The organism is Candidatus Melainabacteria bacterium (assembly GCA_016193285.1).
Lineage (GTDB): Bacteria > Cyanobacteriota > Vampirovibrionia > 2-02-FULL-35-15 > 2-02-FULL-35-15 > JACPSL01.
This window is the reverse complement of sequence record JACPSL010000025.1, coordinates 57,672-115,342: the sequence shown is the minus strand read 5'-3', so window position 1 is coordinate 115,342 and position 57,671 is coordinate 57,672. Positions and strand designations below refer to the sequence as shown.

The 57,671-nt window shown below is 30.3% G+C and carries 65 protein-coding genes (2 of these 65 cut by a window edge); 30 read left to right on the top strand and 35 right to left on the bottom strand.

Translation table 11 applies throughout. The features are described 5' to 3' along the window. The 14 genes in view from asnB to HYY52_05705 are tightly spaced (at most 22 nt apart) and all read right to left on the bottom strand, a layout consistent with a single transcriptional unit that may run on beyond the window. Positions 1 to 728, bottom strand: the beginning of a protein-coding gene (gene asnB, locus HYY52_05770) for an asparagine synthase (glutamine-hydrolyzing) (protein MBI2996199.1). 1,159 nt of this gene lie to the left of the window's left edge; 728 of the gene's 1,887 nt are visible here — the first part of the coding sequence; its start codon is at positions 726 to 728; the stop codon falls past the left edge of the window. Between the two features lie 4 nt (positions 729 to 732). After that, entirely contained in the window at positions 733 to 1,578 is an 846-nt protein-coding gene (locus HYY52_05765; protein MBI2996198.1) for a glycosyltransferase family 2 protein, read from the bottom strand. Further along, the gene (locus HYY52_05760) at positions 1,575 to 2,726 is read right to left on the bottom strand and encodes a glycosyltransferase (GenBank protein MBI2996197.1); all 1,152 of its coding nucleotides are present in this window, start codon (positions 2,724 to 2,726) and stop codon (positions 1,575 to 1,577) included. Before HYY52_05760 ends, HYY52_05765 begins: the two co-directional genes overlap by 4 nt. Continuing rightward, the gene (locus HYY52_05755; GenBank protein ID MBI2996196.1) at positions 2,723 to 4,201 is read right to left on the bottom strand and encodes an O-antigen ligase family protein; all 1,479 of its coding nucleotides are present in this window, start codon (positions 4,199 to 4,201) and stop codon (positions 2,723 to 2,725) included. The genes HYY52_05760 and HYY52_05755 overlap by 4 nt, the downstream gene beginning before the upstream one ends. After that, entirely contained in the window at positions 4,198 to 5,379 is a 1,182-nt protein-coding gene (locus HYY52_05750; protein MBI2996195.1) for a glycosyltransferase family 4 protein, read from the bottom strand. Before HYY52_05750 ends, HYY52_05755 begins: the two co-directional genes overlap by 4 nt. Further along, positions 5,376 to 6,542 (bottom strand): glycosyltransferase, encoded by a 1,167-nt coding sequence (locus HYY52_05745; GenBank protein MBI2996194.1) that lies wholly within the window; start codon positions 6,540 to 6,542, stop codon positions 5,376 to 5,378. Before HYY52_05745 ends, HYY52_05750 begins: the two co-directional genes overlap by 4 nt. Further along, on the bottom strand, positions 6,539 to 8,005 hold the full coding sequence (locus tag HYY52_05740; GenBank protein ID MBI2996193.1) for a lipopolysaccharide biosynthesis protein: 1,467 nt from the start codon (positions 8,003 to 8,005) through the stop codon (positions 6,539 to 6,541). The genes HYY52_05745 and HYY52_05740 overlap by 4 nt, the downstream gene beginning before the upstream one ends. A gap of 11 nt (positions 8,006 to 8,016) precedes the next feature. Beyond that, complete coding sequence (locus HYY52_05735) at positions 8,017 to 9,555, bottom strand: class I SAM-dependent methyltransferase (GenBank protein MBI2996192.1); 1,539 nt, start codon at positions 9,553 to 9,555, stop codon at positions 8,017 to 8,019. Next, positions 9,552 to 10,880 carry a UDP-glucose/GDP-mannose dehydrogenase family protein gene (locus HYY52_05730; protein ID MBI2996191.1) on the bottom strand — a complete coding sequence of 443 codons (1,329 nt, stop codon included), beginning with the start codon at positions 10,878 to 10,880 and terminating at the stop codon, positions 9,552 to 9,554. The genes HYY52_05735 and HYY52_05730 overlap by 4 nt, the downstream gene beginning before the upstream one ends. Further along, positions 10,870 to 11,712 carry a class I SAM-dependent methyltransferase gene (locus tag HYY52_05725; protein MBI2996190.1) on the bottom strand — a complete coding sequence of 281 codons (843 nt, stop codon included), beginning with the start codon at positions 11,710 to 11,712 and terminating at the stop codon, positions 10,870 to 10,872. Before HYY52_05725 ends, HYY52_05730 begins: the two co-directional genes overlap by 11 nt. Then, complete coding sequence (locus tag HYY52_05720) at positions 11,699 to 12,904, bottom strand: glycosyltransferase family 4 protein (protein ID MBI2996189.1); 1,206 nt, start codon at positions 12,902 to 12,904, stop codon at positions 11,699 to 11,701. The genes HYY52_05725 and HYY52_05720 overlap by 14 nt, the downstream gene beginning before the upstream one ends. Next, entirely contained in the window at positions 12,895 to 14,022 is a 1,128-nt protein-coding gene (locus tag HYY52_05715; GenBank protein ID MBI2996188.1) for a glycosyltransferase family 4 protein, read from the bottom strand. Before HYY52_05715 ends, HYY52_05720 begins: the two co-directional genes overlap by 10 nt. 22 nt (positions 14,023 to 14,044) lie before the next feature. Beyond that, positions 14,045 to 15,016 carry a GDP-mannose 4,6-dehydratase gene (locus HYY52_05710; protein MBI2996187.1) on the bottom strand — a complete coding sequence of 324 codons (972 nt, stop codon included), beginning with the start codon at positions 15,014 to 15,016 and terminating at the stop codon, positions 14,045 to 14,047. Beyond that, entirely contained in the window at positions 15,013 to 15,699 is a 687-nt protein-coding gene (locus HYY52_05705) for a nucleotidyltransferase family protein (protein MBI2996186.1), read from the bottom strand. The genes HYY52_05710 and HYY52_05705 overlap by 4 nt, the downstream gene beginning before the upstream one ends. A 187-nt stretch (positions 15,700 to 15,886) precedes the next feature. On the opposite strand from HYY52_05705, the gene HYY52_05700 reads away from it, so the two are divergent. From HYY52_05700 to HYY52_05680, 5 genes are all read left to right on the top strand, one after another. Further along, complete coding sequence (locus HYY52_05700) at positions 15,887 to 16,159, top strand: hypothetical protein (GenBank protein ID MBI2996185.1); 273 nt, start codon at positions 15,887 to 15,889, stop codon at positions 16,157 to 16,159. Positions 16,160 to 16,325: 166 nt separating this feature from the next. Then, positions 16,326 to 16,805: a PIN domain nuclease gene (locus HYY52_05695; protein MBI2996184.1), complete on the top strand. Its 480-nt coding sequence runs from the start codon at positions 16,326 to 16,328 to the stop codon at positions 16,803 to 16,805. Positions 16,806 to 16,832: 27 nt separating this feature from the next. After that, positions 16,833 to 17,030, top strand: coding sequence for a hypothetical protein (locus HYY52_05690; GenBank protein ID MBI2996183.1), 198 nt, complete (start codon positions 16,833 to 16,835; stop codon positions 17,028 to 17,030). Between the two features lie 121 nt (positions 17,031 to 17,151). After that, a complete protein-coding gene (locus HYY52_05685) occupies positions 17,152 to 17,724 on the top strand; it encodes a DUF354 domain-containing protein (protein MBI2996182.1) in 573 nt (190 codons plus the stop codon). Positions 17,725 to 17,861: 137 nt separating this feature from the next. Next, on the top strand, positions 17,862 to 18,131 hold the full coding sequence (locus tag HYY52_05680) for a hypothetical protein (GenBank protein ID MBI2996181.1): 270 nt from the start codon (positions 17,862 to 17,864) through the stop codon (positions 18,129 to 18,131). A gap of 21 nt (positions 18,132 to 18,152) precedes the next feature. Here HYY52_05680 and HYY52_05675 read toward each other — a convergent pair whose 3' ends face one another. Together HYY52_05675 and HYY52_05670 are read right to left on the bottom strand one after the other, a co-directional pair. Continuing rightward, positions 18,153 to 18,665, bottom strand: coding sequence for a hypothetical protein (locus tag HYY52_05675; GenBank protein ID MBI2996180.1), 513 nt, complete (start codon positions 18,663 to 18,665; stop codon positions 18,153 to 18,155). A 34-nt stretch (positions 18,666 to 18,699) separates the two neighbouring features. Next, the gene (locus HYY52_05670; protein ID MBI2996179.1) at positions 18,700 to 19,500 is read right to left on the bottom strand and encodes a hypothetical protein; all 801 of its coding nucleotides are present in this window, start codon (positions 19,498 to 19,500) and stop codon (positions 18,700 to 18,702) included. Positions 19,501 to 19,887: 387 nt separating this feature from the next. Between HYY52_05670 and HYY52_05665 the strand changes: the two genes are divergently transcribed. The 11 genes from HYY52_05665 to HYY52_05615 all read left to right on the top strand — a co-directional run bounded on the left by HYY52_05665 (position 19,888) and on the right by HYY52_05615 (position 29,964). Further along, complete coding sequence (locus HYY52_05665; GenBank protein MBI2996178.1) at positions 19,888 to 21,015, top strand: hypothetical protein; 1,128 nt, start codon at positions 19,888 to 19,890, stop codon at positions 21,013 to 21,015. Between the two features lie 5 nt (positions 21,016 to 21,020). Further along, a complete protein-coding gene (locus HYY52_05660) occupies positions 21,021 to 23,318 on the top strand; it encodes a hypothetical protein (protein ID MBI2996177.1) in 2,298 nt (765 codons plus the stop codon). A 124-nt stretch (positions 23,319 to 23,442) separates the two neighbouring features. Next, entirely contained in the window at positions 23,443 to 24,468 is a 1,026-nt protein-coding gene (locus HYY52_05655) for a hypothetical protein (protein ID MBI2996176.1), read from the top strand. 78 nt (positions 24,469 to 24,546) lie between these two features. Beyond that, positions 24,547 to 26,340 carry a caspase family protein gene (locus HYY52_05650; GenBank protein MBI2996175.1) on the top strand — a complete coding sequence of 598 codons (1,794 nt, stop codon included), beginning with the start codon at positions 24,547 to 24,549 and terminating at the stop codon, positions 26,338 to 26,340. A 94-nt stretch (positions 26,341 to 26,434) separates the two neighbouring features. After that, positions 26,435 to 27,217 carry a hypothetical protein gene (locus tag HYY52_05645; protein MBI2996174.1) on the top strand — a complete coding sequence of 261 codons (783 nt, stop codon included), beginning with the start codon at positions 26,435 to 26,437 and terminating at the stop codon, positions 27,215 to 27,217. Between the two features lie 627 nt (positions 27,218 to 27,844). Further along, positions 27,845 to 28,351, top strand: coding sequence for a PIN domain-containing protein (locus HYY52_05640; GenBank protein ID MBI2996173.1), 507 nt, complete (start codon positions 27,845 to 27,847; stop codon positions 28,349 to 28,351). 10 nt (positions 28,352 to 28,361) lie between these two features. Next, positions 28,362 to 28,517 (top strand): hypothetical protein, encoded by a 156-nt coding sequence (locus HYY52_05635; GenBank protein ID MBI2996172.1) that lies wholly within the window; start codon positions 28,362 to 28,364, stop codon positions 28,515 to 28,517. A 126-nt stretch (positions 28,518 to 28,643) separates the two neighbouring features. Continuing rightward, positions 28,644 to 28,952: a DUF4258 domain-containing protein gene (locus HYY52_05630; protein ID MBI2996171.1), complete on the top strand. Its 309-nt coding sequence runs from the start codon at positions 28,644 to 28,646 to the stop codon at positions 28,950 to 28,952. Between the two features lie 2 nt (positions 28,953 to 28,954). Then, positions 28,955 to 29,197, top strand: coding sequence for a YgiT-type zinc finger protein (locus HYY52_05625; protein ID MBI2996170.1), 243 nt, complete (start codon positions 28,955 to 28,957; stop codon positions 29,195 to 29,197). A gap of 98 nt (positions 29,198 to 29,295) precedes the next feature. Next, positions 29,296 to 29,757: a PIN domain-containing protein gene (locus HYY52_05620; GenBank protein ID MBI2996169.1), complete on the top strand. Its 462-nt coding sequence runs from the start codon at positions 29,296 to 29,298 to the stop codon at positions 29,755 to 29,757. A 9-nt stretch (positions 29,758 to 29,766) separates the two neighbouring features. Continuing rightward, positions 29,767 to 29,964, top strand: a complete 198-nt coding sequence (locus tag HYY52_05615; GenBank protein ID MBI2996168.1) for a hypothetical protein — start codon at positions 29,767 to 29,769, stop codon at positions 29,962 to 29,964. Between the two features lie 78 nt (positions 29,965 to 30,042). On the opposite strand, the gene HYY52_05610 is transcribed toward HYY52_05615, so the two are convergent. The 4 genes from HYY52_05610 to HYY52_05595 form a co-directional block, all read right to left on the bottom strand. Continuing rightward, positions 30,043 to 31,431, bottom strand: coding sequence for an ATP-binding protein (locus HYY52_05610; GenBank protein MBI2996167.1), 1,389 nt, complete (start codon positions 31,429 to 31,431; stop codon positions 30,043 to 30,045). A 52-nt stretch (positions 31,432 to 31,483) separates the two neighbouring features. After that, on the bottom strand, positions 31,484 to 32,167 hold the full coding sequence (locus HYY52_05605) for a DUF2817 domain-containing protein (GenBank protein ID MBI2996166.1): 684 nt from the start codon (positions 32,165 to 32,167) through the stop codon (positions 31,484 to 31,486). Between the two features lie 2 nt (positions 32,168 to 32,169). Continuing rightward, entirely contained in the window at positions 32,170 to 32,364 is a 195-nt protein-coding gene (locus HYY52_05600; protein MBI2996165.1) for a type II toxin-antitoxin system RelE/ParE family toxin, read from the bottom strand. A gap of 70 nt (positions 32,365 to 32,434) precedes the next feature. After that, entirely contained in the window at positions 32,435 to 32,623 is a 189-nt protein-coding gene (locus tag HYY52_05595; protein MBI2996164.1) for a hypothetical protein, read from the bottom strand. 80 nt (positions 32,624 to 32,703) lie between these two features. Between HYY52_05595 and HYY52_05590 the strand changes: the two genes are divergently transcribed. After that, on the top strand, positions 32,704 to 34,179 hold the full coding sequence (locus tag HYY52_05590; GenBank protein ID MBI2996163.1) for a UDP-N-acetylmuramoyl-L-alanyl-D-glutamate--2,6-diaminopimelate ligase: 1,476 nt from the start codon (positions 32,704 to 32,706) through the stop codon (positions 34,177 to 34,179). Then, positions 34,173 to 35,048 (top strand): shikimate dehydrogenase, encoded by an 876-nt coding sequence (gene aroE, locus HYY52_05585; GenBank protein ID MBI2996162.1) that lies wholly within the window; start codon positions 34,173 to 34,175, stop codon positions 35,046 to 35,048. Before HYY52_05590 ends, aroE begins: the two co-directional genes overlap by 7 nt. Here the strand turns inward: aroE and carB are convergent. Beyond that, a complete protein-coding gene (carB, locus tag HYY52_05580; GenBank protein ID MBI2996161.1) occupies positions 35,028 to 38,258 on the bottom strand; it encodes a carbamoyl-phosphate synthase large subunit in 3,231 nt (1,076 codons plus the stop codon). The genes aroE and carB overlap by 21 nt on opposite strands. Before the next feature lie 10 nt (positions 38,259 to 38,268). After that, on the bottom strand, positions 38,269 to 38,712 hold the full coding sequence (locus tag HYY52_05575) for a hypothetical protein (protein MBI2996160.1): 444 nt from the start codon (positions 38,710 to 38,712) through the stop codon (positions 38,269 to 38,271). A 69-nt stretch (positions 38,713 to 38,781) separates the two neighbouring features. Here HYY52_05575 and HYY52_05570 point away from each other — a divergent pair, with 69 nt between their 5' ends. Then, entirely contained in the window at positions 38,782 to 39,741 is a 960-nt protein-coding gene (locus tag HYY52_05570; protein ID MBI2996159.1) for a bifunctional riboflavin kinase/FAD synthetase, read from the top strand. Here the strand turns inward: HYY52_05570 and HYY52_05565 are convergent. After that, on the bottom strand, positions 39,712 to 41,088 hold the full coding sequence (locus tag HYY52_05565; protein ID MBI2996158.1) for an aspartate ammonia-lyase: 1,377 nt from the start codon (positions 41,086 to 41,088) through the stop codon (positions 39,712 to 39,714). The two genes, HYY52_05570 and HYY52_05565, sit on opposite strands and share 30 nt — an antisense overlap. Before the next feature lie 48 nt (positions 41,089 to 41,136). Between HYY52_05565 and HYY52_05560 the strand changes: the two genes are divergently transcribed. Next, positions 41,137 to 41,880, top strand: coding sequence for a sulfite exporter TauE/SafE family protein (locus HYY52_05560; protein MBI2996157.1), 744 nt, complete (start codon positions 41,137 to 41,139; stop codon positions 41,878 to 41,880). Here HYY52_05560 and HYY52_05555 read toward each other — a convergent pair. Next, on the bottom strand, positions 41,869 to 42,627 hold the full coding sequence (locus HYY52_05555) for a HesA/MoeB/ThiF family protein (GenBank protein MBI2996156.1): 759 nt from the start codon (positions 42,625 to 42,627) through the stop codon (positions 41,869 to 41,871). The two genes, HYY52_05560 and HYY52_05555, sit on opposite strands and share 12 nt — an antisense overlap. Positions 42,628 to 42,837: 210 nt before the next feature. Here HYY52_05555 and HYY52_05550 point away from each other — a divergent pair, with 210 nt between their 5' ends. Then, positions 42,838 to 43,026, top strand: a complete 189-nt coding sequence (locus HYY52_05550) for a hypothetical protein (GenBank protein ID MBI2996155.1) — start codon at positions 42,838 to 42,840, stop codon at positions 43,024 to 43,026. On the opposite strand, the gene HYY52_05545 is transcribed toward HYY52_05550, so the two are convergent. The 4 genes from HYY52_05545 to HYY52_05530 form a co-directional block, all read right to left on the bottom strand. Then, positions 43,023 to 43,469 carry a 4Fe-4S dicluster domain-containing protein gene (locus HYY52_05545; GenBank protein MBI2996154.1) on the bottom strand — a complete coding sequence of 149 codons (447 nt, stop codon included), beginning with the start codon at positions 43,467 to 43,469 and terminating at the stop codon, positions 43,023 to 43,025. The genes HYY52_05550 and HYY52_05545 overlap by 4 nt on opposite strands. A gap of 20 nt (positions 43,470 to 43,489) precedes the next feature. Beyond that, positions 43,490 to 44,818 carry a rod shape-determining protein RodA gene (gene rodA, locus HYY52_05540; protein ID MBI2996153.1) on the bottom strand — a complete coding sequence of 443 codons (1,329 nt, stop codon included), beginning with the start codon at positions 44,816 to 44,818 and terminating at the stop codon, positions 43,490 to 43,492. Beyond that, positions 44,793 to 45,890 (bottom strand): S1 RNA-binding domain-containing protein, encoded by a 1,098-nt coding sequence (locus HYY52_05535; protein ID MBI2996152.1) that lies wholly within the window; start codon positions 45,888 to 45,890, stop codon positions 44,793 to 44,795. The genes rodA and HYY52_05535 overlap by 26 nt, the downstream gene beginning before the upstream one ends. 86 nt (positions 45,891 to 45,976) lie before the next feature. Next, a complete protein-coding gene (locus HYY52_05530) occupies positions 45,977 to 46,591 on the bottom strand; it encodes a hypothetical protein (protein ID MBI2996151.1) in 615 nt (204 codons plus the stop codon). Positions 46,592 to 47,067: 476 nt separating this feature from the next. On the opposite strand from HYY52_05530, the gene HYY52_05525 reads away from it, so the two are divergent. The 3 genes from HYY52_05525 (at position 47,068) to HYY52_05515 (ending at position 49,332) form a co-directional block, all read left to right on the top strand. Continuing rightward, entirely contained in the window at positions 47,068 to 47,442 is a 375-nt protein-coding gene (locus HYY52_05525; protein ID MBI2996150.1) for a response regulator transcription factor, read from the top strand. A 32-nt stretch (positions 47,443 to 47,474) separates the two neighbouring features. Then, a complete protein-coding gene (gene fabF, locus HYY52_05520) occupies positions 47,475 to 48,737 on the top strand; it encodes a beta-ketoacyl-ACP synthase II (GenBank protein ID MBI2996149.1) in 1,263 nt (420 codons plus the stop codon). A gap of 94 nt (positions 48,738 to 48,831) precedes the next feature. Next, positions 48,832 to 49,332 (top strand): STAS domain-containing protein, encoded by a 501-nt coding sequence (locus tag HYY52_05515; protein ID MBI2996148.1) that lies wholly within the window; start codon positions 48,832 to 48,834, stop codon positions 49,330 to 49,332. Here HYY52_05515 and HYY52_05510 read toward each other — a convergent pair whose 3' ends face one another. From HYY52_05510 to purF, 4 genes are read right to left on the bottom strand one after another with little or no spacing between them, the layout of a single operon-like run. Next, a complete protein-coding gene (locus tag HYY52_05510) occupies positions 49,333 to 49,509 on the bottom strand; it encodes a hypothetical protein (GenBank protein MBI2996147.1) in 177 nt (58 codons plus the stop codon). Continuing rightward, positions 49,499 to 49,996: a hypothetical protein gene (locus tag HYY52_05505; protein ID MBI2996146.1), complete on the bottom strand. Its 498-nt coding sequence runs from the start codon at positions 49,994 to 49,996 to the stop codon at positions 49,499 to 49,501. Before HYY52_05505 ends, HYY52_05510 begins: the two co-directional genes overlap by 11 nt. A 12-nt stretch (positions 49,997 to 50,008) precedes the next feature. Continuing rightward, complete coding sequence (locus HYY52_05500) at positions 50,009 to 50,431, bottom strand: S-adenosylmethionine decarboxylase (GenBank protein ID MBI2996145.1); 423 nt, start codon at positions 50,429 to 50,431, stop codon at positions 50,009 to 50,011. Next, complete coding sequence (gene purF / locus HYY52_05495) at positions 50,428 to 51,861, bottom strand: amidophosphoribosyltransferase (protein MBI2996144.1); 1,434 nt, start codon at positions 51,859 to 51,861, stop codon at positions 50,428 to 50,430. Before purF ends, HYY52_05500 begins: the two co-directional genes overlap by 4 nt. A gap of 159 nt (positions 51,862 to 52,020) precedes the next feature. On the opposite strand from purF, the gene HYY52_05490 reads away from it, so the two are divergent. Continuing rightward, positions 52,021 to 52,539 (top strand): HNH endonuclease, encoded by a 519-nt coding sequence (locus HYY52_05490; protein ID MBI2996143.1) that lies wholly within the window; start codon positions 52,021 to 52,023, stop codon positions 52,537 to 52,539. Next, positions 52,536 to 53,435 carry an ABC transporter permease gene (locus HYY52_05485; GenBank protein ID MBI2996142.1) on the top strand — a complete coding sequence of 300 codons (900 nt, stop codon included), beginning with the start codon at positions 52,536 to 52,538 and terminating at the stop codon, positions 53,433 to 53,435. The genes HYY52_05490 and HYY52_05485 overlap by 4 nt, the downstream gene beginning before the upstream one ends. On the opposite strand, the gene HYY52_05480 is transcribed toward HYY52_05485, so the two are convergent. Continuing rightward, positions 53,428 to 54,525: an alanine--glyoxylate aminotransferase family protein gene (locus HYY52_05480; protein ID MBI2996141.1), complete on the bottom strand. Its 1,098-nt coding sequence runs from the start codon at positions 54,523 to 54,525 to the stop codon at positions 53,428 to 53,430. The genes HYY52_05485 and HYY52_05480 overlap by 8 nt on opposite strands. A gap of 22 nt (positions 54,526 to 54,547) precedes the next feature. On the opposite strand from HYY52_05480, the gene hisB reads away from it, so the two are divergent. The 3 genes from hisB to HYY52_05465 are packed head-to-tail and all read left to right on the top strand — an operon-like array spanning position 54,548 to position 55,659. Further along, on the top strand, positions 54,548 to 55,153 hold the full coding sequence (gene hisB / locus HYY52_05475) for an imidazoleglycerol-phosphate dehydratase HisB (GenBank protein MBI2996140.1): 606 nt from the start codon (positions 54,548 to 54,550) through the stop codon (positions 55,151 to 55,153). Between the two features lie 7 nt (positions 55,154 to 55,160). Then, complete coding sequence (locus HYY52_05470) at positions 55,161 to 55,373, top strand: hypothetical protein (GenBank protein MBI2996139.1); 213 nt, start codon at positions 55,161 to 55,163, stop codon at positions 55,371 to 55,373. Positions 55,374 to 55,380: 7 nt separating this feature from the next. Continuing rightward, on the top strand, positions 55,381 to 55,659 hold the full coding sequence (locus HYY52_05465) for a hypothetical protein (protein MBI2996138.1): 279 nt from the start codon (positions 55,381 to 55,383) through the stop codon (positions 55,657 to 55,659). Positions 55,660 to 55,678: 19 nt separating this feature from the next. Here HYY52_05465 and HYY52_05460 read toward each other — a convergent pair whose 3' ends face one another. After that, entirely contained in the window at positions 55,679 to 57,361 is a 1,683-nt protein-coding gene (locus tag HYY52_05460; GenBank protein MBI2996137.1) for a CTP synthase, read from the bottom strand. Further along, a complete protein-coding gene (gene gatC / locus HYY52_05455) occupies positions 57,362 to 57,646 on the bottom strand; it encodes an Asp-tRNA(Asn)/Glu-tRNA(Gln) amidotransferase subunit GatC (GenBank protein ID MBI2996136.1) in 285 nt (94 codons plus the stop codon). A 19-nt stretch (positions 57,647 to 57,665) separates the two neighbouring features. Between gatC and HYY52_05450 the strand changes: the two genes are divergently transcribed. After that, positions 57,666 to 57,671: the 5' end (the start) of a DNA-3-methyladenine glycosylase gene (locus HYY52_05450; protein MBI2996135.1), read on the top strand. 549 nt of this gene lie beyond the right edge of the window; 6 of the gene's 555 nt are visible here — the first part of the coding sequence; the start codon lies at positions 57,666 to 57,668; the stop codon falls past the right edge of the window.

The following is a 57,671-nucleotide window of genomic DNA, read 5'->3' as shown; positions in this document are numbered from 1 at the left end:
TAAAACCTAAGTCTTTCTTTTAGTTCAAAATAACTATAATTATTTTTTATTTCACTAAATGGCTCCCAATATTTTTGAATATTTAATTCATTTTTTACTAAATTAAAAGTAAGATAATGTGCTGGAGGAAGTTGTTTAATATTTTTAAATGCAGTAGCTGGATTTGGCACAAATGAAAATGAAAAATAATTATAAACAGACTGCCAGTTTATTTCTTTTGGGATAAGATTTGTAGCAAGAATTGCTTTAATTTCTGAAGCAAAGACTAGGTTTCCATTGTAATTTGCATAGTATAAAGGTTTTATTCCAAGCCTATCACGCGCAATAAAAATTTGATTTTTCCTGCTATCATAAACTGCAAATGCAAACATTCCATTTAAATCATTTACACAACTTTCTCCTTTTGTTTCATAAAGCTTAAGTATTACTTCAGTATCAGATTTTGATTTAAACTTACAACCAATATCTTGCAAGTTCCTGCGAAGTTCTAGAAAATTATAAACTTCCCCATTATATGTAATCCAGATACTCTTATCTTCATTAGACATGGGCTGTCTAGCATTTAAGCTTAAATCAATTACTGAAAGTCTTCTGTGTCCTAAAAAAACTTTTTTGTCTAAAACTACTGTTCCTCTATCATCCGGACCTCTATGTTGTAAGAGATCAGTAATTTCATTAAAATCACTTTCTATAGTAGACGAACCTATAATCCCTACAATTCCACACATATTTTTACCTCTTTATTTTTTGCTCATAAATCTTGGCATCTACTAAAAACTGATACCAAAACCCTTGCAATGTATGGAATATAATCCCTTCTTTTCCATCCAAAAAACCAAGTTTAATAAAATATCTATAAAAAAAATAAATAAAAGGCTTAACAAGAAGTGGCATATGCATATAAATACTTCTAAAGAATCTCCTTCTTTCCATTGGATTTCCAAATAAGTTTTGCTTTACACCTGTTTTGCTATTTACTTGATCTTCACCTAATAATTGATCAATAGCATCATCTGTTGACCATCTGTTATGCCTAAAAGTAAAACTAGCTAAATCATCTGAAACAATATCTTCAATATCACCTTTGATTTTTTTTACTTTTCCTTTAACATACAGATGTTGATTATATCTGTGTTCTTCACAAGACCCATGACTTAATTTAAATAAAATTGGCTGATAGACAGGATAATGCCCTCCATGCTTTATCCACTTTCCCATAAATATTGTTTTTCTGGAAATTAAAAAACCATCCCAATTATTAACTTCATTACTTGCAAATAATTTAGCAACTTCTTTTTTTAATTCATTTGTACATCTATGATCCGCATCTAGATTCAGCACCCATCTTGTTTTAATTGGTAAATTTTTTAGCGCCCAGTTTCTTTGTTTTCCATAGTTTTTAAATTCATGTTGAAAAATATTATTTGTATATTTCTTTACAATCCCTAATGTTTTATCAGTTGAAAATGAATCAACAACAAATATCTCTTCTACAAAATCTTTTACACTTTTTAAACAAGCCTCAATATTTTTTTCTTCATTAAAGGTTAAAACAATTACTGATATTGGAAGTTTCATCTTTTCATAATATCCTCATATGCATTTATCATCATTTTAGAAACCATTTCAATATCATACTTATCTTTCAATAATTTTTTACCATTTGTTGAAAGCACAGTACATAAAGCATTATCACTTAATAGTTTTTTTATACCACTAGCAACACTATTAGCATTAGTTGTAACAACATAGCCGGCATTTGCATCTTGAATATCTTTATAAATTCCTACTTTGTTAGATACAATTACCGGCGTTCCACATGCCATTGCTTCAATAACACTCATGCCAAAATTTTCAGAATAAGAAGAAAGAATAAATAAATTAGCATCAACAAAAGCAGCTAGCTTTTCTTTACCTCTAATTAAACCTGTAAATAAAACTTTTTTACTTAATCCATAATTATTTAATTTTGCTTTTATAAACTTTTCATATCCTCCATTATCAGGACCAGCAATTACTAAGGACAAATCATTGTCAAAATTTATTAAATCTTTAAATGCATCAACTAAAATATCTAATCCTTTCTTTTTATGAATCCTGCCTAGAAACAAAATATATCTTTTATCTTTTAAAACCGGATACTTACTTTTAAAAGTACCTGCTGGTGGTAATGTCTTGTATTGATCTAAATCAAGACCATTGGGTATTACCAAGGATTTATTATTGATCCTAAATAAGCTTGAAATGTTATCCCTTTCATCTTCTGATGTGTAATGAACAGCACTAGCAAATTTTAAATAATGTTTAGCAATAAGATAATAATAAAGTTTTTTTATTCTTTTAGATTTTATATTTATTGCTTCTTCATATAAAACACCTCTGGGTGAAATAATATATGGTTTTTTATACAAGAGACTAGAAACACTTCCTGCTAAAACCGGGAAATTCCAAAATGCTGTAATATGAACAAGATCATATTTTTTTACTTCATTAAGTACAGAAAAAAATAATTGTGGCGAGAAATTATAGTGCTTATAAAAATAATATGGAAAACATTTAATGTTTACTCCATCAAGATTACAACGGTAGCTAGTTTTATCTGTAGTAATAACATCAAGAGTTATGCCAGCTCTTACAAGAGTCTTATTTAATAAATGAACTGATTCAACTACTCCGCCATGCTGAAAGGCGGGAAAATAAGAAGGAGATATGTGAAGAACTTTCATATTAAGGCTTTTTTATCACTAGCTATATTTTTCTTGTCTAACCTTGGTAAAAGAAATAAAAATCCTACTGTAAACCAATAAAATAAATGTGCTGTTTGATCAAATACAAGTCTATGGATATTAATAAAAAAAGGAAATAAATAAAGAGTACAAGCAAGAGCAAAGTGTTTTATATCTTCATCCTGTAGTTTTAAATATAATTCCCAAAAATACTTAACCATTAAAAATCTTATTAAATAAACCATAATAAAACCAAAAAGACCTATCTCAAGTAGAATTCTAAGAGGTTCTTCTTCAACATTCATTGCTACTCCTAAATCTCTCTTTGCAACCTTTAAAGTTTTAAGAAGGCTAAAAGAGCCTTGGTAAGTACCACCAATACCAAATCCATAAACCCCACTTTCTTTTAAATAATCTAAGGGGATTGTATAAATATCAGTAACTCTTCTAACAATTTCATCTGACTCATCAAACCTAGATATAAAAGCATTAATTGCATGACTTCCCAGAGGCGAAGTAGCAATTAAGAAAAATATACCACCAGCTATAATAAACCTAAATAAATATCTTTTTAAATTATCAGCATTTAAAGCTCCGGAAATAGCTAGGTATAAGACACCAGAAAATATACTTATAAACATTCCACTTCTTGAGCCTGTCATAAAAAGATTTAAAATTGACAAAGCAAGCAGCAAATAATATATAATCATCTGACTATTTGGTATGTTCTTTAAACTTATAAAATAAATTAAAACTAAACTTAAAATATGTAGGTAAGTCGCATAACCAGAAATAAAAGGAAAAGTAGAAGAAATTCTAGGAAAATTACCCATAGGGACTACATCAGATTCAGCTACATATTTATTAATAGGACTTTCAAGTGGGCTGAAAAATTGAATCACTCCTAAGATTAGTATAGGAAATGAAAAATATACAAAAATCCTAAGTACTTTAAATAATTCTTCTTTTGTATTAAAAATATAAGGAATTATAAAAATTAAAGGGATATAAAAAAAATGGAGTACAACTCCAAGTAGTCCAATGAATATGCTTGGAGAACGGGGGTTAATTGAACAAGCCACCCCCCATATAAAAAAAAATAAAAGAAAAATATTCATAGGATGCTTAAAAATAATCAAGGAACGAGTTCTTAATTGCTCATTAAAATATCCAGCATAAATTCCTATTAAAATTATATGATTAAAAAAGAAAACAACATCAGCTAATTCTGGAAGAACCCATTTTCTTACTGCACCTGAAAATAAAACCCAAATTATAAGAAACAATGTTGCTTTACGCCAGTTTAAAAATGACAACACCAGGATTAATAAAATAATTACTGGCGTAAAATATTCTGAAGAGATGCCATAAATGCTCATTAAACTAAACATATATGCTAAAAGAAGAACAACTACTAAAAAACCAATTTTTACAAAAACATTTTTTTCCCTAATTGCAATCTTTAAGTTTTTCATTGTGTAATCTCAAATCTTTTAAAGACTTTAATATACTCACTAGCTATATTATTCCATGTTAACTTCTTCATGTAAGTATCTTTAGCACCATTTGATATTTTAATTCTTAAGTCTTTATCATAAATTACTTTCACGAGTGCATCTGCAACATCTCTTATAGTAAGAGACTTTGCAAAATAAATATTTTCCTCTTCTATAAAAAAATCATCAGTTAATAGTCCTTTAGTACCTATAACTGGTAATCCACTGGCAAATGCAGCAGCAACAGAACTACTTTTGATACCTGTACCACCTCTATCATCTGTACTTAAAGAAACAAAAATATCTGAAATACTTAGATATTTATAAACCTCTTCAGGCGTTAGGTACCCGGTAAAATAAACAGATGAGTTTAAATTTAAGTTGTTTATTAAACCTTCTAAAATATTTTCTTGATGTTTATCAACTTTACCTATAAAAATAAGCTTAATAAAAAGTGATTGATTTTCTTCTGAGACTTTTTTAATAGCCATTAGTAAAACATCATACTTTCTATAAGATGCAATTGTCCCAAAAGTAGAGACTACTATTTCACTTTTTAAAGAAAGCTTTTTTCTTAATTCTTTTTTTTTACTCTCAGAAACTAAAACAGGAAAGACAATACTTCCTGCTGGTATCTTAATGATTTTTTTCTTAAAAGGAAAAAGAAGTCTTTTAGAATATTCAATGGTAACAATGATCTTTATTGATGCTAATGCCAGGATAAATGCAATAAGGCGCTGTAAAATTGAAATGAAAAAACTCTTAGGATTATAATCCAGTTTAATTGCTATCTCATGATAGGTTGTAATTAAATTAATTCTCTTTAAAATAATTAAAGTAGAAAAAAGAATAATCCATAGAGGAATACCAAAATTGTTATAGCCATACGGCACATACTGAAAGCTGACAATATCAGGATTAAACTCTTTAATAACAGAAAAGATCTTTGGTAAGTTAAAAATATTCCATTTATTAATTAATGGCAGCACTTTACAAAAATCACATACTTTTACACCTTTATTGTCCGAAGTAAGAACAAAAACTTTTATATCCTTACTTGCAAAAGCTTTACTTAAATAAAAAGTATAGTCTGAGACACCTCCAAACATAGAAGGAAATTCTGAAGATATAACTAATAGCTTCATTTGTGATTTCATTTTTTTAATATCTTTTTATAACTTTCAATCATCTTATCTCCATAATTATTCCAGGTAAAAGATTGATGTACCTTTTTTAAAGCAGATGCTCCCATCTTTTTACAAACCTCTTTATTTTCATAGAGGTATAAAAGCTTTTCTTGAATTGTTTCTATATCTCTTATTGGTATGATAAAACCGTCTATACTGTCATTAACAATATCTAGTGCGCCTGTATTAGTAGAACAAATTATAGGCAAACCACATGCCATTGCTTGAAGAATAGTTAATGCTAAACCTTCTTCAAGAGAAGGTAAAACAAACACCGAAGATTTTGAAAAGTACTTATAAAGTTCTTTTTGAGGTAATCTTCCAATATACTTAAAACCATCTTTATATAAGTTTAAAAAAGGTTTAACTTCAGGAGTTAAAGTGCCTGCAAGCACAAGTTCTGAATTTTTTAATTTTAAACTTGAAAATGCTTCAAGAAGATAGTGAACACCTTTTCTAATGCTTAGGTTACCGACAAAAATTACACGAAAAATATCATCATCTTTTTGTATTGGTTTAAAAACTGATAAATCTACTCCGTAAGGTATTTGAATTATCTTACTTGGATTAATACCCCGTTCAATATATGTTTGTTTTGCAAAGCTCGAAGGTACAGAAATATAATCTGCTTCTTCATATTCTACTAATTCTTTTTCAACTATTCGTTCATCCACTGGTTTAGTCTTTATGCCATACTTTTCATATTCTTCTTCTAAGATTTTTTTTTGAAAAAGAATATGTGAAGAACCTCTTTCTACAACAGTTACAGCACCATGACTTTTTCCCACTTTAAGAGTACTTAATGCTGTATCAGCCCAAGCAACCATAATGTCACAGTTATCAATTTGTTTTTTAGCCCATAACTCAAATAAACAAGCTGCATAATAATTCCAGTTATCCAACTGCCCAATATAAGGAAGTCTGCCAAGCCCACTACCAACTAAGGCTGGGAGAACATTTGCCACAACTTTTGAAGGATCTATATTTTCCAGATCATTTCTAAGTCTTAGATAACTATTTTGTTTCTTACTGTAATAAGTCGTTATTAATTTATGTAAGTATCCATGCTTATCTAGCTCTTCTGCTAAATAAAAAGCATGAAACTTCCCTATACAAGCAATTGTTACTTTCATTTTGATATAGATAAAATAATTTTCATAAAGTTTTTTCTATAAATTAAGAGATAAATAATCAAAACTGTAAATACTGAAACTAAAACTAATAGCTCTCTTCTGCTAGATATATAAAACATAAAATAATTACGTACAAAAAAAGTAATAATAGATATAAAAAATGCTAAAACAAAATATGGAGCTGCACCTAGTAAGCCTGTAAGAACTCTATGACCTGATTTAGAAACTAAATATAAAGCAACTAAATGTGAACTACCTAAAATAAAAAGTACTGATGTAGCAACACCAATGATTCCAAAATTAGCACCAATAAAAATTCCTAAAACACTAAAAAACAATGTTACAATTCCAAGCTTAAAGCTTAAGTTAAATTTCCCAGATGCAGAAAAAGGATCTATCCATATGCAACGTACCATTCCATAAACAACAAGTATCTGAAAAGGCATTACTGCATCATTCCATTTTTCACCAAAAAGTAATGGAAAAATATCAGGAGCTATTACAAACATAGTACAAGCAATTGGTGTAATGCTGCCAACAAACAATTTACTAAGCCCATAAAAAGAATCCCAAAATTCTTTAGTATCAAACTTTAATTTTCCTAATTCTGGGAAAGCAACATTGCCAAGAGGATTTGCAATCATTGTTACTGCAAGCAAAGCATAATTATAAGCAATTGTATATAAACCAAGATTACTCATGCCAAGAAGTTTTCCTATGATTAAATTACCCATATTAAAAACTAAGTACCATGTAATAGCTTGTCCAAGAAAACCTTTACTAAATGGGAGAAGTTCTTCTAAGCACTTTTTAGAAACTAATCTTTTAGGATACCATTTAGAAACCAAACAAATTAAAATTGCATTTAATATGTTTCCTGTTAAATTAGATAAAACTAAAGCCCATACTCCATAATTATTAATAGCAAAATATATAGCCACTAAAAATGATGTAATGCTAACAATAACTTCAATAATTGAAATAGATTTAAATTTTAAATTTCTTCTTAACAGGTTCTTTTGAATATTTACATTGGTTTGAAACCAAAGAGCTAAGGCTAAAACTATAAGAACTGGTATAAGATCAGCTCTACTATAAAATCTGCTAATAACTGGTGATAAAAATACAATGGCTAAAACAAAAAACGTACTAATAATTAAATTAAGCCAAAAAGCAGTACTAATAAATTCTTCATCTTTTTCTTTTCTTTCTTCTGTATCATCTTTTCTGTAAATTAAAGAAGTCCCTGCTCCAACATCACTAAAAAGTTCAGTCAAACCAATAACAATTATTGATAATCCAAATAAACCAAAATCATCTGGAATTAAGAACCTAACTAAAATAATTCCTTTAATTAAATTAATAACTCTTACAAAGAAAGAGCTATTAAACATCCACAATGTATTCTTAATAACTCTTCTAAGTAGGTTCGTTTGTAAGTTTGTACTGTTTATGCTTGACACTAAATTTATACCTATTTTTTAATCAAAGTAAATATTATGAAAGTATAGTTAAGTCCTAGCCAATTAATAGGTTTTTGTTCACATTCCATTTCAATTTTACTAGTCAAATGCAAGTTATAGTTACTTGCAATATTGAACATGTTTAATATCTCACTTCTAGTAAAAATATGAACAGGAACTCCAAATGCAACCTTGTCTTTAGTATCAATTAAAGTTGGATAGTAATCAGTAGAAGTAATTATTATTCCACCAGGCTTAAGTATGCGAGACATCTCTTTAAAGTATAAATTTATATCTATGCCGTGTTCTATAACACTTTGACAAACGATGGCGTCAAAACTGTTACTTTGAAAGTTGGTATTTTTTATATCACCATGCTTATAAATTATTGGACCTCTTTTTATAAGTTTTTTAAATTCTAAATTAATCCCAAAAAGGTTTTTATATCCATAAAGAGACAACCAAGGTAAAACCATAGAATCCAAAACACTTCCTGCATCAAGAATAAAACTAGCTTGATTAGTTCTATTTAATATACAGCTAAGAGCAATAAGACCATCCCAGTTTTTCTCAAAAGTAGAAGCAGTAGAAGAGTAAGGAGGAAGTCCTAACTCTTTAACTTTTTGAAATGCTAACTCACATTCGTTAAAACTTTTAAGGACAGAGTTTTCATTGTAAATATCAGGTTTCTTAAGGCGCTGAATCTTAGGAATTTTTTTTATCTTAGAAATAGACTGAACAAGATAAGCTAGAACTCTGTAATAAAGATGTATAAAATAATCAATCCATGGACTTTTATAAATATTTTTAGAATCAATAATATGAGTCGGTAAGGATTTGTGAAAAAAATAAAACCATCTTCCAGTCAATTTCCAGTTATTTTTTATTTCTTGCTCTTTATTATTACTTAACTTTATATTAGTAGCAGTTGATTTATGATTTTGATGTATAGCCATTGTAATGTTTGTTGCATTTATAAGAATTGCTCCTTTTTTACGAGCATTCCAACCAAGCCAGTCATCCCAATAATTTTTTCCTATGGCAAAAGGTGGAATGTTTTGATAAAAGCCCTTAAAAAAAATAAAGTAATCATACCCGCCAATCTGAAGCTTTCCATTTTTTCTTACATATTCTTCTAGAGTTTGTTCCCAGTTTACATCTTTAAAGTTTAATTCTTCTTTAATATCTGCATCCCATCTCCTTGCAACAATTACTTTTTTCCTGGTTAAAGTTTGAACTCTTTTAATCATTTTCATAAAATCACTCATTAAAATAATGTCTGCATTTATATAACAAAGTAAATCATTCTTTGAAATTTGTTGTGCGTTATTAAATAAATTATTCAAGAGCGGTGTTCCATATTCATTACATACAATATCTGGTATATGTTTTAAATCCATTTCTAGACAAATATCATTTACTCCTTTATCATTACCAAAAATAACAATTTCTGGCCTTGGCTGTAATAAGGTCCAACTCTTAATTGCATTACGCTGTATAACTCCAATATGTCCTTCAAAAGGTTTACAGGTAGTAAAGATAGTAATCATTTACCTATTCCTAAAGGGATATAGTTAATTTCTTGTAAGGTTTTAAAATTTTTTAAAACTCGCCAGCAGTCTATTACTACCCGAGATTTGTTTTTATGTGACCAGGTACTCTTTGGTATAGCATTTAAGTTTTTATCTGGAGTCGTTATAACTACTACATCTGATTTTTTAATACATTCAGAATAAGATTTAGCAAAATTTTTTTTACTTAAAAGAGCATATTTTAAATTTTCAAAACCAACTCTATCATAAACAATAGTTTTCTTTTTTAAAGCTTTTAACATTTTAAAAAGCAAAAAGCCAAAAGCTTTTTCAACAACATTTGTATTAAGTTTATAAGTCAAACCTATAATGCCAATAGTACCTGACTCAGGAAGAAATTTTTCTATAACATCTTTTAAATATTTGACTTGCCAGAGGTTAAACTTATCAGTAGTTTCTGCAATATGAACAGGAGCTCTTATTTTTTTTGCAAATGTTGTTAAAGCAATATTATCTCTTGGAAAACATGGACCACCATAGCTAATAGCACCTTTTAAATAATTACCCCCAATACGGCTATCATAGCCTAATGCGTTTGTAATTATATCTACATTTGCATCTTTTAATTTTTCACAAATTCTTGCAAGCATATTAGCAAAGCTGATTTTAGTTGTAATGTAAGTATTTAATGCAAGCTTTGTTAATTCTGCATTTATAAAATTCATCCTTACAACTTTAGGCTTATTATTACAAACTTGGTTATAAATAGATTCAATTTTTTTACCAGCTTTAGGATCAGATTCACCAATTAAAATAAAATCAGGATTTAAAAAATCGTTAATAACACTTCCAAGTGCAATAAACTCAGGATTGTAACATAACCCAAAATCCTTAGTTACTATTTTCTTGCTTATATTTTCTAAGCAGGGTTTCACTAATGAGCTCATTGTCCCGGGCATAATAGTGCTGGTGACACATACAATATGATAAGATTTTTTTTCTTTTAATCCTACAGCAATTTTCTTACATGTATCTAAAACATACTTATTTGAAAAATTACCACTGCTTTCACTTGGAGTAGCTACTATAACAAATGTTACATCTGTCTCTTTGACTGCTTTTATTCCATCTCGTGTAACTATAAGATTTTTTCCATATTTATTTAGTAATTTTTGAACACCAGGCTCATAAACAGGTGATTTTAGTTTTTTTAAATTAGTTACCTTACTTTTGTCTAGATCTACTCCAATAACCTTAAAACCTTTTGATATAAAACTTGCAACAAAAGGTACTCCAAGCTTACCAAGACCAAATATCGATATTTTTAGCTTTTTATTTTTCATTTGGAACTGCAGTAACACACAAATGCCAACCCAATTTTTTTTCTAAAAACTTAAATAACCAATCAGGTAAAATCCTAAAATACCAAACTTTAGTATATTTATAGTTCACATAATCAGAGATGTTATAAGGAAAAATATGTTCTATTTTTATATCAACTACCTTAAAATTAAAGCTTTCTAACATTTTCTTTATTTCACCTTTTGTATAAGTATAGGTAACAGGACAATCTTCCTGAGCTTCAGAGTGACTTGCAATTAACTTTTTAAAATTAAAGTTAATTCCTTTCCCATATTTTAAAAATATCCACAATGCTTTCCATGAAAACCGGTTATAAACCATAATTTTTATAATGCTTTTACTGTGAACAAAGCTTTTTATTTCTTTTATTACATTTTCTGGGTGTGGGGTATGATGTATTACTCCAAATGAGTAAACTAAATCAAACTTCTCATTTGGTAAAAAACTACTTAGCTTTTCAGCATCACCCGAGTAAAATTGAATTTTATTTTCCAAACCATAGGTCTTAGCACGCATCTTTGCTATATCAATAGATTTACTAGAAAGTTCAACAACAGTTACCCTTGCACCATTACGTGCAAAGCTAACAGTATCAGTGCCAATTCCACAGCCAATTTCAAGGACCTTTTTTCCTCTCCATCTTTCAAATTCAGCAAATTTAAGTATGTGTGGTTCAACAAAATATTTCCTAAATTCAACTTCATCAAAATATTTTTTTGTTCCGATTTCTTCTTTTGAATGGTGAATATTGCAGGGACTTTCATCCCAAAAATCTTTTACTTGTTCTATTTGTACTTTACTAAAATCTTTCATTAATAAATCCCATGCAACTTAAAATCCCTTTTACTCCTTCTTCATAAGACCAGTTTTTAATAATGTTATAAGACTCTTGTCCAAATTTTTCTCTAAGATCACTATTAGAAACCAACAAATTTAACTTTTTTAATAATTCTGGAGTATTTCTACAAGGATAAATAAACCCATTTATACCATCTTTAACTAAGTCACCTATAGCTCCTACCTGATTACTTACAACAACAGGTAGTTTAAAACACATTGCCTCATTGACAACTAGTCCCCATGGCTCATGTTCTGAAGGTAAAACAAAAATATCTGCTAAAGCATAAAATTCTGGCAGCTCTGTTTGATTCTTAAAACCTAGAAAATATACATTTTTAATATTATATTTTCTAGTAAAGTCTTTAAGTTTGCTTTTTAGGCAACCATCGCCTATAAAAACTAAGGCTGAATTATTCTTTGTTGATATACCTTCATATGCTTTAAGTAAACCCATTGGATTTTTTCTATCTATTAATTTACCTGAAAATAAAATTACAGGAACACCAAGTGGCAGGTTATATTTTTTTCTTAGTTCAATTTTTTTAAATTGGAGTTCTTTAGCTTTTGAAACAAAAAACTCATTATCTACAGAATATGGCACAAGAAATATTTTTTCTCTTGGAATTTCATAAGATTCATAAAACTCAGTATTATATTTTCCTATTGCTAAGAAGCTAGAAACCTTATTAAAAAAGTTCTTTAGTATTATTTTTTTTATAGTTTTTTTAAATTGTGGTAATTTAGGGAGTAAATTAGTTTCACTACGAAGTAACACCGGGATTCCTAATGAGCTTGCAGTATAAACTGCAATCCAGTTAGTAAAACTATTCCACCCATGTATCCAAAGTGCATCGTATTTTTCTTCTTTGATTTTTTTTATAATATCTGGATTAACTAAACCAAAAAAATTAGAAACATTTGGACATGGACTTATATTTTTTAAAAACTCCGACTTATAACCTTCAAGAAGTGGAATATTCCATTTAAAGCTTTGCCCAAATCCCTCATCTTTGTATTCTTCAAGGCCCCACCCAGAACAAAAAAAAACTTTTAAATTAATTTGATGACATTTTGAAATAGTCTTAAAAAAAGGAGCTTGATATTGAATAGGATGAGAAAGTAAAGCTGCAATTTTATATTTAGAACTATTTTGATTTAAAGGCATAATATTTTTCTCAATCTTTGCTTATAAGTCTCAAAAGAATAAATATTTTCTAATTTCTTTTTTCCACTAGTGCCAATCTTATCCTGAAGAGATTTATCACTTAGAGCTTTAATAATACATTTTGTTAAATCACTTGTATTATTTGGTTCTACTAAAAGCCCTGTTATTCCATCATCTATTACTTCAGGAACTGCACCAGCTCTAGCTCCTATAACTAGCTTACTAAAATACATAGCTTCTAAAAATACAATACCAAAACCTTCTTCTGTACTTGGAAGAACAAATAAATTACACTCGTTAAAATATGAAGGTAATAATTTATTTGTTACTTCACCTGTAAACAATACTTTATCTTGCAAGTTTTTGTTTTTTGTTAGTTGTTCTAGTCTTTCTCTATCTGAGCCATCTCCAACTATAATACAAAACACATTAGAAATTATTTTTAAAACTTCGCTCATTGATTCAATTAATAAGTCAATATTTTTGTAATGATTATTTGAGTCTAGTCTAGAAACAGTAAGAATTATTTTTCCTTCTGGTAAATTTAATTCTTGTCTATTTTTTAAGACAAGCTTGCTATAGAAAACAGGATCTAAGGTACAAGGAAATATATTTTGATCGATCTTGCATAATTTACTTTTTAAATTATTTACTGAAATCATCTTATTTAATGTATAAGAACTAATATATAAAATCTTATTTAAACAACCTATACTTGATTTGTATAAGAATGAAAGTTTTTTTGTTGCTTCTACGCCATATATAATTAAAAATATCTTAATTCTTAAGGAAAAAATCTTTAGAACAGCTATAAGAGGTAAAAAGCTTATGTGACCTACAACTATTATTGAAAATTTTAAAAAATTAACTAATAAATAAAATATAAATCTAACCTTTGAACCATTACAGTAAATATACTTAATAAACTCTGAATTTAAATAAAAGTTTTGGATTTTACTTCTACCATTATCACTTAATACAAGTACAACAATGTTTAATTTTTTATCAAGGGTTATTTCTTGAAGAGCTTTAACAAGACATCTGTTAAATGTCTGAATACCACCAGATTTATCAAAGAGGTCTGTTAGCAATATTAATACATCTGTCTTGCTTTCCATTTTTAATACATTAAAATTTTTTTTACTTCTTTAACAAAGAAATATCTGAATCAACCATCTTCCTTATTAGTTCTTGAAAAGACATTCTTGGTTCCCATTTAAATTTATTTCTAGCTTTACTATAATCTCCTTTTAGGTCATAAATTTCAGCGGGTCTATGTAATCTTTCATCAATGACAACATAATCTTCCCACTTAAGCCCTACATAATCAAATGCAATTTCTACTAATTCCTTAACTGAATGATTTTTCCCGCTAGCAATTACATAATCATCTGGTTTGTCTTGTTGCAGCATAAGCCACATTGCTTCAACATAATCACCTGCAAAACCCCAATCCCTTCTAGCATCTAGGTTACCTAAATATAATTTTTTAGCTAAGCCTAACTTTATTTTTGCAACAGTATTTGTAACCTTTCTTGTAACAAATTCATATCCTCTTTTTGGAGATTCATGATTAAAAAGTATTCCACTGAGTGCAAATAAATTATAGGCCTCTCTATAATTTCTAGTTAAGTGAAAACCAGTAACTTTTGAAATGCCATAAGGAGATCTTGGATTAAAGGGCGTATTCTCATTCTGAGGAGTTTCTTTTACCTTCCCGAACATTTCACTGCTTGCAGCAAAATAAAATTTACACTTAGGAGTTCTTGATTTAATTGCAGCTAGCATAAAATGAGTCCCATTAACATTGGTTTCAATAGTAGAAAACTCATCTTCAAATGAATAACTTACAAAACTTTGAGCTGCAAGATGATAACATTCATCTGGTTTAACTTTATCAACTACATTAAAAACACTTGCAAAGCTTTCCATTGAAGCAGAATGAAGAATTAACTTGTCTAACAAATGTTTAATTCTCCAAAGTCTATTTTCAGGATCTTCAATCGCAACTCTTCTAACTATTCCATGCACTTCATATCCTTTGTTTAAAAGAAACTCTGCTAGATATGATCCATCTTGTCCAGTAATTCCTGTGATTAAAGCTTTTTTCATGTAACTAAAAATTCGTTTAAATCTTTTATAGTATCAATTCCTCTCCAAAAATCAATGGATTTATAACCATATAATAATTTTTTACTTGCTAATTCTGGAAAAGTAGTTGTCTCATGATCGCCCTTGTCAGGTAAATATTTTTTTATTTCAGCTTCAAAAATATAAATCCCTCCATTTAGCCAATAAGGCAATGCTCCTTTTTCATCAAAGTTATTTATTAATCCATCTTTTTCTACTCTTACAATTCCATATGGACTTTTATAAGGAAACAAACAAATTGTAGCAATAATATTTTTATCTTTTTTTTCAAGGTTATGAGCATTGATTGCTAAACTTAAATTCATCTCAGTAAGCACATCACCGTTCATAACTAAAAAAGAGCTGAATGCTGAATGCTGAATGCTGAGAGCTTTTTTAATAGCCCCACCACGACCAAGAGGTTCATCTTCAACAGAATAAAAAACCTTTATACCAAAGTTGTCCCCATCTCTAAAGTGTTCTTTGATTTTTTCATGTAGATACCCACATGCAAAAATAATTTCTGTGACACCATACTTTTTTAACCATTCAATTTGATATTCAAGTATTGGTTTACCTTCTATTTTTATCATTCCCTTGGGACAATTACTTGTAAGAGGACTAAGCCTTTCACCTTTTCCACCAGCTAAAATAATTGCTTTCATTTTTTATAGCTTCAGACAAGCTGAAGCTTCCGTTTGTCGCTCTTCCTTGCTTGATCGGATTTACTGGATAAACCAGTTAAATCCTTTAAGTTGCTACTGCACCTTAGACAGTACTGATCATTTTCTCACGGAAGTCACCCTTGTAAACCAAGTATAAGCAAAAACTGGGTATAATAAAATCAAAGTCATGAAAAAAAAACAGTATAAAGTAAAAATTGAAAATGGAGAAATAAAACCTTTAGAACCTTTAGATCTAAGTAATTTCAAGGAAGGAATAATAATTTTTCTTGAAGAGGAAAATTTTGAGGATCCTGAAGATAAAGCCTTACTTAAAGAATTAATAGGGTGTATAAGTGCAGAAGTAGATTATAAGGAACTAACCCCTGAATTAATAGATTCTGTAGTTTATAAGGATTTCTTTTGTAGATTTGTCTTCAATGGTCGTTATGCAAGAATTTAAAATTAAGGAAATATTGACCATGGATAAACATTTCTTGCAAGTAAATATGGGCTTTGAGTTAAAGCCTGCTTCTGTACTTAAATCTACCCCGAGGATATAATTAAGATACTTTAGGATAGCAAAGTCAAGGTCATGAAAAAAAAGCAATATAAAGTAAAAATTGAAAATGGGGAAACCACTAAAACTTTATATTGATACTTCAGTCTGGAATTTTGCTCTCGAAACAGAAAGAGCAGATTGTTTAGTAACATGGGATTTTTTTAAGATGCTTAGAAACAAGAGAAGTAATTATACAGTACTAATCTCAGACCTTGTAGAAGATGAGATGAATAGGGCAAGTGCTAAAAGAAAAAATGAACTTGCAAGATTAATTGATTCATTTAGCCCAGAAGTTATTCAACCTGATAAAGAAGAAACACTTAACTTAGCAAATACCTACATTAGTGAAAAATTAATACCAGCTAAATATAGAGATGATGCTATGCATATTGCAATAGCATCATTAATCAAATGCGACTTTCTTGTTTCATGGAACTTTAAGCATATAGTCAAAGCAAAGGTTGTCAAAGGAGTACACATAATTAATCTACGAGAAGGTTATGCATTAATAGAATTAGTTTCACCAAGACAATTCTTGGGAAAATAAATATTAATAAATAAGGGGGTAAATACAATGAATAAAAATGATGATCCGTTAAAAGAATTACATAAAATCCGTGGAGAAAACTATAAAAAAACCAAAAACATGAATGCAAAAGAATACTTTGCTTATATAAGTAAAGGTGCAAGAGAATTCGAAAAATTAAGAAAACAAGTTAGACCTGTTAAAAATATTGACAAACTTTTTAGTGAGTTTAAAAGAGCAGGTTAACTTAAGCTTTGATTCACTCAGCAAAACTGTCAAGCATTATGGAGCAGCGGATAAAAAAGCAAGGCAAAAACTGGGTATAATAAAGTCAAAGTCATGAAAAAAAAACAATATAAAGTAAAAAATGCACATCTGGCTTGACATTGATAACCCTAAACACATTCCTTTTATAAAGGCACTAAGTAGTGAACTAAAGTCAAGAGGTCATGATGTAACTATTACTGCTCAAAACACGAGCGAAATAAAAAAAGTTCTGGAAGAAAATAAATTAGAGGCAAAAATTATTGGATGGATCATATCAATATTTGGATTATTTGAAGAGTTTTCAACGATTTGCAGATCTGTATTTTTAAACAGGTATCTTACTGACAGAAAAATTAACATTGCTTTTTCAGTTGGTTCTAAAGCACAATCTTATGCATGTATAAGTAATAACTTTCCTATAATCTTGTTCATTGAAAACATTCTTGAAAAAATTAATCCTTTATATATTGAATATGATAAATTTTCCTTTTTTATCTCTGATAATATACCCACCCAAAAAATTATTGAAAAAGGAATTGACTTAAATAAAATAGGAATATTTAAAGGGATTATTAAACTAAATGATTTAAAGTTTGACAATAAAACACTTAATGAAATGATAACCCAAATTGAAAATTCATATTTCCATATTACTCGTAAATTAGAAGTGTAATATTTTTAATTCTTTAACTTGTTTTTAAGTAAGAGTATTAAGTTTTAAATTTTGCTATCAAATTTTTTTAGCAAATATATTTGTATAACTTGAAGGTAAGCAACTATTTAAGAACCTTATATTAAAGGAGAAAAGCAATGCCAGGAGCAGTAGGCGGATTAGATTTAGGTAGTGAATTAGGAAGGGTAACGACTGAAGCTAATACAATTGAAGGACAACTTGCACAGAATAACGCGATTATAGTGGATCCAACTGCAAGCGCAACAGCTAAAGCAATTGCACAGAAAGCTATTGGCACATTAACAATTCAGATGAAATATTTAACTGCAGGAGTTAATCTTATATCCATGCTTATTGAAAATAGATTTAAAATTCTAGAACGTATAATTAGTCTCTTAAGAAGTTAAACATTCAACTAACTAACTAATTTAGGCAGCTTGTTGACTGTTTTTAATATTATTCATGCTGTCCCGTACTAATTTTTTACCAACTTGGGATTTTACACTTTCTTGTGGGGTTTCACTTTTAGTAGGCTGATTTAATTCAACAGTAGCATTTATAATTTGTTCAACTTGTTTTCTAGATGGATTTACTTTAGCAGCTGCTAATTCATCGTCACTGACAACTGCAAACATTTCATTTAGTTTATTTGCTCTTACTTCTAAGGCTCTTAGTTGTTTTTTTACTTTTTTTGCTTTTTTTGGATCTCCTCCTGCTTCTTTTAAGTCTAATGAAAGTTTGTTTGCTTCACGATGCAATTTAGGTAGTTCACGAGAAGCAATTTCTTCATACTTATTAGCAGCTACCATTTTCAGAAGTTTTTGATTAATCTGATACTTTGGAATTACTATTTCTTGTACATATGAGCCATATAAACTAACTACATCCATTTTTATTATCAACCTTTTTTTAAATCTTAAATATGGTTTTAATCCAACCATAACACATTTTTAACTTTAATGTCAAGAGCAAAACTTATTGCATTCTAGGGATATGCCTATCTACGTTAAATACTGATCTTGCTACATCGTTCAATGGATATGGTAGCTGATCAGGCATATGATAAAAAGTAGTTCCACTATAAATCTTATCCATGACAAATCCAGTAGCAGCCATTATTGCTGCAGCTGGTATTAAGACAAACGAAGCTATACTTGCTCCTGGAATAAATAAAGCTGCAGCACCTGCAGTACCTGCTAGTCCTGCCAAAGTAGTTAATTTATCCCACGTAGTAGTTTTTACAGGTCCTGCCCATTCCGTTTTACTTTTTGCATTTATTGCTCTATAAGAACTAATTATAAGACCAATTGAAAATATACCTACTCCTAAAGCACCAAGAGCACCTAAACCCATAGCTCCCAATCCTCTAAAACCTAATATTGCTTTTCCTCCTAGCTCAGGAATAGCTGTAGTAGCAGCTTTCATAGCTTCTCCAAATTTAGGATAACCTTTAGATAGAGCAGACAGTAAACCACCTTTCTCTTTAAATTCACTTGAAAGTTCAGACAAATGTTTAATAGCTCCATTCTTATCAATTCCATATAAACCTAATTGTGCTCTTATACCATAACCTAATCTTTCTATTAGATGACCTAAATATTCAAACCATCCTTTTTCAATAGCCACTTTGCCTGCCATTTGCTCAGCCTCTAAATATAACTTAGGAATATCACTTTTACTTGCAGTCAAAACATTAAATGCTTTCTTAAAAGCTACAAGTGGAGTTCCTGCTGCTATCGTTAAAACTTTTCCAACAACTGCTATTAATATAAACATTGTTTTGTTATTTTACTTCTTACTTAATTTTACTTAATCACTTCTTAACCTTAATTAACTAGTAACCTTAGATCAAATACTTAAACATATAAGCTTATCAAAACCAATCTATAATTGCATTTAGCTTTATTAAGCTAAAGAAATATTATGCTTAAATATTTGATTTAATAATAAGTTTACTTCAAGACCTTAATAGAAAACTACTAAGATTCAAAGTAAGAACTGTATTAAGAATAAATAGAACTTGAGGTTCTACTTACTCAGATACTACAAAGTAAGTGCAAACAGAATATTGACAGCAAGTTACAAAGTTTAATATTTTTTTAGCTGTCAATTTTAATTAATATTTTCCTTTCTATAAATGTATAAATATTTGGAGGGAAAGTCATGGGTTTAACATTAGATTTAATCAGTAAATTATTTAACGCAGGAAAACCTACTAGTAAGAAAGAATTTCAAAATAAGATTGAAGAAGAAAAAAAGACTAATCCTGCCCAAGGAGCACTGTATGATCAACTGAACAAGAATGTTGATCGCTTTATCAAAGCAGGAGGTACTAATGAAGTAGATCAAGAAAGAGTTAAAAAAATTGCAAAAAGAGGTGCAAATGAAACTCTCGAGCCAGATGACTTTAATTATACTCCAGAGGAAATAAATCAAGCTAAAGAATTCTTAAGCAAAATTTTCCCGGGCTTTGTGGAACCAGTAGTCATACTAATTTCACAAAGATTAATTGTTAGAAATCCGGACGGTAGTTTTAGTTTTAAGAATAAAGAAGCTGAAGAAAAACTTCTTGACTTAATTGACAAGCTTAAAGCAGCTACTGATTTAACTGGTGATCAAAAAGCAATACTTACAAAATTAGAAGATCTAATTAAGAAAATAAAACCAGCAGATACTGTAACATCAACAAGTGCAACACCAGCAGGAACTATACCTGATGATATAAAAAGAGCAATAGATACTGATATTGCAGAAGGGACTAAACCATCAGATGTCAAATCAGTAGATGCTGGGAATAAGGTAAAAATAGTTCACTATATTAGAAAAGGTACAAATAAACCTGCTTTTATAATATGGTACTCAGACCAAGACTCATCCCGTAATACAAGACTTGCATTTAGAGGAACATATAAACAAGACTACTTAGATAAATTAGAAAAAGATGAAGGCTATGTATTTTTAAGAGGTCAAAAATTAATTGACTTTGTTTCAGCTCTCACTTTAAAAGGAGAAAATGCAAACGAAATTAAAAACAAAAAAGCTATATTTCTTGGACAAGATGACTACCTTCAACGCCCTGCCGGTAAAAATTCTGTCATAGAAAGATTTGGAGAAGATTTTTATAATAAATTAATTTCACTTAGGGAAAGAGGTATGAATCTTATGCAAGACTTAGTTTTAAGTATTAGTGCAAGTGATAAAACAATTACTAATCTTATTGATGGAAGTATTGCTGAAGTTGAACATACAGAAGGTAAAGGAGTAAGAAATTTTGTTCCACTTACAAATTAATAACTATGGATCCACCTGCTACAACAACTCCTTCTATACAACAAAGAATAGAAAAAATACAACAGCTATTAAAAACTGATCTTTCAATTGGAATACTGGATCGCTCTGGTAAGGTAGTTGGAAAAAAAGATGGACTACTTACCACAGAAGAATTAAAAGCTGCTTTAAGTATTGGTCATCTTAGTAACTTTAACCAAATTCTTATTACAAAAGATGAATTTAGTTCAAAACAAAATCTTTATTTTGATTACATTAGACATTTAGGAGAATCATCTCTAAGCAATGAGCAAAAGAAAAATGTACTAGAGTTATTAAATTTGTCAAAAGATGGAAAGCTGATAGAGGACTCTTCTACTGGTAGCACTACTCCAAAACCAGCTCCACCATCAGATACAAGACCTTCTCCTCCTAAACCTGAAATAATTGTAAGGCTTGAAAAAACAGACACCCCAAGAGATCTATTAGCACACATAAATCGATACAAAAAAGAAACTCCACATGAAGAAGATTCAAATGTTATAAGTCTTGGTACTTATAAAGTAAAAGATAGAGAAGGTAAAACACTACAGACTGTAACAGCGTGGATAGTAGACAGAAAGGATATACACTACATAGTAGGAGATGAAAACTTTTCTAGTAAAAAAGAAAACAGACAAATTATTATTCCATTAGCTAAAGCTAAACAGACAATTGAATATTTTGGATCAACTGATCCTGATAAAAAAATAAAAATTGCGTTGTGGGGGACTAGGGAATTTGAGGATTTAGCTGTCAACTCATCTGAGCAGGACAAGGTTAAAAATGTAATATTTTTAAGCCCAACAGGCAGAAGTTATCGCCCTCCTGGTAGTGAAGTTGAATTTAAAAATGGACATCAGAGGTTTACAGAGCTATTGTATAAAACATATGTAGCTAGTGATGATCAAGAACAACTAGCTCAAGATGGTGCAAAATTTATAGAAAGTACAACATACGAAGATCTATACAGAAAATCAACAGATTCTAGCTATAGACCAGAATCTATTTCACAAGTTAAGATTGAAAAAAATAATCCAGTAGTTAATGATTATTTAAAAGGTTACCCAAAATCTTCGACTACAAATATTCCACCAAATAGAAGGCCGCCGTTTATTAATGAAGATGAATACAGAATTACACTTTCCACTTTTAAGACTAGTGAAGGTACTCCAAGTGAGACTCTATGCTGTGAATCGCTAATCTGGAAAAAAGATGCAGCAGGAAACTACCAAGCTTATTCAATTACATTTACTAAAGATAAATTTCTAGATGAGCTAGAGAAGGCCAAAATAATAGATAAGGATGAAAAATCGAAATTAAAGAGCAATGACAATGATGATACAACAGAAAAGCTAAGAAAATTATTTATTGAGCATGTAGTTTTTATAAAAGCTACTACTGACCCAAATCAAGATATTCTTGAAGCATTTAAAATACAAGAGAAGAGAAGTAGAAAAGTTATTTTTGCAGGAGATTTGGCAGATTTAAAAAGTGGCTATATAAGGGAGATTCAAGGTAAAGATGGAGAGGAATTAAGAAGTTCGTTTGATTCTGCGTTAAGTAGAAAAAAAAGAAAAGATTTAGACAAAGAATTTGTAGGTTCAATTAAATTGCCAGAGAATATCTACGAAACAACAACAGATGAAAAAAAACTAGAAGAGAAAATAGGATCAGTACTAGGTAAATCATTGCCAGCATTTAACCATAATAATTTAAGAGTAAAAGTTTATTACAGAGATGATTGGTGTACTATTCTAATAGCTGTTCTTGATACAAACAACAAACCAAGTCATTTTAAAGAATATGTAGTTAAAACTGATTGTCTTTTAAAAGATATTTCAGAAACATTAAAAGTAGATCTTAAAGCACCAGATGAAAGCAAAATTAATGATGAAAATATAAAAGATGAAAATAATCCTGACAATAAAACAGCTCTTAGGCTTTTAGACTGTATAAAGATATTAATAGCACACCGTAAAGAAAAAGGAGAAACAGACGAATTAAAACTTTTTGCTGGAAGACCTCATGTTTATCCTTTGCCAACAGAATCATTAAATAGGGCAGCATCTTACTCCTGGGCATATCTAGTAAAAGATAGTATTGAAAGACTTGTTCCAACAAAGAAGGATCAGGACGATCAAGAACAACACGAATTACTCCATCCAACACAAAAATTTGACCGTAACACACTTGTTGCTGCTGGCGTCCCTCAAAATGAACATAATAAATATTTAAACATACCTATATCTGTGAATGACAGACGATTTGATCCTAAAGAAAAATAAGAACAAATTAGTTATAAGTTTGTTAACAATAAATCTTGCTCCCTTTCAATAATCTCCTATCAACTAACTACAACATATTGCTTTGTATGTAGTGAATAACAAAATATTATTTTAGGAGAATATTATGATAATACTTAAAATACTTGTACCACGTACTGGTAGTAGTAGAAGAACAAGTACAGCTCTTGGAGATGGTGGTAGTGATGTTGAACCTAAATTAGCAAAACTAAGAGAAGCATATAAAAACAAAAAAGGCTTAAGCTATACTGCAAGAGAAAGTGCTATTCAGTCAGCTCTTATTGGAATACCCAGAGATAATCAAGGACTCTTAGAACTTAATGGACAAATAGAACGAGATAAAAGAGAAATGAGATCTCTTGCAGAACATTTTTATACTGTAACAGGTGGAAAGCTCGATGTAATTCAAATAGGTAACATAATTGATCAGTTAGGAAAAAATACTGAACAGGATAATTATGATAACCTTGATGAAGACAAAAAATATAATAAAGAAAAGTTAGAAGAACTAGCAAGCAACTTTAAAATATCTAATGCTGAAGACTTCTTAAAAATATGCAAACTCATACAAGATCATATAAAAGATCCAGATTTCTTATTAGATAAGTACGACATTATACAAACTCTTAAAGGTACTAATGCAAGAGATGCTTTTACTCATCCTGTAAATATGGCTCAACTAGGTGGAATTGCAAGTGGTTTCGAAAGAGCTAAATATATGGGTGCTGATAAAGCATTTAAATTGGCATCTTATGATAAAAAGTTATGGTCGACTAGAACATTGGTAGGACGAGCGATCAATGGAACAGGAGCTTCATGGAAAGGATTTTTTGCAGGTACTCTTAAATGGTTAGGTGGTATTGCGTCAGTACTTGGAGCAGGTTTTGAAATAGCTGGCATTGTTAATAAATTTCACGGTGGGCGAACTAGTGAAGCTTGGACAAATATAGCTTTGTGTGGACTTGGAATAGCTGCAGCATTTGCTTTAATAAGCCCTGTAGGTTGGGTAGCAATTGGGCTTACAATATGCACTGGAATTTGTGCTGGTGGACTTTTAAATCAATTTGCTGGCAATGCTATAAAGGATAAGATATTTACACCTACCTGGAATTACGTTACTCAAAACACTTAATCATAAAAATTATCAAAAATTAATTTCTTTTTACTTTGTAAATATTAGGATAAAAATCCTAAACATATCTTTTTAATTATGGAAATTAGCTTTAGATTTAGAAATCAAGTTGAGGACAAGAATAATCTGCAACATGTTAGTTCTCATAATAACTCCTTACTTGCTAAATCCAATAACTCTCAGTATCAATCAGTTCAAGTACTTGAAGATAAAAGTAGCACTTTCGTAAAAATGCTAAAAATACTTTTTTCACCATTTATATTACTTGGAAGATTCATAAAATCTGTTTTTTTTACAAACGCTGTTGAAATAAATAAGAAGAATCAAGAAGAATTAGAAAAAATACCTAAAGAAGGTATAGATGCATCTGTTGAAAAAAATCCAAGATTAATATTTACCGACTACAAAAAATTAGAAGAAACTCTTGGCAGCAAAAAAGCAAGAGAAATAAGAAAAGAAGCAGCATTTAAATTAGCCCTGATAGATCCTAACTTTATCCTTGAAAACCAAGCAAAAAGTTTATATGAATATGAACCATATGCTAGTGAAGTAATTTCTACTGCAAAAAAACTAAAAGCTATTTTGAATAACCTTCAAAAAACAGTTACATTTAAGGAAACCCAAGTATTCTTAAATAAAACACTCACTGAAATCCTTCAAGAAAATGATAAGAATTTTAATCTGGATGCAGTTTTAAATAAGGTTAAGGAAGATACTGGTATTCCTCTTGAATGTATTGGAATATCTAATGGTGATGGAAATATACACAGAGTGTTTGAATTCATCTTAGCTAATAACTTTACAAGTAAAAATAGTGAGCCTGTTTTTATTGGATTAAGTTGTCTAGAATTAAGTAACATAAAAACAGAAGATGAGTTAATTGAACTTATTAAACAAAAAATAAAATTAGAAACTAATAATTTTAAGGGACAACAATTATCCTGGGAGAATTTTTATAAAATTGACATTCCAAAAGATGGGAGTACGGCTTGTTTCTTAGCAAGTGTGCCTGGAGAATTAGTTGAGATAGAAAACGACCTTGCTGAAATAGGAATGACTTACAAAGAAAATTTTAATATTAGTGACTTTACTGTTTGTGTAGAAAACCGTGGGATATGGGATGAACTACCACAAGTTAAAGATGGTTCCTTACCAAAAGCTTTAACAGCTACAAAAAAAAATATCTTAGATAGATTTATAAAAGCTGCAAACAATGCAAAAGCTAGTGGTAAAACAACCTTCATATTTCACTATAATATGCATGGAGATAAGAATGGATGTATAAAAGCTTCAGACAGTGATATTACGTCTGAAGAGATTGCAAAAGCAATTGCAAGCTTAGATGATAATGGTGGACCACTTTGTAAGAGCATGAAGTTTGTTATAATTGCAGACTCATGTAGATCTGAAATTCAAGGTGATAAAATAATTGCTTGCTTGCAAAACTTTAAGATTGGAAATAAGCAGCTTCCTGTAAAAGATGTGACGATAATTACTTCTTCTTCAGGAGATGGAGAGTCATATGCTGCCTTAACTGCAAAAGAAGCATTAGTCGTTAATCACAGCATGAAAGGGTTTGATGGTGAAGATAGATCTTCAGCATTTAACTATTATTTATCCTGGTATTATAAGTTTTTAAAATACCAGAGAATAAGAAATGAGCCTTTAAATCCATCCTTTGGAAATATTTTTCATGCTATGCACACTGTAAAAAAGTTAGCACATTACAGCAAATACAAACAAAACGCTAAAGTGATTCAATACTCTACAGAACAACCCCCCGATAAAAAACCAGTTAAGATTAAGTTAATAAACAATTTAAATCCATTGAATCAAAGATTAACAATTAATGAAGAAATTATTGCTGCATAAATGTGCAGTTTTTTGAACTAAAGAACCTGTTAGTTTTGTACCATTATCAAATTTATTTGCATACAAGCATTGTATTTCTAGGAGCTGATTTTTTATGTATTCAGTATCATTAATGACACACAACATGCTTCCCTCACTAGCTGTTGGGCAGGCACAGAAAAAAGAAGAAGGGAAACCAAAACCATCAGGAATATTAAAGCCAACTCCTGACTCATATACAATATTCAGCAAGTCAACAACTGACAAATTCAAGAGTAGAGCAGAAACAACTAGTGAAACAAAAGAACAAATAACTAACTTAAACGAAGCAAAAAAAGAACTTGAAAGAATTCATATTAGTTTTCAGGACGCAGCTGATAGGTATGGTAGGTATGAGGAATTTTGGTCATTTTTAAAAAGCTGCGAGAACGCCACACATGAAAGAGCGCCCCTTGATCCAAGCGTATTAGAATTGATAGCTGCTGCTTTAGCTTTAAAAGAATATCAAATTAATGGTCTTGATACATCTGATATAGTAAGCTCACTTAGAAAGCTAACTCCTAAACTAAGAGAACTAAAAGGTGAATCAGAGCCAGGTAAAACAATATTTACGATTATTCATCGAGAAGGCACATGGAGAGGGAACCTACACTATGCAGTTACTACAAGTAAAAATGGAAATATTAGAGTTATACCAAGGCGTGTACTAGTGGATAACGACATTCTAGGTTATTCATTTGAGTCTGCCGAGCAAATAGATTTTACAAATGATATGCAAAACAATGTTCAAAATTGGCAAGACTTTGACATTGCTCTTAGAAAAGTGTTGTCAAGAAAAAATGAAGGTATTGAATTTAAGTTCTCACCATCTGGGAAAACAATAATTATTGTAGAATAAAATTTAGTAATAACCTTCCACCATCCCTCACCAAAAAAATCTTTTTGTGTTTTTCTTTAACTTTTCTTTTCTCTTTTTTTAGTTTTATTTTGATCGTATATGAAGTATACAGTTAAAAGTATTGCAGGAATTAATATTGAGCCAACTGCTATTAAACCTTCAAGGTTACTTATCATTTTTCTTCTCCTTAACAAAATTATACCCTAAAAACAATAATCACCAACCAACAAATGATGCTAATGAACATAAGGCCGTGTGTCCACTAAAGAAGCTCTTTTTTAGAACCAGATATTGAAAAGTAACTGAGCCCAAAGGTGTTAGAAATGCGAACCCTAAATTCTTTAAAACACTTGAGATATATTTTTTATCTTCAGTGATCATGCTCGTAAATATATCATATTGAATTAAAAATTCACGCAACCAAAAGTCACATCTATAAAATTTGAATGAAGACTTAATATTTGATGTGTCGCTCTGATGATGTGTTATCCCCCTACTCCTCACCTCAAAAAATCTTTTGTGTTTTTTAGAAAGTTCTTCTATCATCTAGTTTCTAGCGAAGTAGTAATTTAGTTCAAGAAGATCTTCTTTTGCTCCTTTCTTTAGAAATATTTTTTGTTGAATATCATGACAGAACAACTAGCTGTTATAATCATTATAATGATTAAGAAAACAAAGCTTTATATTGATACCTCTATATGGAATTTAGCTCTTGAAACCAATAGAAGTGAGTACAGGCTAACTATAGATTTTTTAGAAGTTTATGGTAAAAGTAAAAGTCATTTACTTTGTATATCAGAAGTTGTTGAAGTTGAAATTAATAGAGCTTATGACACAAGGCGTAAACAGTTATTGAGATTGGTTGAAAAATATCAACCTGAGATTCTAACTCCAAGCAATGAATCATATAATCTAGCTAAGATTTATACTAATGAAGGATTGATGCCTTCTAATGCTATCAATGATGCTATTCACATTGCTGTTGCTAGTTTAAATCATTGTGATTTTATTGTCTCATGGAACTTTCAACATATCGTACGAGCTAGAACTATTAAAGGTGTTCACGTAATTAATTTACGAGAAGGTTATAGCTTAATTGAAATTGTTTCACCAAGAGAATTTGTTTCACAATAAGGAGAATCATATGAAAAGAAAAGAAAAAGATCCGCTTGAAGAATTACATAAAATAAGAAGAAAAATCTACGAAGAGACAAAAAAGATGTCTGCTTCAGAATATGTAAAATATATTAGAGAAGAAGCAGCAAAACTTAAAAAACAAGTGAGCAAGAAAACAGCATAAGTAAGTCACTCTATCCCCTTACTCCTCACCTCAAAAAATCTTTCTTGTGTTTTTGTAATGTTAATTAAAATACTTATGTAACCTTTGGTTACATGTATATTAGATCACTTGTTGTAGAATACATTCATAAATTTTGAAGACTTAAAGTCAGCCATTCAATCAGATAATTTTAGAATTACTCAACATGCTCTTCAAGAAAAAGATGCTGACAATATTTCGATCCTTGAAATAAAAACATCTATTAAGCATGCTGAAGTAATAGAAGACTATCCTAGTAGTAAGCCGCTGCCGTCGTGTTTAGTATTAAGTTTTAATAATAAAAATGAGCCTATTCATACTGTATGGGCACTGGATAAGGGATCTCAAATAGCCATTCTAATTACTGTTTATAGGCCTAATCCAAAGAAATGGGTAGAATATAAGAAAAGGAAATAACAATGCAAAACTTTAAATGCCCATCGTGTGGTTCAGATAGAATTGAAATAAAAAAGATCATCCACACTATTAATGGTGGAAACAATTCAGCATTAATTGATGTTTATGTAGAAGTTTGTGAAATGTGTGGAGAGATTCTTTTCACACCCGAACAAGTTTGTAAATTTGAAGAGATTAAGAATAAGTTGGAAAAAGGACACACAGATAATTTTATTCCGATTGGGAAAAACTTTCGAGTTGCATAGGTTGCTATTTAATTACCTCACCCCATTACCCCCCACCACTCCCACCCCACCTCAAAAAATCTTTCTCGTGTTTGTAGAGTGCTAAAATTAAATGTATTATGAAACAAAGTGTTTATTTAGATACAACTATTTTTAGTTATTATGTTGATGAAAGATCAGAGCTTGATGTTCATATTAAGAGAACAAGAGAATGGTGGAACAATGAAAAACATTTTTATGATTTATATATAAGCAATTTTGTCTTAGAAGAACTAAAAGGAGGAAATTTCCCAAATCAAATATATGCAATAAAGCTAACAAAAGGCATCCATATATTAAATCCTATAGAACAAGTTGATAAGATTATTGAAATCTATCTTAAGAATAAATTAATGCCATTAAAAGATACGAGAGATGCATTGCATCTAGCATTTGCTTCAGTTTACAAAATTGATATCTTATTAACCTGGAACTGTGCCCATCTAGCAAACGTAAACAAGAAAATACATATGAAAAATATAAATGCAACATTAGGTCTATTTCTCCCTGAAATTGTTACACCACTTGAACTCAGGGTATAATTAAAGTGTATGAAAAAAAGAAAAAAAAGTAATGCTAAATGGTTTGACCCCGTAGTTGAAGAAACTAGAGCCAGAGGTAGAGCACTTACTGCTCGTTTTGGAAACAATCCGACAAGGATCATGAATTACCTGCGTAAAATAGCAAAAAAAGACCCTGATAAATCAAAATATGTCTCAGAAATAAAAATAGTTAGAAAAGCATCTTAAAACAAAAACAGAAGAATTTCCTACCCCATCACTCTCACCTCACCTCAAAAAATCTTTTTGTTTTTTTTACACAATCAACTAAGAATTAAATTTTGCCTTGTCTTGGTGAACAAGCAACACATTTTCTTTCCTGGCTTGCTTAATTAATGAAGGAGTAAAACCACTTTTGCCAAATAAGACATAATATTCTTTTCTATTGTTTATATTCCAGTCTACTAATTTTGCTTTTGATTTTAAAGCCTCAAGAATATTTGTCCCTACCTGCTTTGATGACCATTTTACTTCCCCAAACAATATTTCTTTTGTTCTTGATGAAGTAGCCACGATATCAATTTCATTATCTTTTTCCCACCATCTTCCAATTCTTTCAAAAATAAAAAATTTATCCTGAAAATCAAGAACAAGCTCCATGCAAACTTTTTCATAGCACTGAGACTCTAAAATGTTAAATGATTCATCAAGCTTTCTATTTACCTCGGAATAATTTTCTAATTCAATATAACTTTTATTTGGATAAATAAATTGAAAATAAAACTTAAAAAAATTATCAGAAATCTTATAAATTCCTTTTCTGGATTTTTCAGGTATTTTTTCTGTAACTGGGGTTTCTTTCTCAATTAACTGAAGCCTTTCAAGAGTATTCAAATATTTTGTTAAAACATTTTTCGTTAAGCCTGTTTCATTAGCTACTTCACTAAATTTGGTTTTTCCAAACGATAGAGCTTTTAATATTGCGAAGTAATTTTTGGGTTCTCGTAATTCTTCTTTTAAAATAAATTCTACTTCATTATGTAAGAACTCTGTTCTTGAAAATATTTTTCTTTCTATGTTTTTCCTTAAACTTAAATCAGGTTCTATTTGCAATAAGTAAGCTGGTATACCACCTGTAATAGTAAAAATTGACAAAAAATCAGAGAAGTTCTTTTTTGGGAAAAATTTTGCACTTTCTTTAAATAAAAGAGGTTTAAGTAAAATCTGACCTGTTCTTCTTCCGTATAATGGAGATTTATAGATTAATGCTTCTGATTCCATAACAGAAATACTTGAGCCACAAAGAATTAAAAAAACATTTTCGTTTTTTAAATACTCATCCCATCCTTTTTGAAATATGGAGGTAATTGCTTTATTTGCTTCAATTAAATAAGGATATTCATCTATTGCAAGTATTAGTTTTTTTTTTCTTTCTTTTATATAACTAAAAATCTCAAGCCAGTTGCTAAAACCTCGTGATCTTAAAAAAGAGTCATTATAATGCTCAGCAATAATATTACTTAGCTCTTTTAATTGTTCAATCTCAGTTCTTTTATCTGATAAGAAATAAATACCATTTTTGTTTTTAATAAACTGTTTTATTAATTCAGTTTTTCCTACTCTTCTTTTCCCGTAGACAATAAAGAAGTGAGGTTTTTTTTCATCCCATTTCTTGCTTAATGTTTCAAGCTCGCTTTTTCTGTTTATAAAATTCATAATTTACCTACTCTTAAAGAGTATACTCGTGAGTAGGTAAAATGTCAATTGTTTAATACCCTACTTCAAAGAATCTTCCATGTTTTTTATAAAGTTCTTCTGTAGTTTTAGTGTGATCAAGTTCAACAGTAACTGAAACTTTTTTTAAATCTTTTCCTATCCATGTACCAAGAGAGCCAGGAGTTGGATAACCAATGTCTGCATGTACCATAAGCCCGGTTGCTACACTTAGTTTTTCTGCAAGCTCACGAGACTGCTCACCATCGTAGTTTATCATTGGTGGATTTGGAAACTGAATTGTATAGTTTGTATGAACTGCAATAATGTTTTTAAAATTATATTTATTTAAAAGATCTACAATGACTTTTGTCTCTGGCTCGCTGGCTGGTTTTATGCCTGGAAAGTAAGAACTGTTTCCAGCTAGTGAAGAACTTTCCCATGTGTTTGAAGGAAAGTTTCTGTTTAAATCAACACCATTTGCATTACCTCTTATCTTAAGAGCCATACCATCAGGATTTAAGCATGGAATTAAAAGTAGATAGAAATCGTTTGGAAATTTTTTATCTTTTGCTTCATTTATTTTGCTTAAATATAACTCACAAATTTCTTTTGATTGTATTTCAACCCCATGTATACCACCAATCATTAGTGTCTTATTAAAAGATCCTTTATCCCCAAAAGAATAACCTTTTATTTCCCTACCTTGCACACTTTTGCCTAGGATTATTTCTTTCATTCTTAAAAGATATCATAAAAATTTTCTCTAGTTCCGATTCTTAATATAACAACTATTACCAGATCCTTTTTTATTTCATACATTGCACGACATTCAGGCTTTCTTCCAAAATGAAGTGAATACAATCCCTTAAATTCACCTTTTAAAGGTTTACCAATACCATAGGGATCCAACTCCAAAGCAGGTAATAATGACATAAAATCTTTATATGATTTTCAATATCTTTTACGAAATCTCTCTAAATCTCTTTCAGCCTTTGGAGAATAGCTAATCTTGAATTTTCTTTGCATCTTCCTTATGAAACTTCTCTAGCAATTCCTCCATAGTAGTTAAGTGACCACCCTTTTTTAAAATTTCATCTACTTCCTTTTTGGCACGAAGTACATTCTTAACAACAATTGGATCATAAATCCAGTCTTCTTCTTTCTCTTTTTTGCTTTTTTGTTTTGAACTCATGGTTAACTTTATTATACCCCAAATTAGCATTTGATAAAATGTTTAAATTAAGCTTGAATATCTTTAAAGGCAGGTTAAATATGAGTTATCAACTAACAATAAAAGACATAGCAAATTATCTGGGGGAAGACATAAATAATGATACCTTAATTACAGGCATCTCCTATAACTCACAAGAGATAAAATCTGGTGATATCTTTGTTTGCTTAATTGGTGAAAAAAACGATGGGCATAATTTTATAAAACAAGTAGAAAAAAAAGGTGCTAAGGCAATCTTAGCTAGTAAAAAAGTTAATTCTAATCTGCCTATAATTTATGTTGAAGACACTCAGCTTTCAATTGCTAAGCTTGCAAACAAGTTTTATGATGAACCTTCTAAAAAAATAAGAATTATAGGGGTAACAGGAACCAATGGTAAAACTACTACGACACATTTAATTCAACATATCTTTGAAAAAAATAATCTTAAAACTGCAATTATTGGAACACTTGGAACCAAGGAGTCTACAAACTTAAATTATTATGATGCAAAGCATACAACACCTCAAGCACCTGAACTTCACAAACAATTAAGAGAGCTAGTAAGTAAAGGCTTTACACACCTTGCTATGGAAGTTAGTTCACATGCACTAAGCCTTCATCGTGTAAATGAGTGTAATTTTACTGGTGCAGTACTTACAAATGTTACTCAAGATCATTTAGATTTTCATTTAACAATGGATGAATACTTTAAAGCAAAAAGAAAACTTTTTGAAACGATAAATAATTCTACTTGGGATAAAAAATATGCAATTATAAACAAAGATGAAAATTTATCTAGTGAATTTGAAAAAGTTTTAAATAAAGAGGTAAAACTTTTTAGTTATGGGGTTAAAAACAATGCTGATTTTCAGGCAAAAGAAATTAATTTTAATTCAAATGAGCTCTCATTTGTTTTAATTTCACCAAGTGGTAAGTACAAAGTAAAATCTAACTTAAACGGAATGTTTAATGTTTATAACATTCTAGCTAGTATAAGTGTGTCTCATGCAGAAGGAATTAATATTGAAAAAATTATAAATGCAATTTCTTCTGCTAAAGAAATTCCTGGCAGATTTCAAATTATTCAAAATAATGACTCACCAGCATGCATTGTTGACTATGCACATACTCCAGATGGGCTTGAAAATATTTTAAGAGCTGCAAGATCAATGACAAAAAATGGAAATAAACTTATCTGTGTCTTTGGATGTGGTGGTGATCGTGATCCAACAAAACGTCCTAAGATGGGAAAAATTGCTGAAGAGTTAGCTGATCTCATAGTGGTTACCTCAGATAATCCACGTTCAGAAGATCCAAAACAAATAATAAGTGACATACTAAGTGGCATTAAAAATACTTCAAATGTTATTGTTGAAGTTGATAGAAGAAATGCCATTCAAATTGCAATCAAAAAAGCAAATAAAAATGATGTTATTGTTTTTGCAGGTAAAGGACATGAAGATTATCAAATCTTAAAAGATAAAACAATCCACTTTGATGACAGGGAAGAAGTTAGAAAAGCACTTTCATGTTAAAATTAGGAATAATAAAATTTTCTAATACTCCTTCATTATCAACAATAATATATGATGCTGCTTTTCAACATTTAAATATAAATGGAGAATATAAAGTGTATGAAGTAAAGCCTGAAGAGTTAGAAAATCTTTTAAAGGAATTAAAAAAAGAAAAAGTAAGAGGAGTAAATGTTACTATCCCTCATAAAATAAATATTATCCCACTCCTTGATGAATTAACAGACAGAGCTAAAGAAATAGGAGCAGTAAACACTGTAACTTTTAATGATGACGGAAAAACTATTGGTGATAATACTGATGCAAGTGGTTTTTGGGATGCAATGCCCATAAGCATTAGAAAAAATATAGCTGGTAAAAATGTTGCAATCCTTGGATGCGGTGGGGCAGCTCATGCATGTGCAATGGCACTTCTTTTAAATAATGTTTCACAAATTAATATTTATGGAAGGAATAAAGATAAGTTAGAAAGATTTAAAAATTTTCTAGAATCAAAAAACAAAAGCACAAAAATCCAAGTTGATTTAGTATCAAATATTAATCTTTCAAATACATTTATGCTTGTAAACACTACTCCAGTTGGCATGTACCCAAATATTGATCAGTGTTTGGTCACAAAAAAAGATTTACAATATTTACCTAGCGATGCATTTGTCTATGATATTATTTACAACCCACCAAAGACAAAATTATTACAATATGCAAAATCTCTTGATTTAAAAACATTAAATGGAGTTGAAATGCTTGTTAATCAGGGTGCAGAATCATTAAATATCTGGCTTGGGAAAGATGTTGCACCAATAATTATTATGAAAAATGCATTGATAATAGAGACGCACGGCCGTGCGTCTCTACGAGCGAACAACAGGTGATGTCCTATAATACTCCTGCAAAGGTTTTACATCAACAACATTATTTTTTAAAGATTGAATTGCCTTTACAGTTGCTCTTGCTCCTCTAACTGTAGTTACTACTGGAATTGAATATTGAATTGCTGCTTTTCTAATGTATGTATCATCAACTCTGGCTTCCCTGCCAATTGGAGTGTTTATGATTAACTGGATTTCTTTATTTTTAATATGATCTAAAATATTTGGTCTGCCTTCATAAACTTTTTTAACTTCAGTAACTAAAATATTATTTTCTTTTAAAACTTTTGCTGTACCGCTTGTAGAATATATTCCAAGCCCAAGACAAGAAAGTTCTTTTGCAATTGGAATAATCTCTGGTTTATCTTTATCATTAACACTTAAAAAAATATTTCCACTTACTGGTAAAAGCTGATTAGCAGCTATTTGTGACTTTGCATAAGACTTGCTAAACTCAAAACTTATTCCCATTACTTCACCAGTGGATTTCATTTCTGGACCTAATATAATATCTGAACCAGGAAATTTATTAAAAGGTAAAACTACTTCCTTAACAGAAATATGAGTGGGAATTATTTCTCTTAGTTTTAAATCTGTAATTTTTTTACCTGTCATAATTTTACTTGCCATTTTTGCCCATGGTATGCCTGTAGCTTTTGACACAAATGGAATTGTCCTGCTTCCTCTAGGATTTACTTCCAAAACATATAAAATATCATTTTTAATAGCATACTGAACATTCATAAGGCCAATTACATTTAATTTATAAGCTAGTTTTATAGTAGCTTCTTTTATATTTTGAATTTGTTTTTTAGGAATGTTTTGTGGAGGTAAAATACAAGCACTATCACCACTGTGTACTCCTGCTTCTTCTATATGCTCCATAATTCCACAAATTAAAACATCTTTACCATCTGATATAGCATCCACATCAATTTCTGTAGCATTTTCTAAAAAAGTATCAATTAGAACTGGATGTTCAGGTTCAACTTCAAAAACTTTTTCAATAAACTTTTCCATTTCAGGTAAGCTATAAAAAATTTCCATTGCACGACCACCTAAAACAAAACTTGGTCTAACTAAAAGTGGAAAACCTAAATTCTTTGCTATTTCTATTGCTTCATTAACAGAATGTGCTGATGCACATTTAGGTTGGTTTAAGCCAAGTTCTTGAAGCACCTTACTAAAAAGTTTTCTATCTTCAGCAAGCTGAATATCTTTTACTTGTGTTCCAATTATTTTTACTCCTCTGTCTTCAAGTGACTTGGCAATATTTAATGGAGTCTGTCCCCCAAACTGAACAATTACACCATCAGGTTTTTCAGTTCTGTAAATATTAAAAACATCTTCACATGTCAATGGTTCAAAATATAATCTGTCTGAAACATTGTAATCAGTTGAAACTGTTTCAGGATTTGAATTTATCATTATGGTTTCGTATCCTTCTTCATGAAGTGCAAACGATGCATGCACACAACAATAATCAAACTCAATTCCTTGACCAATTCTATTTGGACCTCCACCTAAAATCATGATTTTCTTTTTACTTGAAGGCAGAACTTCAGTTTCTTCCTCGTATGTCGAATAAAAATAAGGAGTATAAGATTCAAATTCACCAGCACAAGTATCTACTGTTTTAAATACCGGATAAACATTATGTTTTTCTCTTAATTTTGCTATATCAATTTCATGGATTTGAGTTGAGATGCATTCAGCAATTTGCTTATCACTAAATCCTAATCTTTTTAAAGAAAGTAATCTTTCTTTATTATCAATTGAATTAATATTTTCTTTTTCTAACTTTTTAACTTCTAAAACAATCTCATTTAAATGTGCAAGAAACCATTCATCAATTCCACATGCTAAAGATATTTTTTGAATAGTTAATCCATTATATAAAGCACTAAAGAGTTGTTTAATCCTAAAAGGAGTAGGAGTACAAAGTTTGTTTAAAAGTTCTTCATTTGAGAGACTTAAAAAAGTTTTATCATAAAAGCCGCTCATTTTTATCTCAAGTCCTCGCAGTGCTTTCTGGAATGATTCAATAAAAGTTCTTCCAATTGCCATTACTTCTCCTACAGATTTCATTTGTGTAGTTAAAGTATGATCAGTATTTGGAAACTTTTCCCATGCAAAACGAGGAATCTTAGTTACTACATAGTCAATGGCAGGTTCAAAGCTTGCATAAGTGGTTTTTGTAATATCGTTAGGTATCTCATCTAAAGTAAGGCCTATTGAAAGTTTTGCTGCAATTTTTGCAATTGGGAATCCAGTAGCTTTACTTGCAAGTGCACTTGATCTTGAAACTCTTGGATTCATTTCTATAACTACTACACGACCATCTTTTGGATTTACTGCAAATTGAATATTACTCCCGCCTGTTTCTACACCAACTGCCCGGATAATTTTTATAGCTGCATCACGTAAGATTTGATATTCTTTATCACTTAATGTTTGAGCTGGTGCAACAGTAATAGAATCGCCTGTGTGAATTCCCATCGGGTCAAAATTTTCAATTGAACAAATAATTACAACATTGTCAGCTAAGTCTCTCATTACTTCCAACTCATATTCTTTCCAACCTAAAACACTTTCTTCAAGAAGAACCTGATGAATAGGACTAATTTCAAGTGCTTTCTCCAGCATTTCTTCAAGTTCATCTTTGTTATATGCAATTCCTCCACCAGTACCTCCTAAGGTAAAAGCAGGTCTTAAAATTAAAGGATAGCCAATTTCATTTGCTAAATAAATCCCATCAATTTTTGAACGAGCTATATAAGATTTTGGAACTTGAAGCCCAATTTGCTCCATCTTTTTTTTAAAAAGTTCTCTATTCTCTGCAAGTTCTATTGCTTCTAATTTTGCACCAATTAATTCAACATTAAATTCTTTAAGTATTCCATTTTTTGAAAGTTGAACTGCAACATTCAAAGCTGTCTGACCACCCATTGTAGAAAGCAGTGCATCTGGTCTTTCTTTTTCTATTATTGCTCTAACAAATTCAGGTGTTATTGGTTCAATATATGTTTTATCTGCAAAATCAGGATCAGTCATAATGGTGGCTGGATTTGAATTAATTAATATGACTTCATATCCTTCTTCTTTTAATGCTCTTGCTGCTTGAGTACCTGAATAATCAAACTCACATGCTTGTCCTATTACAATAGGACCTGCACCGATTAATAAAATCTTTTTTATATCTTTTCGTTTCATTTTTAGGAATTTATCCCTCCTTTTCCTTGCTTAATTCTTCTACGAAAGAAAGTAGATTCTTTTCAGTTGTAAAAAATCTTATACCAAGCCCATCCCAGGTGTAATGATTTGAAATTACATTGCCAGCATCAATCCAACACATTGCAGAATATCCTTTATGTGCTCTTTCTAAAATAAACTCAAATGATGGCTCTATTGGCTCAAATGCAAACATCTTAGTTTCTTTATCGTTTAAAAAGTTTTTAATGCCATTAATTAAATTTTCTATTTCATTTATTGGTTTTAATGCAAGTACGTAATCTCCAGCTCCTTTATTTTCTTGACTTAATTCATATATTAATTTTTTTTCAGCACTTTGAAGAATAATTTTATAAGGAATCTCTGTCTTATCTTTTAAAAAAATTAATTCTAAACTTGATTTTATTTCTTCATCTTCTGAAACTAGCTTTGCCATTATGTTTATTTATATCATGCAGGACTTAATAAGGCATGTCCTTACATAACATGATATTCTTTATAACATATGCAGATATACACACAAATTAAGCAAAACATTTTTCCAGAAGGTAGCAGTGTAGCACTTGGTGTTTTTGATGGAGTTCATTTAGGACATATTGAAATTATAAATAATGCAATTAAATTTAGTAAAGGAAATAATTTCCCATCAGTTGTAGCTACTTTTTTAAATCATCCCCACTCTGAAATTACAGGTCAGCCACCTCTACTGCTTACAACATTTGAAGAAAGAGCTGAATTAATTAAAAATTTAGGAATAGATACGATCTCAGCTCTTGAATTTGATTCAAAACTAAGACATATGTCTGCCCAAGATTATTTCACGAAAATCTTAGTAGACTCACTTAATTCAAAATTTATTAGCATTGGATATGATCATAAGTTTGGTTTTAATCAAGAAGGAAATTCTGATAAATTAAAAGAATGGGGTAAAAAATTTGGAATAATTGTTAAAATTAATCCTCCAGTTAACATCCACGATGAACCTGTAAGCAGTACAAGAATTAGAAAAGATTTATTAGCAGGACAAGTCAAGATAGCTAGCAATTTACTTGGAAGATATTATTCACTAAGTGGCAAGATTACTCAAGGACTCAAACGTGGAAAAGAACTAGGATTTCCAACAGCAAACTTAATGATTTCAAGTGGACTAGTAATTCCTGCTAGCGGAGTTTATGCAGGATATGCTACTCTCAGTTCCAAAACCTCGAAACCTCAAAACCTCGAAACCTCAAAATTACCATGTGTCATAAACATTGGTCATTGCCCTACCTTTAAAGAAGAAACCGCTGAACTAAAAGTAGAAGCACATATTTTAAATTTTCCATATAAAGAACTTTATAATCAAAGGCTAAAAATAGAATTTGTAGAAAGACTAAGAGATGAAGAAAAGTTTGCAACAAAAGATGAATTAATAAGACAAATTAAAAAAGACTGTTCAAGAGCCTACTTGCTTTTCAAGATTTAACACCTCGTCTAATTTATTTTTTTCTAAGAGCTTTTTTTCAAGACAAATGTCTTTAATAGGCTTGCCGGTTGAGACTGCTTCTTTTACTATTTCTGCTGTTTGCAAGTAACCAATTAAAGGATTTAAAGCAGTAGCATTTGATACACTGCCTTCAGCATATTTTCTACACCTGTCTACATTTGCCTTAATTCCTTTAACACACTTTTCATTCCATATCTTTAAAGCATTAGTTAAAACTTTTATACTGTGAAGTAAATTAAAATTTATTACTGGCATCATTACATTTAATTCAAATTGGCCAGCCTGGGATGAGTACTCAATAGCACATGAACAACCAATAACCTGAAAACAAACCTGATTTAACATTTCAATCATTGAAGGATTTACTTTCCCGGGCATTATTGATGAACCTGGTTGTACAGGAGGAAGTTTTATTTCTGAAAGTCCTGTTGTTGGTCCTGAATCCATTAAGCGTAAATCATTACAAATCTTTGTAAGATCTAATGCAAAATTTTTCAAGGTACATGAGACTAAAACAAATGGTGCCATGCTTTGCATTGAAAGCATTAAGTCTTGTGTACCTTGGAGTTCAAAATTACTAAGCTTGCTAAGTTCAGATACAATTCTAGACTGATATTCAGGATGAGCATTTAAACCTGTGCCTGCTGCTGTTCCACCTATTCCTAAAATTTTCAACTCAGATAATGCATTTTCTAATCTAATTTTATGATCATGAAAAACTCTTGAATAAACCTGAAACTCTCTTCCTAATCTAACTGGTACTGCATCCTGAAGATGCGTTCTTCCAGCTTTTATAACACCAAAAAACTCAGTCCCTTTTTGTGCTAACTCTTTTGAACATTCATCTAATACTTTTAATAATTCTTTTGACTTAATTAAAGCTGCTAATCTCATTGCTGTTGGGAAAAAGTCATTTGTAGATTGGGCACAATTAACATGATCATTTGGACTAACGATTTTATAATCACCTTTTTTACCACCCAATAGTTCAATTGCACGATTTGCTAAGACTTCATTTGTATTCATATTGTGTGAAGTTCCAGCACCAGCTTGATAAATATCAACAACAAAGTTTTCAAGTAATTTTCCTTCTAACACCTCATCACAAGCTTTAATCATAGCAAGAGAAATCTTTTTATCTATCTTGCCTAATTCAGCATTTACTTTTGCTGCTGCTTTTTTTATAAATATACTTGAGTAAATAAAATCTAAATCTGCTTTAATTCCTGAGATTGGGAAATTATCTAGAGCTCTTGCTGTTTGAACACCATAATATGCTTCATCTGGTAACTGAAAAACGCCCATTGAATCTTTTTCTTGCCGCATGACTATTTATACTATCATGGAGACAATTTCTATGTTAAAATCCAACTCATGCCTGATATAAATCTATTTTACTTATTTACGGCACTACTTTATGGCATGGTTCATGCAATGGAGCCAGGTCATGGTAAAAGCCTTGTTGCAACTTTTGTATTAAGTACAAAAATAAACAAAGCAAGAGATGCTTTTTTAATTGGACTTATTGCTTCAATTACACATACTGCAAGCGTTTATCTAATAGGATTTTCAGGCCTTAAATTTTTAGAATTTATTTCACCAATTGACAAAGAAATCTTTATTAATTTTGTCGCAAGTTTGCTAATTTTTTTAATTGGGCTTTGGCTTATGTGGGATAGAATTATTAAGCCATTATTCCACCATGAGCATAAACATCAATGTTCAGTACATGAAGTCTTAACTAAAAATTTAAAAATTACAAATATTTTATTAATTGGGCTTACTGCAGGACTTGTACCATGTACAGGAGGATTAGCAGTATTTATGACAGCTACAGCAGTAAGCGGATTTCATAATTTGTTAAATGGTTTCTTATATGTTTTGTCTTTTAGTATTGGTCTTGGAATAGCATTAAGTTTAGTTGCATTATCCATGATTTTTAGTCAAGGATTTTTAAAATCCTTACTACAAAAATCAATGAGCAATATTGAAAAATCATCTGGTGTAATTAGTGCAATTTTAATTTATACTTTGGGATTAATACTCCTTACTGGTAGTGTAGTAAAACTAATTCCTGAAAGAAGTCATCATCATGTTGACCATCATTTAGGTCGCTAGGTTGCAAACAGGACAACTTTTGTTAATATCTTGTACTTTAAATTCATAAAACGTTCCATCTAAAGCATTAAACTTTAAAACCTTGTTTGTAAGTGGTTTTCCGATACCTAAAATTAGTTTAATTGCTTCATTTGCCTGAATGATACTTAACACACCAACACAAGTACTTAAAACACCAATTTCTTTACAACTTTGTCTTAAATTGTCTGGTATTTTATCTGGGAAAAAACATCTAAGACATGCAGACTTTTTAGGAATTATTGTTAGTATTTGTCCTTCAAAACCAATTACTCCAGCATGAATTAATTTCTTATTTAATAAAACACAACTATCATTTAGTAAAAACTTATCATTAAAATTATCAAGCCCGTCAATAACAATCTCAAAATCATTTAAAATGTTTTTTATATTTGTTTGACTTAATTTTTCATTAAATGTAACAACTTTTACATTAGGATTTAATTTATTTATTTTTTCTTTAGCTGAAATTACCTTAGACTTATTTAGATCATCTGTGTAGTGAATAACTTGTCTGTGTAAATTTGATAAATCTACGTTATCGTAATCAATTACACCAATTGTACCAATGCCACTACTAGCAAGGTACAGCAGTGCACTAGAACCTAAGCCTCCTGCACCTGCTACTAACACTTTACTTTTTTGTAAAGCAAGCTGACCTTGGATGCTTATTTCAGGTAGTACTATTTGCCTTGAATATCTTTTTAATTCTTCATTTGTAAGTTCCATAGAAATAATTATACATTGTATTAGTGGTCAGATAGGCTGTCCCTATTGTTCATTACCTAATCTTAAACAAATAAACTACAAACAATGCTTTTAGAAAAAATTATTTAGTGGTAAACCTATAAATTTCCGCGAGAGGAAATATTTTACCGATAATTAAATTAAAGCTACATTTTTTGGCTGAAAAGTAGTTTGTAAGCTGGGTTAAAAAAGGTGAACAAGAGCACAAATTTTATAATTTGTTTTTGTATTGCATTTACAACAAGTACGTATAGCATGTGTGTATATGCTGAAGATGGAAATAGTAGTGATACTACTTCTACAACACCAATTATTTCTGTAGATCCTGCTGATCCTTTTGATATAGATGATACAGATCAAACTAATACAGAGCAAAATTAAATATCAATATTAACTACACCAACAGGACAAGAAGTTACACACATTTCACAAACTGTACATTTTGGTTCAATAAACTCAAGATGAAAGTTTTTATCAAGCTTTAAAGCACCTGCTAAACAAACAGAGATACAAGCTCCACAATGAGTACATTTATCCATATTAAAAGTAACTTTTCTTGCAATTTCAGTAACCTCTATTCCATATTCTTTTATCCTCTTAATTGCTTCATCTAATTTTTCAGGCAAGCCATCCATCTCCATAACTAATTTTCCTGTTTCTTCAGGTGCAATCTCAGCCCTTAAAATATTGCTTGCAATATCGTATTCCTTAGCTAGTATGTAAGTAATAGGTGTTTGAATTTGATTTGGCGGGAAATCAAGGATTACTCTTCTGCGAGTACGTAATAGAATGCTTTCTGTGCTGTCCTTTTTCTTTCGAGACATATCTTAATTTTACACTCAATTTAAAATATTTTTCTAGGCAACGTTCTCCAAGAGACTGATAGCAATAAAAATATACTAAAAGTATCAACTACTAATGCAGTCCCGCCATAACTTAAAAACGGTAATGGCACACCAGTAATAGGCATAATACCTACAGTCATTCCAATATTGACAAAAATATGAAAGGCAAAAAAAGAAAATATTCCAATAGCTAAAAAACTAGCAAACTTATTGTTTGAATCTTTTGCAATTACTAGGATCCTGCTTAAAATAATTGCAAATAAACAAATTACTATTACAGCACCAATAAAACCAAATTCTTCGCCTAGCGTAGAAAAAATAAAATCAGTATGTTGAGCAGGGATATAATCTCCTCTTGTTAATCTTCCATTTTGCCAGCCGTAGCCAAATAGTCCTCCATTCCCTACTGCTAAAAGACTTTGTATTATATGGTACCCAGCACCCTGAGGATCACTTTCAGGGTTTAAAAAAATTGTTAGTCTTCTTTGTTGATAAAGTTGCAGCATGCTCCATAAAACAGGCCTAATAAAACCAATTATAAAATTAAGAAAGACAATTGTTGAAATCCATAAAACAAGCCAAGGAGATCTCCACACTTTGTAATTTATTATTAGCCATAAAAGCAAAAACAACATAAATAAAAGAAATGAATTTGTTACAGTTAATTCAATTATTTTATTGTTAAATTCAAAAGTACCAAAACTATAAATAATGTCTCCAGTTGCGTTTAGTATTAAGCTAAGGACAGGTGAGACACAAATTAATAAGTGTGTAACAGATGCTCCTGCCCAAAATGCCATCCCTAAATAAATTGAAATAAATACTAGAGAAGTACCAAGATCAGGTTGTTTAAGTATAAGTAAAACTGGAATAGCTATTATAAAAAAAGAATTTAAAATATCAAAATAGTTTTTAATAGGGTGTTTTAAAAACCAAGCAGCTAAACTAATAAGGATTCCAACTTTTGCAATTTCAGATGGTTGTATTTTTACTATCCCAAAATCAATCCACCTTTGAGCTCCCATAGCTGAAGTTCCCATAAACAAGACTACAAGCAAAAGGAAAACGTTAAAAACGTAGATCCAAAGAGAAATTTTTTGCCAGAAATTAATATTTATGAATAAAACTGCAGTACCTAAGAAAAAAGCTAATATTGTAAATAAAAATTGTTTTAGTACAAAAGCTTCACTTGATGCACTTTTTAATAAAAACAAATCAAAAATTAATAAAGCTATTACAGACCCTAAAAGCCACCAATCAAAATCTTTAAAATCTGACCACCTTCTAACTACAAAATCTCTCTCACTGATAATTTGCATCTTTTGCATCTTTTATACTAAGACTAAGTCTATGTTCGTTTGGTGCAAAACGTTTAACTAATACTTTTACCGTGTCACCAACTTTTAAATAATCATCTGTTTTAGGGGATTCTGATTCATTTGTTATTTCTGAGCGTGGTACTAGTCCTTCAACACCAGGATGAACTTCAATAAAAACTCCAAAGCTGGCAACTTTACTTACAGTTCCTTCAATAATTTCATTGTCATTTATCTTTCCTCTTAATTCATTCCATGGATCGCTTTGCATTCTTTTTAAGCTAAGACTGATTTTTACTCTGCCACTAACATCTCTATCAATTTTTAAAACTTTTAATTGTACTTCTTGACCAACTTTTAAAATATCTTGAGGATTATGTACCCTTTGCCAAGAAAATTCAGAAATCGGGAGCAGTCCATCAATACCACCCAAATCAATAAAAGCACCAAAATCTGTAACTCTTACAACCTCGCCGCTTATAATCTGACCTACTTCAAGATTTTGAATTGTTTTTTCCATTAAATCTGCTTTCTCATCTTGAATAGCTAATTTTTGTGAAAAAATTAATTTATTTTTCTTAAAATCAAGTTCCAATACTTTTACATTAATGTTGCTTCCAAGTAAACTTTCTTGTTGGGAATTTTTTATCCGCAATTGACTGTTTGGAATAAAACCCTTAATTCCAAACAACTCAACAATTGCTCCTCCTTTTACAAAGGAAGCAATTGTACCTGAAAGAATTTCATTTGCTCTTTTTGCTTCTTCTAATTTATTCCAACCTTGAGCTTGATTAACTTTTTTTAAAGATAAAATAACTTTTTCTTCTTCTGTCTCATCATCTCTAAGAACATAAAAATCATGTTCTTCTCCAACTTTAACTAGTTCTTCAATTTTTACTCTTCTAATTTTATTAGTTAACTCTTTATATGGTAAAAATGCTTCTGTCTTACCACCAATATCAACTAAAGCTCCGTCCTTTTCTAAAAAAATAATTTTTCCTTTTACTATATCTCCTTGTTGAACCTTAAATTCATAACTCCCTTCTTTTAAAAGCCTCTCGAATTCTGCCATTTTATCTGTCATGTTTTTTTATACTTACCTTCCTTACTTTAAAAAAATGATGCGAACTATATATTATAACGTATATTACGATCTAGTTACCTTAGAAGTTACCTAGAAAGAATTGCTTCACCACGAAATGCGTAAATAGGAATCTTGTTTTCATATACTGTTGTTTGAAATATTGTAAAAAGTTCATTATCATTTATTCTGAAAATCTTACCTCTAACTATTTCATTCCAGTCTAAGCTTGTGGCCTTGGTCCAGTAATTAATTTGACTTTTATTAAAAACTTCTACATTTACAAAACCATATTTAATTTCATCTTGCAATATTTTTAAATCTGACAATTTGTTGTCATGGGTATAAAAATTAAAAAGGATATTATAAGAGCCAAATTTAATTAAATCATAAACATTCTTTTTTACAGTTCCATGATTTTCCCAAATAATAGAACTTTTATCTAAAGCAAATGATCCTGACCATGTTCCTTGTAGAGTGGTTAAGTTACCTAATTCTATATAGTTGTTTTTTTCTGTGCTAGTAAAAAAATCAGGCTTGTTAGGATTCTCAAGGTAGTTAATTTTAGCTTTAATATTGCTTCTTGATTGCTCTTCCTTAAAACCTATACCTAGAGTACTTAAAGTATGAAAAAGTAGAAAAACACAAAAAATAATATTTGGAAGATTAATTAAATTTAATTTTCGAGTGTTTGATTTTAACAACCTTTAACAAATTTAACCATACTGCATGTTTAGCTAGGGCTTCCCCTGATAGCAAACCCTTTATTTTGCCTAAAACATTAGAGTAAGCAAAATATATCTATAACAAGGAGAACAAGACTATGCAAGATTTACGTACAGCCCTAATTGCATTAAATGTATCTTTAAATCATGAAAACTTATACAGATTTTTCAACAATTTAAAAATCCAAATAAGCAATCGATCTACTATAAACACAAAAGAAAGTCTGCTCTTAGAATTAGAAAACACAAAACCAAATTTTTTATTTATATCCTCAGCATTGCCAGGAGTAATTGAGCTATCAGAAGTTCTTGTTAAAGCAAAGAAATTATTACCAAATACAAAAGTAACTATAATAATTAATGAAAATGACAAACCAAAAATTTTAAACTATTTAACAAGCGGAGCTGATGCACTTATATGGGGTGAGAATTTTTTAGAGTCAACAGAACTTGCAATGAAACAATTAAAAAAAGAACAACTGTTTTTATGTGGGAAAACAACACTTGAGCTAAGAACAATTTTGCAAACACATAAAGTAGAAACATTGTCAAACAAAGACTTGCTAGAGCTTCTTACTGCAAGAGAGACTGAAGTACTTCATTCTTTAACACAAGGAGTAAATTACAAACAAATTGCTAAACTATTATTTATTAGTGAATCAACTGTAAAAACACACGTTAACAATATATTTACTAAACTCAATGTCAGCGACCGTACTCAAGCAGTTTTATATGCCCTGCGACATGGCATAGAAAGCTTAGCAAAGAAACCTAATATACTTAGAGACATAACAAACGAAGCCTTACACAAAAACCAGCTTTCTGTATAATAAAAGATGTTTTGCTAACTAAATAGAAATCTATGCAACACAAAAGAGTTGTAATAACTGGAATTGGCCCTGTAACTTCTGTAGGTATAGGAAAAGTTGATTTTTGGGAAAGTCTGAAATCAGGCAAAAGTGGTGTTTCTAGGATTAGTACTAGTGAAAATAAAGATTGGGAAAAAGTTGATATAAAAATTGCAGGTGAAATTAAAAATTTTTATTTAGAAAATTACTTTACTGATCCAAAACTTTTAAAAACATTACAAAAAGATATGGATAAAGTTACTCAGTTTGCTGTTGTAGCAAGTAAGCTTGCAATTGAAGATTCATTAATTAATTTTTCAAAATTAAATACTGAGAGAGTTGCTGTATTTGTTGGAACTGGTATTGGTGGTATAAACACCACCTGTAATGATCAAACCATTTTAATAACTGAAGGACAAAAAAAAATTGGTGTAAGAACAATTATAAGACTTATGCCAAATGCACCTTCGGGTTATATCGGTATATTATGGGGATTAAAAGGCAGAGCGAAATCTGATTCTACTGCTTGTGCTAGCGGACTTGATTCTATGCTAGATGCATTAAACTGGATTAGATTAAACAAAGCAGATGTAGTTATCACAGGTGGAACTGAAGCTACAATAAACCCAGTAAGCATGGCATCTTTTAGTAACATGGGTGCACTTTCAAAAAGAAATTGTTCTCCGGAAATGGCATCTTGCCCTTTTAGTAAAGAAAGAGATGGTTTTGTAATGGGTGAAGGATCAGTAGTATTTGTATTTGAAGAACTAGAACATGCAAAAAAAAGGGGTGCTAAAATCTATGCTGAAATTATAAGTGGTGGTGCTACTTGTGATGCTTCACATATTACTGCTCCACATGAAACAGGAGATGGTAGTGCACGTGCAATGCTTGAAGCTATTAAAGATGCAAGAATTAAGCTTGAAGATGTAGACTACATTCATGCACATGGTACATCAACTCCTTTAAATGATAGTAGGGAAACACTTGCTATTAAAAAAGTATTTGGTGAACATGCTAAAAAGCTTGCTGTTACAAGTTCAAAATCTATGACTGGCCATTTAATTGGTGCTGCTGGTCCACTTGGAGCTGCTGCAACCGTTTTAACAATAGGGCATGGAATTATCACCCCAACAATTAATTACCAAACCCCTGATCCTGAGTGTGATTTAGACTATGTACCAAATAAAGCAAGAGAACAAAAAGTAAATATTGCATTAGTATCCGCTTTAGGATTTGGAGGACATAACACAGTATTAGCACTTAGAAGAATTTAAAATTAATTTATACAAAATACGTATTTGAAAATATTTTTAATCCTGTTAAACTAAATCCAATTAAAAAATATTTTTTAAGAAGGAAAAAATTAATATGCGAGTTCAAAGAACACCATCACTACTTAGTCCTACTATCTGTATACAACATGCGCCAGTTAACTTCCCAGATGATCTTCCTTACCGAAACCAAAGAAAAAGACTAGAAATTGGACCCATAGAAGGTAATGCATTAATTGTAACTTTGCAAGATGCAATAATAAAAGATAAACAAAATATTCAAATAATAGGTGAGCAACTATTTCATATCATGGATAAGTATTTGCCTCTTATTCCTCTCATTCCTCCATCCCAAGATGGAGTACCTAGTACTGGTAAAAGAACATTAGTTTTAAATTTTCAAGAGGTAGACTATATGAGTTCTGCTATTTTTGGGAAATTTATTACTCTAAATAAAAAAGCTAAAGATGGTGGACATAAGTTAATACTTTGTAATATAATTCCTAACATCTATGAAGTATTTGAAATAACTAGCCTGAATAGACTGTTTACCTTTGAAAAAGATCTTGACAGTGCTATAGCTAAAGCAAATGCATGATTACCAGCCTTTTTCTTTAAGTTTTTCCCAAACCTTTTTTGATTCTTCAGGCATAGATACCCAAAAGAAATCTCTCATTTCTTCTAATATTTCTAGCTTTTTCTCTGGAGATAAATCCATGTATCTTTTTAAGTGTTCTACATCAATAAAGTCATCATCACCTGAGTTAGCTCTCATAAGTAATATCCTCCATTTCAGATAAAACTTTAATGTCAATTAAATCACGTGGTCTTCCAGCAATTTGCTTTAATTTGGTTAGGTCAGGTATTGAGACAATCGGGATTTCAAAATTTTTAATTTTAATAATTTTCCTATTTTTATAAGCCTCTTCAAAATTTAAATAATCAAGAATCATTACATCAACTATATCTATTTCATTGTCTGTATTATATAAAGAAAATACTTTCATATTTTTTTCATTGATCCACTTTTCCCTCTTTGCCTTATCAGCTATTTCTTCAATCTCAACTGGTACTCTTGGCTTAAAATGTAATTTTCTCATTACAACCGCAAATTTATTTATATTTTCCTCATTCAGTAAAATAAGAAGGTCAAGATCATGAGTAGGCCTTTTGTAACCATGAAAGTTAATTGCTACTCCACCTATTACTAAATATTTTATCCTAGCTTCACTAAGTTCTTTAAGGATTGGTTCGTAAAACATAAGGTTTTTGCTTTACCTTCTTCTTACCTTCATCTCATATTCACCAGATTTAAACATAGACTTTAGTTCATTGCAAATTTGAGTAGCAGTTCTTCTTAGTTCAAAAGAATACAAATCAATAGCAGCAGATCTGTATTCAGGCCATGTATGAACTGTAAATTGTATACCATCAGCACAAACAATAGCAGTAACACCAAACGGTTGAAATTGATAAAAGGTTTGGATTTTAGGTTCTAATTTAAATTCTTCAAGAATTTTTTTTACTTTTTGCTCTAATAAACTTGCTTTTGCAAGTGCTTTATCATCACACTGATAAAGATCTAAAAGCACATGAACACGATTTATCTTTGTGTCTTTTTTTAACTTTAAACTTTGAATTGATCTTATTGTACGATAAGACCTTAATGACTTTATGTTTTTATTTTGCTCGTTCATTTAGTTAATTGTTGCTTTTCGTAATTTTCATATCTAAACTTTGCACCTTCTAATTCTTGTGGGATTTCTATAGGATACTCACCACTAAAACAAGCAGTACAAAATACTTCTCTTTGCAATCCAGTTGCTTTTATCATTCCTTTATGACTTATATATTCTAAACTGTCTGCTCCAATGAATTTTGTTACATCAGTTAAAGACTTGCTTTTAGCTGCAATTAATTGATCGCGTGAATCTATATCAATTCCATAAAAACAAGGCCATTGTACTGGAGGAGAGCTTATTCTCATATGAACTTTTTTAGCACCTGAATCTCTTAGTAAAGCAACAATTTTTCTTGAAGTATTTCCTCTAACAATTGAATCATCTACTACTACAATTTTTTTGCCTGCAATTATGTCCCTTAGTGGATTTAGCTTTAATCTTATGCCAAGCTCTCTTAACATTTGTGATGGTTGAATAAATGTTCTCCCAATGTATCTGTTTTTTATTAATGCTTCTGTAAATGGTAACTTTGATTCTTCTGCAAACCCAATTGCAGCAGGAGTACCTGAATCAGGCACAGAAATCACATAGTCAGCATCTACAGGTGCTTCCTTGGCAAGTTGTCTTCCTAATTCAGTCCTGAAATGATAAATACTTAAACCTTTAAAAATACTATCTGGTCTTGAAAAATAAATTAGCTCAAATATACAATGATGAGGTTTAATTTCTTGTACAAGCAAGCTTGATTCAATATTTTGATTTTTACTAATATACACAATCTCACCAGGAGCTATATCTCTAATAAATGTTGCACCTAAAATGTCTAAGGCACAGCTTTCTGATGCAATGACATGATGCCCATTACTTGTAATTCCAAGACATAAGGGCCTAATACCATCAGGATCTCTAACACCAATTAAATAATCATTTGTACCAATAACAACTGAAAATGCACCTTTACAATTTTGAAAGATCTTACTTATTGCTATTTTTAAATTGTTTTCATTCTTAAGTTCATAAAGAATTAGTTTTACCATTACCTCACTATCAGTTGTAGATTCAAATGTGTAACCTTCATTGAGTAAAAAATTTCTTAAATGTGTTGCATTTACTAAATTACCATTATGTGCAAGAACAATTTTTGTGTTTTGGTAGCTTACTAGAATTGGCTGGGCATTATAAATATTGTTTGATCCAGTTGTTGAGTATCTTGTATGCCCAATAGCTATATCTCCTTTTAACTTTGCTAAAACATTTTCATCAAATACCTGACTAACTACTCCAATATTTTTATGAAGGTAAACATCTTTGTTATCAAAAGTTGCTATCCCACAACTCTCTTGTCCTCTGTGTTGTAGAGCATAAAGACTAAAAAATGTAAGCCTGGCAACTTCTTCACCAGGAGCAACTATACCAAAAACCCCACATGCTTCTTTAATACTCATGTTTAATTTTTTTTCGTTTACCTATAAAATTATATCTTGTTAGAAGATAGAAAAACTAAAAAATACATTGAAAACAGTAAAAAAACAAGGTTTTTAACCTTACTTTGTTTTGTGCTATGTATAAAAAGGGAATATTAAGTATAAAATAAAATACTAACCATGAGTGATTCTAATTCTAAAAGTAGAGTTTTAGTTTTAAATGCATCATACGAACCATTGAATATTTGTAATTGGAAAAGAGCAGTAATTTTAATTTTCAAAGGGAAAGCTGAACAAATAGAACATAATGGGAAAGTAATATATCCTAACTTTCACATTCCTAGTGTAATAAGGCTAAGAAAGTACATAAGTGTGCCACATAAAGAAATCCCGTTAACACGAAAAAATTTAATGTACAGAGATCAATTCTCTTGTCAATACTGTGGAGCCAAAACAAGTGACTTAACAATAGATCATGTAATTCCTAGAAGCCGAGGTGGCAATGATTCTTGGGAAAATGTTGTGGCTTCTTGTCAAAAGTGTAATGTAAAAAAAGGAGATCGCACGCCAAAAGAAGTTGGTATGCATCTTTTAAAACATCCAAGAACTCCATATGGCCATTTGTATTTTGAAGCAAAAAGACTTGCAGTATCTGTTTTTCCAAATTGGCAAAAATATATAATTGGGATGACTGCGTGAGAACTTTATTCTTTGGTATAGCAAAAATCTTTTTAACAACTTTTTTAGTTGCATCAATTACATTTTTATTACTTTATCTTGTACCAGGAAGTCCATTTGTTGGAAATAAAAGTTTGCCACCAGAAACAATTGCAAACTTAGAAGCAAAATATAATTTAAATAAACCTGTTTATATCCAATACCTTATGTATATTTCTTCTTTATTTAAAGGTGATCTTGGACCATCATTAAAATATGTAAACAGATCTGTAAGTGAGATTTTATTTTCAGCAATGCCTGTATCTTTTACTTTAGGTTTTCTTGCACTAGTAATTTCAATACCACTTGGAATAATTATTGGGGTTATGTCTGCATATTTCAAGAACAATGTGATCTTGCTACTTCTAGTTCTTCTTGGAATCTCTTTACCTAATTTTTTAATAGGAGCAATTTTAATAAACATATTTGGATTAAAGCTAAAAGTTTTACCTGTTGCTTTATGGGAAAGCCCACTACATATGATTTTGCCTGTTATCACACTTTCTTTTTTGCCAATGGCTTACATTGCAAGAATAGTTAGATCTCAAATGCTTGAACAATTTGGAGAAGAATACATAAAAACAGCATTAGCAAAAGGACTTCCAATACATAAGATTATTTTTAAGCATGCATTTAAAAATTGTTTAATTTCTTTAATCACAATTTTAGGTCCAATAATTGCAATTTTAATTACAGGCTCATTTGTAGTTGAGTATCTTTTTGCAATTCCTGGCATAGGAAGATATTTTGTTACTGCATTTACTAACAGGGATTATTTTTTAATTACAGGAACTGCAATTGTTTTTTCATTTATTTTAACTACGTTAAATGTAGTAATTGATTTTTTGTATAAGAAAATTGACCCGAGGATTACATAAGTTTCTTAAACACTTTTTCTGTCACAGCCAATGTCATCTCAATATCCCTGTCACTAATAAACCCTAAATGTCCAATACGAAAGATTTTATCTTTAAGAGTGTCCTGCCCATTTGCAACAGTAATATCCCAATCTTTTTTGTAGGCAGCTCTTATGTCTGGGACTAAAACTCTATTTGGTGGATAAATTGCTGTAATTGCTGCACTAGAATCTTTATCTTCAGTAAGAAGTTTTAAATTAAGTTCTTTAAGTCCAGCTCTTAGTCTAGTTTTTAACCCATCATGTCTTTTAATAATATTTTCTAAACCTTCTTTTTTCATTATTTCAAATGATTTTTTTAATGCACAAACAAATGAAACATTTGGAGTAAATGGTGTTGTTTGTTCATCTAAAGATTTTTTATGTTTTCCAAAATCAAAATAAAATTTTGGGCTCTTGGAATTTTTGTAATATTCCCAAGCTTTTGGACTTACATAAATAAAACTTAGCCCTGGTGGAATCATAAAGCCTTTTTGTGATCCAGAAATTACAATGTCCAAGCCCCAATTATCAATTTCTACATTCATGCAACCAAGACTTGTTACTGCATCAACAATTAACAAGGCACCATGATTTTTTACAATTTTTGAAATTGTTTCTAAATCATTAGCTGCACCTGTAGATGTTTCACTATGTGTAACTGTTATAACTTTAATTTCTTTATTTTTATCTTGAATTAATTTTTCTTCTAAAAGTTTTGAATTAATAACTTTACCTGGTTCTACTGTCATCATTTCAACGCTTGCCCCAAAAGCTTGTGCTATTTGACTAAATCTTTTTCCAAAAATCCCAATTACTAAAGATAAAACTTTAGTGCCTGGTGAAATTACATTTGCAATTGCTGCTTCCATTGCACCAGTACCACTTGCAGTGTAAATAAATGCATCTGAGTCTTTTGTTTTTCCAAGCCACTTTAAATCATTGACACAAGATATAAAAATATCAGAAAACTCTTTTGATCTGTGTCCTATTGGATGTTTTGCAAGTTCTACAAGTACTGTTTCAGGAACAGGTGTAGGGCCAGGGATCATTAAAAAGGATTTATCTTGCATGAGCTAGGGTATAATTTATCATATGCAAGAAAAAATTACAAACAAAAGAACATCAAAAATAGAACGCAAAACAAATGAAACAAGTATAAGTTGTAAATTAAACATTGATGGTAATGGTAGCGGTGTAATTGCTACAGGAATACCTTTCTTTGATCATATGTTAAATCAGTTTAAAAAACATAGCTTTATTGATCTTGACTTAAGTGCAAGTGGAGATTTAGAAATAGATGCACATCATACGGTAGAAGATGTAGGTATTGTTTTAGGAATGGCTATAAAAGAAGCATTAGATGATAGACAAGGAATAGTTCGTTATGCAAATACTAAAGTGCCTTTAGATGAAGCATGTATTGAATGTGTTTTAGATCTTTGTACAAGACCGTTTATTTATTATGATTTAAAGTTTAATAAAGAAAAAATAAATGATTTTGAACTTGAATTAAATCTTGAGTTTTGGAAAGCATTAGCATTTAATGCACCATTTACACTGCACCTTAGACAAATTGCTGGAGCTAATTCACATCACATTATTGAAGCAGCCTTTAAGGCTTTTGCAATTGCATTTGACCAGGCAAAACAAATTGATTTAAGAATTAAAGGATCAAGATCTACAAAAGGGATTATATAATTTTCATATGAACCAAGATAAACTAAACCGTCTAATTCAAGAAGCTTCTCAATTAAATAAAATTGAGAAGCTTATAATAATAAAGTTTCTTGTTGATGACAAGAATAAAGATTCTTTAACTGATAAAGAAAAACAATTTATTGAAGAATCGGAAAAACATATTAGTGAGTTACGTGGTATAAGAAAACAACTTCGAGAAGTGATTAAAAAGTTTGAATGATTTAAAAGTGAGATTAGAACGTGCAAAAGCAGGTTGGAATTACCTCTGGAATTTACTTGAAAATGAAGTTAAAAATCAAAACATTAGCAAAGAAATTTTGATGGTATTGTATCGATATCAGGTTGAACTAGATACTGACAGACACTTGCTTGAACTATATGAAATAAAACTTAAAAATATTGATCCATCTGAAGAAGATAAAGAAACAATAAGTGATGGGCTTTCAAGATATGTAAGTAAGTTTCAAGCAATAGCACTGACAATAGAAAATCTATTAAGAGAATAAGATTATCTCAAAACAATCCTCAGCTCTTAGCTGACTGCTGAGAGCTAATTGCTGATTGCTGATTGCTGACTGCTTTTTCCAGTGGCAATCCTAAAATTGTTTTTATAAATCCTAAGAATAATGGATGTGGTTTTTCAGGACGAGATTTAAACTCTGGATGAAATTGACTACCTACAAACCATGGGTGGTTTTTTAATTCGATTAGTTCAACTAAAGTATTGTCAGGAGAAATACCTGCAAATGTCATTCCTCCTAAATTAAGCCTTTCACGATAAAAATTATTTAGTTCGTACCTGTGTCTGTGCCTTTCATAAATTATTTCATTATCCTCACTGTATACAGTTTTAGATTTTGAACCTGGTAATAAAACGCAAGGATACTTTCCTAGCCTCATTGTTCCACCTTTTTGAGTTATACTTTCTTGATCAGGCATTAAATCTATTACTGGATGTAAAGTATCTGGTGCAAACTCAGTGCTATTTGCTCCTGTTAAACCACATACATTTCTTGCAAACTCGATTACAGCACATTGCATTCCTAAACAAAGTCCTAAATAAGGTAATTTATTTTCTCTTGCATATTTAATTGCATTTATTTTTCCTTCAATACCTCTGTCTCCAAATCCTCCTGGCACAATAACTCCTTCAATATCACTAAACAAATCTTTTAGATCTGTAGTGTTATCCAAATCATCTGACAAAACCCATCTTATTTCAGTTTCTATACCTACATGTGCACTAGCATGATTAATAGCTTCTACAACACTAATATATGAATCTGATAATCTTACATATTTTCCAACAATTGCAATTTTAATTAATTTTTTCCCATTAACTCCTTCTGGCTTTTTAAGCTTATTTACAAGTTCTTGCCAGCTGTTTAAATCAGGAGGACTACTTACAAGGCAAAGTTTATCTAGGATTCTTTCAGCTAAGCCTTCTTTTTCAAGAGCAAGAGGAACCTCGTATATTGATTTTTGATCCTTGCACTCAATTACAGATTCAATTGGAACATCTGTGTAAAGTGATAACTTTTCTTTAATAGCTTTTGGAATTGTTTTTTCAGTCCTACAAACTAAAATGTCTGGTTGAACACCTTTTCCTCTTAAAATTTCAACACCATGTTGAGTTGGTTTTGTTTTAATTTCACTAGTTGCTTTTAAATTGGGTAGTAATGTTGCATGAACATAAGCAACATTTTCTCTTCCAACATCATTTCTAAATTGTCTAATTGCTTCTAAAAAAATTAAACCTTCAATATCCCCAACTGTCCCACCAACTTCTACAATAACAATTTCTGCGCCACTGGTTGTTGCAGCTCTTCTAATTCTTTCTTTAATTTCATTAGAGACATGTGGAACCATTTGAACAGTTCCACCTAGATAATCACCTGTTCGCTCACGGTTTATTACAGACTGATAAATGCTTCCTGCAGTAACATTATTTATTTGACTTAAGTCAGTATCAATAAATCTTTCATAATGCCCAAGATCTAAATCTGTTTCAGCACCATCTTCAGTGACAAAAACTTCTCCATGTTGGTAAGGTGACATTGTACCTGGATCAACATTTAAATAAGGATCTAATTTTTGAATTGTAACTGAAAATTTTCTTGCTCTTAAGAGACAACCAAGTGATGCAGCTAATATGCCTTTTCCGAGGGAACTCACTACTCCGCCCGTTACAAATATGTACTTAGTCATTCATTCTCCTATCTTTGGTACTCTAAAGAACCCATACTCTTCATGTGGTGCGTTTTTTAAGATTTCCTCTCTTTCAAATTGTTTTTTAATAATATCTTCTCTCATAACATTAACTGTTGGTATTGGTTGAGTCATAGGTTCAATATCTTTAGTGTTAACTGTATTTAACTGATCTATATAATCAAGAATTTTAGAAAGTTGTTTTGTGTACAATTCTTTTTCTTCTTTAGTTAAACTTAATCTTGCTAGTTTAGCTACATGTTCAACTTGTTCTTTAGTAATCATTACTATAATATTGTATCAAATGCTT

Bases quoted from the DNA above. Each gene is read 5' to 3' on its own strand.
- HYY52_05765 (MBI2996198.1), bottom strand. From the start codon at position 1,578: ATGAAACTTCCAATATCAGTAATTGTTTTAACCTTTAATGAAGAAAAA.
- HYY52_05760 (MBI2996197.1), bottom strand. From the start codon at position 2,726: ATGAAAGTTCTTCACATATCTCCTTCTTATTTTCCCGCCTTTCAGCAT.
- HYY52_05755 (MBI2996196.1), bottom strand. From the start codon at position 4,201: ATGAAAAACTTAAAGATTGCAATTAGGGAAAAAAATGTTTTTGTAAAA.
- HYY52_05750 (MBI2996195.1), bottom strand. From the start codon at position 5,379: ATGAAATCACAAATGAAGCTATTAGTTATATCTTCAGAATTTCCTTCT.
- HYY52_05745 (MBI2996194.1), bottom strand. From the start codon at position 6,542: ATGAAAGTAACAATTGCTTGTATAGGGAAGTTTCATGCTTTTTATTTA.
- HYY52_05735 (MBI2996192.1), bottom strand. From the start codon at position 9,555: ATGATTACTATCTTTACTACCTGTAAACCTTTTGAAGGACATATTGGA.
- HYY52_05730 (MBI2996191.1), bottom strand. From the start codon at position 10,880: ATGAAAAATAAAAAGCTAAAAATATCGATATTTGGTCTTGGTAAGCTT.
- HYY52_05725 (MBI2996190.1), bottom strand. From the start codon at position 11,712: ATGAAAGATTTTAGTAAAGTACAAATAGAACAAGTAAAAGATTTTTGG.
- HYY52_05720 (MBI2996189.1), bottom strand. From the start codon at position 12,904: ATGCCTTTAAATCAAAATAGTTCTAAATATAAAATTGCAGCTTTACTT.
- HYY52_05715 (MBI2996188.1), bottom strand. From the start codon at position 14,022: ATGGAAAGCAAGACAGATGTATTAATATTGCTAACAGACCTCTTTGAT.
- HYY52_05710 (MBI2996187.1), bottom strand. From the start codon at position 15,016: ATGAAAAAAGCTTTAATCACAGGAATTACTGGACAAGATGGATCATAT.
- HYY52_05705 (MBI2996186.1), bottom strand. From the start codon at position 15,699: ATGAAAGCAATTATTTTAGCTGGTGGAAAAGGTGAAAGGCTTAGTCCT.
- HYY52_05700 (MBI2996185.1), top strand. From the start codon at position 15,887: ATGAAAAAAAAACAGTATAAAGTAAAAATTGAAAATGGAGAAATAAAA.
- HYY52_05695 (MBI2996184.1), top strand. From the start codon at position 16,326: ATGGGGAAACCACTAAAACTTTATATTGATACTTCAGTCTGGAATTTT.
- HYY52_05690 (MBI2996183.1), top strand. From the start codon at position 16,833: ATGAATAAAAATGATGATCCGTTAAAAGAATTACATAAAATCCGTGGA.
- HYY52_05685 (MBI2996182.1), top strand. From the start codon at position 17,152: ATGCACATCTGGCTTGACATTGATAACCCTAAACACATTCCTTTTATA.
- HYY52_05680 (MBI2996181.1), top strand. From the start codon at position 17,862: ATGCCAGGAGCAGTAGGCGGATTAGATTTAGGTAGTGAATTAGGAAGG.
- HYY52_05675 (MBI2996180.1), bottom strand. From the start codon at position 18,665: ATGGTTGGATTAAAACCATATTTAAGATTTAAAAAAAGGTTGATAATA.
- HYY52_05670 (MBI2996179.1), bottom strand. From the start codon at position 19,500: ATGTTTATATTAATAGCAGTTGTTGGAAAAGTTTTAACGATAGCAGCA.
- HYY52_05665 (MBI2996178.1), top strand. From the start codon at position 19,888: ATGGGTTTAACATTAGATTTAATCAGTAAATTATTTAACGCAGGAAAA.
- HYY52_05660 (MBI2996177.1), top strand. From the start codon at position 21,021: ATGGATCCACCTGCTACAACAACTCCTTCTATACAACAAAGAATAGAA.
- HYY52_05655 (MBI2996176.1), top strand. From the start codon at position 23,443: ATGATAATACTTAAAATACTTGTACCACGTACTGGTAGTAGTAGAAGA.
- HYY52_05650 (MBI2996175.1), top strand. From the start codon at position 24,547: ATGGAAATTAGCTTTAGATTTAGAAATCAAGTTGAGGACAAGAATAAT.
- HYY52_05645 (MBI2996174.1), top strand. From the start codon at position 26,435: ATGTATTCAGTATCATTAATGACACACAACATGCTTCCCTCACTAGCT.
- HYY52_05640 (MBI2996173.1), top strand. From the start codon at position 27,845: ATGACAGAACAACTAGCTGTTATAATCATTATAATGATTAAGAAAACA.
- HYY52_05635 (MBI2996172.1), top strand. From the start codon at position 28,362: ATGAAAAGAAAAGAAAAAGATCCGCTTGAAGAATTACATAAAATAAGA.
- HYY52_05625 (MBI2996170.1), top strand. From the start codon at position 28,955: ATGCAAAACTTTAAATGCCCATCGTGTGGTTCAGATAGAATTGAAATA.
- HYY52_05620 (MBI2996169.1), top strand. From the start codon at position 29,296: ATGAAACAAAGTGTTTATTTAGATACAACTATTTTTAGTTATTATGTT.
- HYY52_05615 (MBI2996168.1), top strand. From the start codon at position 29,767: ATGAAAAAAAGAAAAAAAAGTAATGCTAAATGGTTTGACCCCGTAGTT.
- HYY52_05610 (MBI2996167.1), bottom strand. From the start codon at position 31,431: ATGAATTTTATAAACAGAAAAAGCGAGCTTGAAACATTAAGCAAGAAA.
- HYY52_05605 (MBI2996166.1), bottom strand. From the start codon at position 32,167: ATGAAAGAAATAATCCTAGGCAAAAGTGTGCAAGGTAGGGAAATAAAA.
- HYY52_05600 (MBI2996165.1), bottom strand. From the start codon at position 32,364: ATGTCATTATTACCTGCTTTGGAGTTGGATCCCTATGGTATTGGTAAA.
- HYY52_05595 (MBI2996164.1), bottom strand. From the start codon at position 32,623: ATGAGTTCAAAACAAAAAAGCAAAAAAGAGAAAGAAGAAGACTGGATT.
- HYY52_05590 (MBI2996163.1), top strand. From the start codon at position 32,704: ATGAGTTATCAACTAACAATAAAAGACATAGCAAATTATCTGGGGGAA.
- aroE (MBI2996162.1), top strand. From the start codon at position 34,173: ATGTTAAAATTAGGAATAATAAAATTTTCTAATACTCCTTCATTATCA.
- carB (MBI2996161.1), bottom strand. From the start codon at position 38,258: ATGAAACGAAAAGATATAAAAAAGATTTTATTAATCGGTGCAGGTCCT.
- HYY52_05575 (MBI2996160.1), bottom strand. From the start codon at position 38,712: ATGGCAAAGCTAGTTTCAGAAGATGAAGAAATAAAATCAAGTTTAGAA.
- HYY52_05570 (MBI2996159.1), top strand. From the start codon at position 38,782: ATGCAGATATACACACAAATTAAGCAAAACATTTTTCCAGAAGGTAGC.
- HYY52_05565 (MBI2996158.1), bottom strand. From the start codon at position 41,088: ATGCGGCAAGAAAAAGATTCAATGGGCGTTTTTCAGTTACCAGATGAA.
- HYY52_05560 (MBI2996157.1), top strand. From the start codon at position 41,137: ATGCCTGATATAAATCTATTTTACTTATTTACGGCACTACTTTATGGC.
- HYY52_05555 (MBI2996156.1), bottom strand. From the start codon at position 42,627: ATGGAACTTACAAATGAAGAATTAAAAAGATATTCAAGGCAAATAGTA.
- HYY52_05545 (MBI2996154.1), bottom strand. From the start codon at position 43,469: ATGTCTCGAAAGAAAAAGGACAGCACAGAAAGCATTCTATTACGTACT.
- rodA (MBI2996153.1), bottom strand. From the start codon at position 44,818: ATGCAAAAGATGCAAATTATCAGTGAGAGAGATTTTGTAGTTAGAAGG.
- HYY52_05535 (MBI2996152.1), bottom strand. From the start codon at position 45,890: ATGACAGATAAAATGGCAGAATTCGAGAGGCTTTTAAAAGAAGGGAGT.
- HYY52_05525 (MBI2996150.1), top strand. From the start codon at position 47,068: ATGAAACAATTAAAAAAAGAACAACTGTTTTTATGTGGGAAAACAACA.
- fabF (MBI2996149.1), top strand. From the start codon at position 47,475: ATGCAACACAAAAGAGTTGTAATAACTGGAATTGGCCCTGTAACTTCT.
- HYY52_05515 (MBI2996148.1), top strand. From the start codon at position 48,832: ATGCGAGTTCAAAGAACACCATCACTACTTAGTCCTACTATCTGTATA.
- HYY52_05510 (MBI2996147.1), bottom strand. From the start codon at position 49,509: ATGAGAGCTAACTCAGGTGATGATGACTTTATTGATGTAGAACACTTA.
- HYY52_05505 (MBI2996146.1), bottom strand. From the start codon at position 49,996: ATGTTTTACGAACCAATCCTTAAAGAACTTAGTGAAGCTAGGATAAAA.
- HYY52_05500 (MBI2996145.1), bottom strand. From the start codon at position 50,431: ATGAACGAGCAAAATAAAAACATAAAGTCATTAAGGTCTTATCGTACA.
- purF (MBI2996144.1), bottom strand. From the start codon at position 51,861: ATGAGTATTAAAGAAGCATGTGGGGTTTTTGGTATAGTTGCTCCTGGT.
- HYY52_05490 (MBI2996143.1), top strand. From the start codon at position 52,021: ATGAGTGATTCTAATTCTAAAAGTAGAGTTTTAGTTTTAAATGCATCA.
- HYY52_05480 (MBI2996141.1), bottom strand. From the start codon at position 54,525: ATGCAAGATAAATCCTTTTTAATGATCCCTGGCCCTACACCTGTTCCT.
- hisB (MBI2996140.1), top strand. From the start codon at position 54,548: ATGCAAGAAAAAATTACAAACAAAAGAACATCAAAAATAGAACGCAAA.
- HYY52_05470 (MBI2996139.1), top strand. From the start codon at position 55,161: ATGAACCAAGATAAACTAAACCGTCTAATTCAAGAAGCTTCTCAATTA.
- HYY52_05460 (MBI2996137.1), bottom strand. From the start codon at position 57,361: ATGACTAAGTACATATTTGTAACGGGCGGAGTAGTGAGTTCCCTCGGA.
- gatC (MBI2996136.1), bottom strand. From the start codon at position 57,646: ATGATTACTAAAGAACAAGTTGAACATGTAGCTAAACTAGCAAGATTA.